Here is a 57,671-nt window from a genome sequence, read left to right as displayed (position 1 = left end):
TCGAGGGGCTCAGCCGCGAGGATCTGTTCACCGTCGTCAGTGACCATTTCATCACCGACACAGCCGATTACGCAGACATCATCCTGCCTGCCACCACTCAGCTCGAGCAGGACGACATCAATTTCTCGTGGGGCCACCTGTTCGTCACCTACAACAATCGTTCGATCGAGCCGATGGGTGAAGCCGTCCCCAACACCGAACTGTTTCGGCGATTGGCCAAGGCCATGGGGTTCACCGAGCCGGTGTTCTCCCGAACCGACGAGGAACTCATCGGCCTCGCCTACGATTGGAATGCCCCGGCCATGGAGGGCATCTCGATCGAGTCCCTCAAGCGGCTCGGGTGGCAGCGGCTCAATTTGCCCGGTCCCGACGAGTACGCGCCGCACGCCGACGGAAACTTTCGGACCCCCTCCGGCAAGACCGAGTTCCTGTCCTCGGCAGCGGCGGGCGGCAACTTCGTTCTGCCCCTGTTCCGGCAAGGCTCGAACGATCACCAACCGGGTCAACCGGTGGATCCGCTGCCGCATTACATCGCACCCCGAGAATCGCTGCGCACCAATCCCGAACTGGCACAGAAATATCCGCTCAATCTGCTGACGCCCAAGTCGCACGCCTACCTGAATTCGAGCTTCGGAAATCTCGACATGCATCGCAAGGTGCAGAAGGAGCCGACGTTGCTGATCAATCCTGTCGACGCCGAGCGTCGGGGAATCGCGTCGGGAGATGTGGTGCGGGTCTTCAACGATCGTGGAGAGTTCACCGTCGTTGCCAAGCCGGACAGGACGGTCATGGAGGGTGTCACGGTCTGTGCGATGGGCGCGTGGCGCAAGAACATGTTGTCGCTGTCCACGCCGGCCTCGCTGAACCCGACCGTGTTCGCGGACCTCGGCAACGCCCCGACGTTCTCCGACACCCTCGTCGAAGTTCGACCACTCGACGCCTGACCATCATCACCACTACGAAAACGAGGATTCGCCATGGCCTACGTCGTCACCGAAGCGTGCATCGACCTACTCGACAAGGCATGCACCGAAGAATGCCCGGTCGACTGCATCTACGAGGGCGCTCGCATGATGTACATCAATCCCGACGAGTGCGTCGACTGCGGAAAGTGCATGCCCGCCTGTCCGAACGACGCCATTTTCTGGGAACACAAGATTCCCGACGAGCAGACGAGGTTCGTCGACATTGCCGTCGAATTCTGTGAGGACGCAGATGCTTCCGGCGGCGCGGAGGACCTCGGTCCGATAGGGCACGACCATCCGGCGATCGACGAAGTGGCGAAGAAGTGAGTGGTGCAACCGTTTTCGAGTGTGACCTGATCATCGTCGGCGCGGGCCCGGCCGGCCTCTACGGTGCCTATTACGCGGGCTTTCGAGGTTTGACGGTGACCGTCATCGATGCCCTGCCACACCCCGGTGGTCAACTGGCCGCGCTGTACCCGGAGAAGAAGATATTCGACGTCGCGGGCTTCCCGGCGATCAAGGCGCAACATCTGGTCGATGCACTGGTCGAACAGGCGGATCAGGCGAAGCCGGAATATCTGATGGGCCACGTGGCCACCGAACTCGAGGAGTTCGACGACTCCGTGCGCGTCACGACCGACAAGGGCGTCACCGTCGTCGGAAAGGCCGTTCTCGTCGCGGCGGGCATCGGGAAGTTCACACCGAGGCCACTGCCTACCGGTGCCGAGTTCCACGACCGTGGATTACGGTATTTCGTGCCCAGGCTGAACGATCTGGCCGGCGAACACGTGATGATCGTGGGCGGCGGTGATTCGGCGGTCGACTGGGCGCTGAGTCTGGAACCGATCGCGAAGTCGGTCGTACTGGTGCACCGGCGCAACGACTTTCGAGCTCATGCCCACAGTCTGGGTCTGCTCGAGCGGTCGAGCGTCGATGTCCTCACTCCGTTCGAGGTCGAGGAGATCGTAGGCGAGGACAGCGTCGAATCGGTGACGATCGTCGACGGTGCCGGGATCGAGCGGCGACAGCTGGCGGTGTCGAGTGTTGTTGCCGCACTGGGATTCAAGGCAGCACTCGGCCCCATCGCATCGTGGGGGTTGGACAAGTACCAGCGCGACATCGCCGTCGACCGAACGATGCGTACCAACCGGAGCCGAGTGTTCGCGGTGGGTGACGTTGCCGGACACGAAGACAAGGTCAAGTTGATCGCGGTCGGCTTCGCGGAGGCGGCCACCGCGGTCAATCACATCGCTCCACTGGTGGACGGCTCGGCAGCAATCGTGCCGGGCCACTCGAGCGACTCGATTCACTGACCCGAGCGGGTCGTACGGTTCGGTTCGGCCCACGAGCGGGTGACCGCTCGTGGGTCGTCCGAGTGTGCGCAGGCAGCAGCGCGGTACTGGCGGGGGCTCATGCCGTATTGCTCACGGAATGCGCGGCTGAACACGGCGAGGTCCGCAAAGCCCCACCGTCGACTGATCTGTCCGAGAGAACGGTCGGCCGACACGCTGGCGATGATTTCACGACGGCACCGCTCGAGCCGCTTGACGCGGATGCTGCGGGCAACCGTCGTACCGCTGGCGGCGAAGACACGGTGGAGTTGCCGGGTCGAGACGAGCATCGCCGCCGCGACCGCGCCGGGCGAGAGCTCGGGGTCTGCGAGATGATCGTCGATGTACCGCTGCGCCGACCGTACGAGTGCTGCACTGGGGGAGTCGATCGTCGGATTGGTGGTGGTGTTGCGGGCGATCACGCTGACCAGGTCTCCGACCTCGTCGGCTATCGCCTGGGCCCCGGAGGCTCCCAGAGTCGAGCGGGTCGACCCCAGGTCGTGCAGAAACCGTCCGAGAAGACCGCTGAAGCCGGCCGACCCATCGAAAGCCATGGCTGTCATGTCGCTGGATTCGCGGTCGTCGAGTCGAAGCATGTGGCGGGGCCAGGTGAAGACTTCGAGCTCCCACTGGTCGTCGTCGGGATGGCCGTCGATGATCCAGTCGAACGGCCGCGAGGTGTCGTAGATGGCGAAGTCGCCGCGTGAGAGCGCGCATTCGCGGCCGTCCTGCACCACGATCGCGCGGCCTCGACGAATCATCCCGATCTGCACGTACTCGGTGTGGTCCTTCTCGATGAGCGAGTCGGTACGAGCGATGCGTTGTGTCGTGGACCGAACGCTCGAAACCTGTAGGTGCGCAAGCGACATCGAACGAACCGCGCCGGTGAATCGGCTATCGGCCACGTCGGCGACATCGAGTGCCACGAAGTGCTCGTTCAACATGTCGCACCAGTCTCCGCGGCTGGTCGTCCTGGCCGGGATGGAGAATCCGGATCTGGAGAGCATGAGAACCCCTTGTCGTCGGAGCCCGTCGTGATCGTGTCGATCAGTGCGATACAGGGGCTTCGTTCGAGGTTAACGCGCAATGTTTCGGCTCGATTGGCAGTTCGTAACATTGCCGGAAAGTTCGGCGACGACGACGCAGCGTGGTCTCTGCGGATCAACTAGCCGTCACGGACGGTCAACTGCGGATCACCCGGTTCGGCAATTCTTGGTGCACATGAGGTGAAAGGGGTGTGCCGTGGGCGAAGTCGACACTGTCCGAACAATGGTCGCAAAACCGACCGGACCGAAACTGCGCGCGACCGACTCTTACGTCGCCGTGGTGGCCGAAGTTCTGTCGGTCGAGGCGACGATCGACTGGGCGACACTGCCGCAGTGCGGGGCCGTCGTGACCTTCACCGGAGTGGTTCGCGAGTATTCGACGGAAAGAGCGGGTCGCCCCGCAGGGGGTGTCGTGTCGATCGACTACCAGGCCTACGAGTCGGTGGCCCGAGTGCGACTGATCGAGATCGCCGACGCGGCGCGAGAGCGATGGCCAGGAATCGGACGTATCGCGTTGCTGCACAGGGTCGGATCGGTTCGGCTCGGTGAAGCCAGTGTGCTGGTCTGTGTGTCCTCGGGTCATCGCGTCGACGCCTTCCTGGCCGCGCAGTTCTGCATCGACGTCCTCAAAGCGTGCGTGCCGGTGTGGAAGCTCGAACAGCGGGCCGGAATCAGCGACTGGGTCGAGACCGGCGTGCAGATCGAGGGCGTCGAGCGAGCGGCCTCGCACTGGCTGCCCGCCACCTACGGACGTTCCTCGTGAGCGGTCTCGATGCGGGCATTCGCGATACTCGTGGACGAGCCCTTCGCGATCTACGGATCTCGGTCACCGATCGGTGCAACTTTCGCTGCGTGTACTGCATGCCCCGGGCCGAATTCGGCCCCGATCATTCGTTCCTGAACGCGAGCAGGCTGCTCTCCTTCGAGGAGATCGACAGAGTCGCTCGAGCGGCGGCCACCATCGGAATTCGCAAGATACGTCTGACCGGCGGCGAACCGCTGCTGCGCGCCGGAATCACCACGTTGATAGAGCGATTGAGTTCGATCGAGGACATCGATCTGGCGATGACGACCAACGGTTCGCTGCTTGCTGCGCATGCCGAAGAACTGGTCGCGGCCGGGTTGCGCCGCGTCACCGTCAGCCTCGATTCCACGGATCCGGACACTTTCGCTCGGATGAGCGACACGCGCGTCCCTGTGCAGACCGTGCTCGACGGCATCGACGCGGCTGTGCGGGCCGGGATGTCGCCGGTCAAGGTCAATGTCGTGGTGCGCCGAGGGGTGAACGACGGGTCGATCCTGGCCGTTGCCGAACGGTTCCGAGGTACCGACATCGTGGTGCGCTTCATCGAATACATGGATGTGGGAGCGACCAACAGGTGGGAGCTGGCCCAGGTCGTCGACGTCGAATCGATCGTCGACACGATCGGAAGGATCCACCCGCTGGAGAGAGTCGACGCGGAGTACGACGGTGAGGTGGCGATGCGGTATCGCTACCTCGACGGCAGCGGCGAAATCGGTGTCATCGGTTCGGTATCGGAACCGTTCTGCGGAGCGTGCACTCGTGCGCGGTTGTCCGCTGACGGCAAGGTGTTCACTTGCTTGTTCTCCTCGACGGGAACCGATCTGCGGGCTCTGCTGCGATCGGGAGCGTCCCAGGACGACCTCGTTGCGCAATTGTCGGCGCTGTGGCTGCGCCGAGACGATCGCTACTCGGAGCTGCGAGCAGGAACGAACGACGGTGCAGTGCGTGACCGCATCGAAATGTCCTATATCGGTGGATGATCGGAGAGTGGGAAGTCCATGGCCGAAGTTCTGATGTTCGCAGCGGCCCGTCAGATTGCGGGTGAGGCGGCGCGAGACATTCCGGGGTCGACGGTCCGAGGGGTGCTCGATTCCGCGGTCGAGCGGTACGGCGCGCCGTTCGCGGATGTGCTTGCCGTGTCTCGGATCTGGATCAACGGTCGTTCGCTGGGGCGCACCGAGGATTCGCCCTGCTCGGACATCGACGAGATCGCCGTGCTGCCTCCGATTTCCGGCGGATGAAGTCTGCGCGGGTCGATATCCGTCCGACTACGTATCGGACGGTCGACGAATATCGTTGTGCCGTGCAACGACTGGGTGTATCGCCAAGCGTTCGCTCGGTGTCGATCGACAGTGCCGTGGGACGAGTGTTGGCCGAGGACATCGTTGCCGATCGAGCGCTACCGGCGTTCGACAACTCGGCGGTCGACGGATTCGCCGTTCGCGCTGCAGATGTGGCCGACCCCGGTCGACTACCTGTCCGGTCGCTCGTGTCCGGTCGCAGTGTCGCGGGTCGGCAGCTCTCGGCGATCGGGGTTCTGCCGGGGCAGTGCGTCCAGATCATGACCGGGGCGGTGGTGCCGTGCGGCGCAGACCTGGTGGTCCCGGTCGAGCGAACCAGCGGGTTCGTCGAGTCAATCGGTTCGGACGAGGTCACCATCTTCTCGCTCGATTCCAAGAGCAACATTCGTACCCGGGCGTCGGATTTCGAGGTCGGCGACGTTGCGGTCCGGGCGGGAACGGTGGTCACCCCCGCTCAGGTCGGCGTGCTCGCCGCTCTCGGCCGCACCCACGTTCGGGTCGAATCTTCTCTGACCGTCGCTGTGCTCTCGACGGGATCGGAGATCCGCGGTGTCGGGACAGAACTCGTGAACGGTGAGTGTCACGACTCCAACGCGGTTATGATCCTTGCCGATCTCACCCGGTGCGGTGCCGACGTGCACCTCGAACCGGCTGTGGCCGACGACGTGGACGCTTGTCGGGCGGCACTGGCCCGGTGCGCCGAAGCCGCGGACGTCATCGTCACCACCGGTGGCATCAGCGCCGGTACCGAGGAGGTGGTTCGGCTCGCACTCGCGGGTCAGGAGGTCGAGTTCGTCTCTGTCGCAGTGAGACCGGGAAAGCCGCAGGCGTGCGGGCGATTCGAGGGAACTCCGATCGTATGCCTGCCGGGAAATCCGGTCAGCGCATTGATCTCCTACGAATTGTTCGTCCGACCGGTGGTCGTTGCGGCACTGCGAAACCCGCAGGCGGAAAGAACGATGAGAACGGTCAGGGCTGAGGGGGAGACGCCTCCTGCCTCGGCGATACCCCGGGTGATGCTGGGCGTCGTCGACGGTGACGACGCCACGATCATTCGATCGCACTCGGTCGGTGCGCTCGCTCGAGCGAACTGTTTGATCGTGATACCGCCCTCCGACGGCGGCCTGGGTCCGCCTGGCGAGTACCCCGCGATGCTGCTCGACTCGGTCGCGTCGACGCGGCGAGGTACCTGCAGCTGAGGGCGCGGAGAACTCTCCGCGTCCCGCACGCCGGTGTGAGGAGAGTGCCCGCATTTCGTAACGCAAATGCCTCGGATGGCTTACGCCCAAGGCTTACCGTGTGTGCACTCGAACCTAGCGCGGAGTGCATCATGACGTCATATTGGACAACCCGGGGACTCGGCCCGGCCGATCAGATGAGCTATTGGGCCGATGTTCTCTGCCAGGCATTCACCCCTCTGGCACCGTGGCGATCCAGGGACCACGTCGAACACAGCTCGTCGCGTTCCGGACTTCCCGGATGGGTGCGCTCCGCAGCGATCGGGGGTGGCAACGCAGCGGAGATCGCCTCCTGCACACAGCGAATCGATCACGGAAAGCGCGAGGTCGCCCGCGCAGACGAGGACGTCGTCTTCGTGAATCTGCAGCTCGACGGCCACTGCACGACCACTCAGGACGGGCGGCAGTGCACGGTCTCCCGAGGTGAGTTCGCCATCGTCGACTCGACACGCCCGTACCGGCTCGAGTTCGTCGAGCCCGGCAACGACGAACTCTGGCGGGTCCTGTCGTTTCGGCTGCCACGACCACTGCTGGCAGACGTGGTCGGACCGTCGGCGGGGACCACGGCTCGGCGCTTTTCGAGCTCATCGGGCTCGGCTCGCCTACTGAGCTCGTTGATGGTGGAGACCTGGCGGACCGATTCCTCGCTGCATCCCGCTGAACGACAGATGATCGGTGCTGCCCATGTCGACCTGCTCCGCGCGGTGCTGGGAGCGACGGCCGAACGGGACACCGGATGCTCGTTGCAGACCGACGAAGCACTTCGGGTCGCCGCCGTTCGGTACGTCGAGTCCCGGCTTCGCTTCGGCCGCGTTCCCGCCACCGAGGCAGCCAGCCACATAGGGGTATCGGTTCGCACTCTTCATGCCCTGTTCGAGAGGGCAGGAACGACTTTCGGTGCTGTGGTACGTGAGCATCGCGTCGAGGCGTGTCGTCGCGAGCTTGCCGATTCGCGTGACGATCGATCGATCGGAACGATCGCTGCAGCGTGGGGATTTTCGGATTCGGCGCACCTGGCCAAGTCGTTTCGATCGCACTTCGGATGCAGTCCGGTCGAATACCGGGCGTCTATGAAGACCAGGGCACTGCCGCAGCATTAGCGAAACGCTCTGTCCGAGTGTGCAGAACGGTACCGATGACGGCGCAGTTCGGTACAAGACCGGGATGCATCGGGCCGTGAAACATGGTGTGCAGGGCAGCGTCGCCCGATTCCGTTCTTCACCCCACCAGGACAGACATCGAGGAGTCTCACATGACCCTGAGTTTCGAGCTCAGCCCCGAGCAGATGGCAGTGCGCATGCAGGCGCGGCAAGTGGCGGACGACATTCTGAGCGGAGTAGCGGCCGCTATTTCATCCATACAGCGCCCCGAGGATCGCTTCTACGCACTGCAGCCGGTCTACAAGCAGCTGGCCGGTCTCGGATTCGTCAAAGGACTCGTGCCCGACGAATACGGCGGCGCGTACTTCGACAATCTCACCTTCGCGCTCGCGGCCGAGGAGCTCGCTCGGGTCGACATCAACACTCCGACTGCATTGCTGGGCACGGGATTGGGACTGAACCCGATCATCAATTTCGGTACCGAGGAGCAGAAGAATCGTTGGCTTCCGAGGTTCTGCGACGGCGAACCCCGATTGGCTGCGATCGCCTACACCGAGGTGACCGGCGGGGCGAACTACGATTCGGAGGACCCGACCGTCGGCATTCGGACCTTCGCTCGCCGCGAGGGCGGCGAGTGGGTGATCAACGGTGCCAAGCACTACACCACCAATGCGTCGGGCTGGGACGGGCAGGGAGCCGACCTCATCAGTGTGGTCTGCCGCACCGATCCGGCCCTGCCGCCATCGGAGTCGCTTGCAGTCATCGTCGTCGAACGGGGTACCCCCGGGGTCGAGATCACCGACATGATCGACACGATCGGCCACCGCGCCACCAACTCTCCGCGGGTGGAATTCCGCGACGTACGCGTGCCGGTCGACAACCTCATCGGCAAGCCCGGTGACGGGTTGGATATCGTCGCTACTGCATTCTCGTGGACGTGCTCGTCCATCGCGGCCGCGTGCGTGGGGCGGATGCGCGCTGCCTTCGACTACTCATTGGAGTTCGCCAAGACCGACCATCGGTCCGGCCCGGTGCCCGTCATCGAGTATCAGAATGTCGGATACATGTTGACGGACATCAAGACTCGCATCGAGGCCGTTCGCTACTTCGCCTGGAAGGCGGCCGACCACTTCGACCGCACCGGCGGGCGCGACCGCGAATTGGCCAACGAGGCAAAGATATTCGCGTCCGAGACGGCCGTGCAGGTGGTCTACGATGCCATGCGACTGGTCGGGGTCGACGCGTACACGAACCTGACGCCGATCGCGGCCATCATGGAAGACGTCCTGTGCTTCCCGGTGTACGACGGCGGCAACATGGGCGTCCGTCGACGCAACGTCCACAACCTGCTCAAGGCAGACGGCTTCGATTCAACTGCCGCAGCAGAGAATCGACTGTCGGTACCCGAGCACGCCTAGGCCGAGGAAGTGGTGTCAGGATCGCTTCCGATCCTGACATCACTTCTACGATCGGCGTGCGCGGTCGTCGGCCACCAACACGAGGTCGAACTCGACGTCGAAGTACGGGCCCGGCATGTCCTGGGTAGCGATCGATCCACCGTCCTCGACGAGTGGAAAGTCCAGAACCAACCCCTTGCGAACGCCGAATGCGGCGTCGATATCCAGGTACGGGTCTTCCGCGACGAACAGGTGTGTGACGAGCGACCGATGTCCCGGTGCCTCGACGCGCACGTGAATGTGGGCCGGCCGCATGGGTTGTCGACCGGTGGCCCGCAACCACTCACCACCCGGGCCGTCGGTCGGAACCGGATAGCTGCAGGGCTTGACCGTTCGGAACCAGTACCGCCCGTCCTCGTCGGTGGTGAGGAGGGCTCGCAGGTCCCCGGGCTGCATGTGCTCGTCCTGGACGTCGTAGAGGCCGCTCTGGTCGGCCTGCCAGATGTCGATGGTGGCACCGGGCAAGGGCGCTCCGTCGGTGTCGAGTACGCGGCCGTGCATGAATGTCCAGTCGCCACGCGCCCATTGCTCCGGCGTCGCGATGACGTCGCCCATGTCTCGCGGCGGTGCGACGGAGTGGAAGGGGCCCTCCACCGTCGTCGGCGTCATGTTCGGCGGACCGACGTTGTTGAGTGCATCGACGAGCGTCGAGCTACCCGAGGTGTCCGACATGAGTATTGCCTCGTTGCGAGACTCGGTCGTCCATTGCCCGACGCGGGCGAGGAAGTCCAGACCGGTCATCCACTCGTCCCACGTGACGTTGTTCTCGCGGATGAAGTCGTGGACGTGCGTGATCAGTGATGCAGCCAGCGTGCCCGTCCTCGGGTCTTCGGCGCGGATCTGGGAGAGCACCGTGTCCGTGATGCGATCGGGACCGAGGTTGTCGGGCTGCGTCGTTCGGCGCCCCATGTCCGCGGTCACCGAGCGCGCCGAGGATCGGTGCGTACATGCACGCGCAGGGAGTCGAACTGCCTGAAGAAGCCAGGGTCGTAGGTGGGTTCCTCCGCCAACGACAGATGGTCGAGCCGCTCGACCAGAACGCGTAGGGCAATGGGCATCTCGACCTGGGCCACCGGTGCACCCGTGCAGCGGTGAATCCCGACGCCGAAACTCAGATGCTCCTTGGAATTGGACCGTCGGATGTCGAAGTCGTCGGGCCTGTCGAAGACTCGTGGGTCGCGGTTCGCGGACGTGAGGTTCAGTGCCACAACTGTACCTGCGTGCAGTGTTCGGTCACCGATCTCCCAGTCCCTCGTCAGTACCCGTCCCATCTCCGGTGCCGCGGCATCCCATCGCAGCATCTCCTCGGCCGCGCCCTCGGCAAGTGACGGATCGGATCTCAGCTGTTCCCATTGGTTTTCGTGTGTCAACATCGCGTGCACACCGGTGGCGAGCGCTCCGGACGTCGTCTCGTGTCCGGCGAGGACGAGGGTCTGCACCGTCGCCCACAGTTCGTCGCGCGTGATGTCGCCCCTGTCCTGGGCATGGATCAGATCGGTCAGAAGATCGTCGTCACGTGGGGCAGAGCGGCGTTCTTCGATACGGGCCTCCGCGTACTCTCTGAAGAGGGCATTGACCCGATCTGCGTCCGGTACCCCTTCGGGACGCGACGGCAGTGCCCGCGGCGACCATTCGCCGATCTGCGCCTCGTCGGACTCGGGTAGTCCGAGCAGACCCATGATGACCCGCACGGGCAGAGTGAAGCAGAAGGCGTGTACCAGGTCGACAACGCCGTCGGACGGAAATTCGTCGACCAAACGATGCGCCTGCTCCTCGATGAGCGGAGCCAGGCGACGCGCAAGCCGGGCATTGATGGATCTGATGGCACCGCGCATTGCTGTGTGTCGGGGTGGGTTCTGCACGATGAGCGCGTGCGATTGCCAGTCGAACAGCGGGCCGGACGTAGCGCCGAGTGCAATGGCAAGACCTGCACCGACATTCACGGCGCCCTCGGGATCGAGGAACACCGACCGCACATCGTGGTAGCGCAACAGATGCGCGCGGCCGAACATATCCCACGCGATGGGTACCGGCCCTTCACGCAGAGTTGCCAGATACTCGTGCCGCGCGACACCTCGATACTGCGGGTCGGCCTCGTCGAAGACGGGACCGTTGCCGGCGTCGGTCGGCAGGGTGGGTGTAGCAGTCATCGTTGACTCCTTCGGTTTACCCAATTCGGTCACATGGGTTGTGTCAGTTCGGTTTCGAAGAATGCAGCCGTCATTGCAAGGTGGGCGGGGGTCTCGAACCGAACGTCCTCGTGCCCCGCGCCACCGACCGTGACGAACGTCGTTCTGCCGCCGGCCCGCACCAGCGCTCGGTGCAGATCCGCCGACTGGGCGATCGACACCATCTGGTCCCGGTCACCGTGTGCCAACAGAATCGGCGGAGCGTCCGCGGACACCGATTCGATTGCGCTGGCCTCGCGCGCCAGATCCGACTGCGGTGTCTGTGCCCCGAGCAGCGCCTTCTCGAAAGACGACGGGAGGACGGCCGCCTCCAACCAGCTTCGGGCCCCCGCCGCCGCGACGTCGTACACGCCGAACCACAGCGCGGCCGCCTGAACCGATGCGTCACCGAGTTCGTTCACCTCGGGCTGCAGCGCGGCCACGGCACTGAGGAGCGCCCCGGCAGACGCACCCCAGATGCCGATTCGGGTGGTGTCGAGTCCGTGATCGGATCCGTTGTTCCTGATCCATCGGATGGCGTTTCTGACGTCGTGCAGGGGAGCGGGGAAGTGGGCGGCCGGAGCCAGTCGGTAATCGACGGATAGCACTGCCACGCCGTGAGTGGCGAAGGGCACCAACCGTTCTCGCGCTCGATCGCTTCGAGATCCGACCTCGAAGCCGCCTCCGTGAACATAGACCACGACGGGAACGGGGCCGTCCGAATCGGGCCTGTAAAGGTCGGCCTGCAATGGCAGCCCGTCGGCTTCGGAGTAGACGAGGCCGGACGTGACCTCGACCGATCGTGTCGACACCATCAGCTGCGACCTGGTTCCATAGCGGGGCGATTCTTCAGCAGAATCGATCCGAGCCAACCGTGTGGGGCGAATCCGTCGGCGATGGGTTCCTTGCTGGTCAGTAGCCAACGGCCGTCGTCCTGGCGTCGAAGACTGTCGTGCCACCGGCCCCAGTGGTCGGGTTGTGCGAGATCGGTGAGCGCCATGAAGAAGCTGTCGGCCGACGCCTCGTCGTCGCTGTTGAACTCGATGTCGATCGTGGTGATGTGGTGCCGAATCAAGGTGGGACCGGTTCCTCCGAGAATCTGGTGAATTTCGGTACGCGGGACGGTTCGGCCGTCGGGAAGCACGAAGACGCCGTCCTCGGTGAAGAGAGTTTCGGCCATCGACTCGAAATCGGCGTTCTCGACGGCTCTGTTGGCGTATCGGTGCAGAACCTCGATGATGGCCGAACGGTCGGCTGCTCGTCGTTCGGCGTTTCCGGTGTACATGGTCGTGGTCACGACAGTCTCCTCGGGTTGAATGTGGTTCCGGCGCAGATGATCAGGCGTCGACAGTGGCAGTCGATCCGACCTGTTCGACGAGTTCGTCGAGCAGGGACGTTGCGGCCGGGGCACTGTCGGCCACACCGAAGACATAGAAGTCCGGCCGTACCAGAGCGGCGACGGCACCTGCGCCGGCCAACCAGGTGGTGTAGGTCGAGTCGAGGTCGGCGGCGTGACCGGCACCCTCGCCGAGAACGACGAAAGTCACTCCCAAGCGTTCGGCGGCGGATCGCTGCGCATCGGTCAGAGCATCGCTGATGGGTACGGAGCTGATCAGTTGAAAGCCGTAGACCCCGAGGAGGTCGTCGAGCAGGCCTTCACGATCTCCGATACGCATGCGGCCCTGGGGTGAGAGCTCGCCGGTCGGGAGGGCGATCGATCCGTCGGACTCGCGATGCAGAATTCCCGTGGTCAACCCGGGCACCGATCGCTCGGGTGCCTGCCCCGAGCGAAGGAAGGCGTCGCGGCCCGCGGCCTTGCCCTCGTCCTCCTCGATCGTCATCGCCCAGGTGCCGAGCGAACCCTCGACGATGGGGATCACGTGGGAAAGCCGTTCTTCTTCGTACGTGTCCACAAGCGCGTCGCCGGCTCGGCCGGTGAGCACCAAATCGAGCTTCCAGGCGAGGTTTCCGCTGTCTCGCATGGCCGAGCACGAACCCTGGGCCATGTAGGGCGTCATGGCATGGGCGGCGTCGCCGCCGATGAGCACTCGGCCACGCCGATAGGACGTCGCGAACTGCGATCGGAATCGGTAGAGGACTCGGCGGGTGATCCGCACCTGTTCACGAGAGATGCCGAGGTGCTCTTCGAGCCAGCGGTACCCGTGTTCCTCGTCGGCGAGGTCGGCCGGATTCTGGCCGGGAATCAACCGGACGTCGGTTCGGCATCGACGTGCCCCGTTCGGTCCCCAGAAGTACGGACCGTGCGGCAGCATGTGGATTTCGGTTGCGGGAGGGTCGAGGTCGGGATCCAGAATGTCGAAATCGGTGAGGTACCACTGATCGTCGTGTGTGTGAACGACGTTGAGGGGTAGGTCGACTGCGGTGCGCACGAAGCTCGACGCTCCGTCCATGCCGACCACCCAAGTCGCCTCGACGTGTTCGTCCTCGCCACCTTCCACCGACCTGGCCGTGACACGGACGCGATCGCCGAGGTCGTCGATTGCGACTACCTCCGAACCCCAACGGACATCGACGTTGTCGCACTCGGCGACCTTGTCCTGCATCGCCGACTCGATGTTGGGTTGGTGCAAGCTCAGCCGAAATGGGTGCCCGCACAGCTCTTGTGACCAATCGAATGTCACTGCGGGTTTGTCGTCCGCGCCGAACAGGCGAACGAAAGGTTGAGGGATGGAGCCCTCGAGCGCTCTCCCGGCGTCGCCGGCGTGCTGCAGCAGCCGCGCGATCTCGCCGTCCAGGGTGCTCATCCGGGGGAGTCCGTAGGGTGCTGGAAACTTGTCGAACACCACCACCCGATGGCCGGCCTGCCCGAGCAGTGACGCCAGCACCTCTCCTCCCGGTCCGAATCCGACAATCGCAACGTCGACGTTGACGCTCATGTGAAACTCCTTCGCTCCGTCCCACAGGTATATCGTGATATATCTAGATATCGCAAGGTTTCGGCAATTCCGGTTAAGATTTTTTTCCACAGGTGGAAGATGGTGTCCCGAACGTCGGTGGCCCACATCGGAGCCAGTCGAGCGAGCGAGCGAGAGGGTGAGCATGTCCGTCGGTACGTCGGGACTTCCGTCAGGGCGGGCGGATTCGGTTCCGGTTCCCCATGCGCAGTCGGCATACGTGAACCTTCGCCGAGCGCTGGTCACGTGGCGGGTGGAGCCCGGTCAGTGGCTCAACGAAAGTACGCTGCAACAACTTTCCGGATTCGGTCGAACTCCCACCCGAGAGGCCGTCACCCGGCTGATTTCGGACGACCTCCTGTACGTCGTTCCTCGAAACGGTTATCAGGTAGCCGACATCTCGGTCCACGACACGGCAGCATTGTTCGACGTCTTCGAGAACATCGGGTACATGATCGGGGCGACGGCCACGGGCAGAGTCGACGCTCGGACACTGGCGTTGTTGCGAGGCTTGGCGGCCGGTGAGCCGCTGGGAACCGACGTCGATCCCGTGGATGCCACGGCGGCGACGATTGCGGTGTTGTTCGACGGAGTCATCGGCGCCACCGGCAATCCGTGGCTGGCTCGGGTGAGCGCTCGCCTGTTCCCTCACCTGCAACGCTTGTGGGTGCTTCTGATGGCGATCGATCCGCCGCCCGAAGACGACAATGCCCCCGGCTCGGTCAACGGAGCGGCCTTTCGGACGATGTTGTCCGCACTCGAGCTGGGTGAACCCGAAGCGGCGGGAGGGTTGTACCAGCAGTTCACCAACGAAACGAGGGCTCGTACCCTCGACGCGGTCGCCCGATACGAGCTCCGGCGTTCGTCCCGAGTCAGCTGAGAAGGGAACTGGAATCAATGAGTTCACGTATCGTCGGTGTGCAGTTCCCCGACGGCCACATCGATGTCGCACGCCTCTCCGAAGCGGGTGATTCCGTCGCGAGGATCTGCGAGTTGTCGTCGTTCTGGGCCGCTCCCCGGGAGGCGATGCTGATGCAGTCCGAACGCGACATTCCGGTAGCCGAAGTGAAGTTGGTGCCGCCCGTGCTGCCCGGTGCGCGCGTGATCTGTATCGGTCTCAACTATGCCGACCACGTCGCTGAAGGGTCTTTCCGAGATCTCGAACTTCCGCCGTTTCCCACGCTTTTCGCTCGCTGGACCAGCTCGCTGACCGTCGACGGCACCGAGATTCCGGTACCCCCCGACGAGGAAGGCTTGGACTGGGAGGGTGAAGTTGTCGCCTGGGTGGGGAGCACGCTGGTGGATGCGACGGCGGAGGAAGCCTCGGCCGCCGTCATCGGCTACTCGGTCTTCAACGACGTCACTGCGCGTCGCGCTCAAAAGCTCACCTCGCAGTGGATTCTCGGAAAGAACGGTGATCGTTCGGGTCCTCTGGGCCCGCTCGTCCCAGCCGCAGAGGTGGGAGATCTGCGGGAGGGGCTGAAGATCGAGACTCGAGTCAACGGCACGACCGTCCAGTCGTCCCGGACGGACCGGATGATCTATTCGGTCGGCGAGACGCTCTCGCACATCTCGCGCACGTTCACCCTGAATCCCGGAGATCTGTTGGCAACGGGTACACCCTCGGGAGTCGGCTACGCGCGAACGCCCCCGTGGCTCATGGTGCCGGGTGACGTCGTCGAGGTTCAGGTCGAACGGCTCGGAACAGTAACCAATACCATTGTGGGGCCGCAGTTTCGGGCGGGGACTCACGCGGCGATGTGAGGTCCCGGATGTGGCAGTGCCCGATCAGACGAACTGGGCCGTCGAGGTCTTGTCGATCACGAGCCAACCGCCGTGGTGCTCCGAAGTCTCGAATTTCGAGCCCGTCGACCGACCCAATGCCACCAATGTCTGCGCGTTGAACGTGCGGATGTGTCCGTGGCAAGCGGTGGTCTCGGTCTCGAAGGGCACGGCAACGACGACTCGGCTGCGCGCGATGCGTAGAGCTTCTTCCACTATGCGCGAGCCTGTCTCGGCGTCGACGTGCTCGAGCAGATGCAGTGCCGTGACGGTGTCGACGCTGCTGTCTGCAACTGGAACATCCGCAGCGTCGCACACGATGGTGTCGAGAGTGATCCCGAGATGTGGGGCCACGACGGCGAGCAACCGCATGGTGCCAGCGGAGAGGTCCGTCGCAGTCACCGAGTGGCCCTTCATCGCCAGTCGTAGCGGAAAGAAGCCGAAACACGACCCCATATCGAGCACCGATCCGACGATCAGGTTCTCCGCGCGTTCATGGACGGGCGCGAAATCGGCGGTGCCCAACAGCAGCTCATCCAGCGAATTGCGGTAATAGGTGGCCCAGGCGTCGACCGGATCGGCGACGGTGGTGCGGACGATCCCGACCAACACCAATTCGAATTCCCGCTGCGACAGACCCACATGACGTGCCTGTGCGGTCACGATGGGAACGAGGCGCTCACCGATCTCGGCCGACGTCAGGCCATGGCACACCTGCACGGTCGACCCTGTTCGGACCGCGTCGAACTCGAGCCCGGGGAGGTGCCGGACCACCACATTCTCGTGAGCCCACACTCCATCCGGACTCGGTGCCAGGGCATCCAATTCGGTCATCTCATCGGTCTTTCGGTGGTTTTCTCGATGCACCCGACGTCGGAGCGAGGCCGGAGTGGAGCGGTGTGATACCCGCGGTCAGGAGTTCCGCGAGATCCAACGTGTCGTCGGTGAGCCACTGCTCGTACGCCGAGATTGCCACACCGAGGACCATCCAGCCAACAGTTCGCGGAAAATGGTCTCCAGGTTCGGAATCGGTTCGTGCCGCCACGTATTCGGCGATCACCTGTCGCCAGCCCTCGTACATGACCATCGAATAGCTCTGCAGCGCGGGATTTCCGAGGATCAGTGTCATGCGTTCGCGGTGAACGGCGGCCTCTTCCGAAGGAAAGGTGTTGAACTGCAACAGCGCCGACTTCAATCCATCGGCGAGACCGATGTCGTCCGGCAAGCCGTCCAGATGTGCCCTCAAAGCTGCCAGCTGAGTGTCGAAGTCGCCCCAGGGAACTGCGTTCTTGGAGGGGAAGTAGCGGAAGAACGTACGGCGAGCTATGCCTGCGGCGTCGGCTATGTCGTCGACGCTGGTTTGCTCGAAGCCCTTCGATGCGAACAGCTCGATCCCGAGATCGCTCAATTCCCCTCGCGTTGTGGACGGGCGCCGACCTACCCGACTGGACGGTTTCGCGACTCTGGCCATATTTCCCTCTCGTTCACTGTCTTTCTGCACCCAGTGCCATTATGGTGGTGATCCAAGCCACTGTCGATCCCGATTGTGGTGCACGGCAACCCTGGAGGTACGAAATGTCGAAGAAGAATGATTCGGACGTGACCGGCGTAGCAGTCGTGGAATCCGATCTGGTCGAAGAATCCCTGGTCGAGGAAGTGTCGATCGACGGCATGTGCGGCGTGTACTGATCATGACTGCTGCAGTGCAGGAAGCGCACGATCTCGGCTCCGTGGATCTGGATGCGCGGTGGGCTCTGCATCCCCAGGTGGCGCTGCGTCCCGAATCGTTCGGGGCGCTGCTCTACCACTTCGGGACACGCAAGCTCTCGTTCCTGAAGAACCGCACGATCGTGGCGATCATTCAGTCGTTTCCCGACCACCCGGACATGCGTTCGGCGATCGCGGCGGCGGGGATCACCGAGTCCGCATCGGCTCCGTACGTCAGAGCGCTCGTGACCTTGGCCGACTCCAAGATGATCACCCGCACGTAAAGTCTCCTCACCGTAGAACAGGACAGCTCCCATGACTTCAACGCTCGAAAGACCAGCTCCGGTAGGAAAATTGGTCGATCAGTTCGAACTCGGACTCGACGCGCCCATCTGTTTGACGTGGGAGCTGACCTACGCCTGCAATTTGTCGTGTGTGCACTGCCTGAGCTCGTCGGGTCGCCGTGACCCTCGCGAACTCAGTACCGAGCAGTGCAAGTCGATCATCGACGAGCTGCAGAAGATGCAGGTGTTCTACGTCAACATCGGTGGCGGTGAGCCGACGGTGCGATCGGACTTCTGGGAGCTCGTCGACTATGCAACGGCCCATCAGGTGGGGGTGAAGTTCTCCACCAACGGGGTCAAGATCGACAAGAAGGTCGCCGCGCGGTTGGCGGCGTCGGACTATGTCGACGTACAGATCTCAATCGACGGCGCAACCGCCGAGGTCAACGACGCGGTCCGTGGACCGGGTTCGTTCGACATGGCGTGCCGGGCGTTGGAGAACCTGAAGGAAGCCGGCTTCCGGGACGCGAAGATCTCTGTCGTCGTCACCCGACACAACGTGAGTCAGCTCGACGATTTCAAGGCTCTGGCCGACAAATATGCTGCGACACTGCGTATCACGCGCCTTCGGCCGTCGGGTCGCGGCGCGGATGTGTGGGACGATCTGCACCCGACGGCCGGTCAGCAGCGCGAGCTGTACAACTGGCTGGTCGCCAACGGCGAGGGCGTGTTGACGGGCGATTCGTTCTTCCACCTCTCGGCCTTCGGTGACGCTCTGCCCGGGCTCAACCTGTGTGGTGCCGGGCGCGTGGTGTGCCTGATCGACCCGATCGGCGACGTGTATGCATGCCCGTTCGCCATTCATGAGAATTTCCTCGCAGGCAACATCGTTCGTGACGCCAAAGACGGCATGGGTGGGTTCCAATCGGTCTGGCAGACATCGGAATTGTTCCAGGATCTGCGCTCACCGCAGACCTCGGGTGCGTGCACAAAGTGTGCCCACTTCGATGCGTGCCGCGGCGGGTGCATGGCGGCGAAGTTCTTCACCGGGCTTCCTATGGACGGTCCGGATCCCGAATGTGTCATCGGTAACGGAGAAATGGCGTTGGCAGCGGCAGGGGAGATCCCCAAGTCCAGTGTCGATCATTCTCGTACCGGTCAGCGCAAAACCCCTCGAAAGTCGGTGCCGCTCACGCTGATGATGCGCCCGCCGGCGAAGATCTGCGACGAGAACCCGCTCGCAGGAATGGAATAGGAAACAAAGCTATGGCCAAGAGTGCGTGGTTCGAGACCGTTGCCGAAGCGCAGCGGCGTGCGAAGAAACGTCTACCGAAGTCCGTGTACGCCGCTCTGGTGGCAGGCTCGGAGCGCGGACTGACGATCGATGACAATATGGCTGCGTTCGGTGAACTCGGCTTCGCCCCGCACGTGGCCGGGCTGTCGGACAAGCGTGACCTGTCGACGACGGTGATGGGGCAACCACTGTCGTTCCCGGTGATGATCTCCCCGACCGGCGTTCAGGCCGTACACCCGGACGGTGAGGTCGCTGTCGCGAGAGCTGCTGCGGCGCGGGGTATTCCGATCGGGTTGTCGTCGTTCGCGAGCAAGTCCGTCGAGGAGGTCGCCGCAGCGAATCCGCAAACTTTCTTCCAGATGTATTGGGTGGGGTCACGAGAGATCCTGCTGCAACGGATGGAGCGGGCGCGCGCAGCGGGCGCTGTCGGACTGATCATGACGTTGGATTGGTCGTTCTCCAACGGCCGCGACTGGGGTAGCCCGTCGATTCCGGAGAAGATGGACCTCAAAGCGATGGTGCAATTCGCTCCCGAGGGCATCATGCGCCCGAAGTGGTTGTGGGAGTTCGCCAAGACCGGCAAAATTCCCGATCTGACGACCCCGAACCTGACCCCGCCCACGGGTGGTCCGGCCCCGACGTTCTTCGGGGCGTACGGCGAGTGGATGGGTACTCCGTTGCCGACGTGGGAGGACGTGGAGTGGCTGCGTGAGCAGTGGGGCGGGCCGTTCATGCTCAAGGGCGTGATGCGCGTCGACGACGCCAAGCGGGCTGTCGACGCCGGCTGCACGGCGATCTCGGTCTCCAATCACGGAGGCAACAATCTCGACGGCACACCGGCACCGATCAGAGCGCTACCCGCGATCGCCGAGGCCGTCGGCGATCAGATCGAGATCACCCTCGACGGTGGAATTCGCCGCGGCAGCGACGTGGTGAAAGCACTCGCACTCGGTGCGCGAGCGGTGCTGATCGGGCGGGCGTATTTGTGGGGCCTGTCGGCGGGTGGTCAGGCAGGTGTGGAGAACGTGCTCGACATTCTGCGCGGCGGAGTCGATTCCGCGGTCCTCGGGCTCGGCCACACCTCGGTGCACGATCTCTCGCCGTCGGATGTGGTGATGCCCGCCGGGTTCGACCGCAGGCTCGGCGTCTAGAGGACGTGTTCACCGGGTCGGGGTGGTTCGAGAGCGTTGCCGAGGCGGAGCGGCGTGCGCGCAAGCGGCTTCCCAGGTCCGTCCACTCTGCGCTGGTGGCGGGATCGGAACGCGGTCTGACCGCTGGGGACAACACCGCCGCGTTCGCTGAACTCGGGTTCGCTCCGCATGTGGCGGGGCTGTCGGACACTCGTGAGTTGTCGACGACGCTGATGGGTCAACCGCTGTCGTTTCCGGTGATGATCTCGCCGACGGGTGTGCAAGCGGTGCACCCCGATGGTGAGGTCGCCGTCGCCAGGGCGGCGGCGGCGCGGGGGATGTCGATGGGTGTGTCGTTGTTCGCGAGCAGACCGATCGAGGAGGTTGTCGCCGCCAACCCGCAGACGTTCTTTCAGTTGCACTGGGTCGGTTCACGAGAGTTGTTGCTGCACATGCTCGATCGTGCACGCGCTGCGGGTGCTGTCGGGTTGATTCTGACGATGGACTGGTCGTTCTCCGAGGGCCGGGACTGGGGGAGTCCGGTGATTCCCGAACGGCTCGATCTGCAGGCGATGATGCGGTTGGCTCCCGAGGTACTGGCCCGGCCGCGATGGCTGGCCCAGTGGGCGCGGTCGGGCACAATCCCCGATCTGACCGCACCCAATCTCGCTCCGCCCGGAAAGCCTGCGCCGACATTCTTCGCCGCGTACCGCGAGTGGAAGTCCACGCCGCTGCCGTCCTGGGAGGACATCGCCTGGCTACGCAAGCAGTGGGGCGGTCCTTTCATGCTCAAGGGGATTTCGCGTGTCGACGACGCGTTGCGTGCTGTGGACGCGGGTGTCACGGCGATCTCGGTGTCCAATCATGGCGGCAACAATCTCGACGGTTCGCCGGCGTCGATCCGGGTGTTGCCGTCGATCGCCGAGGCGGTGGGGGACAAGGTCGAGATCACCCTCGACGGCGGTATCCGGCGTGGCAGTGATGTGGCGAAGGCGTTGGCCCTGGGTGCACGGGCCGTCCTGATCGGCCGGGCATATCTGTGGGGTTTGGCGGCCAACGGTCAGGCAGGCGTCGAGAACGTACTCGACATCCTGCGCGGCGGCCTCGACTCCGCGGTGCTCGGTCTCGGGCATGCATCGGTGCACACGCTCGAACCATCCGATGTCGTCGTACCACCCGACTTCACCCGAGCGAATCAGCTCCCCGGTTCGGTATACCCGACGCCGATCGGAGTAGGAAATTCATATCCGAGGAGCTGATTCGCGCCCGGCCTCCCGCGAGGGGTAGTCGAATCGGTGGTCACCACTCGGACAGGTGAGTGTGACCATCCTGTAGCGCGCGTGCGAACAGAGCGGCCTTCGTCGGCGCGTTGCGGCCCACTGCCGCGTACTTCTGTCGGACACGGGTGATGTGCGTGTTGATCGTCCCCACCGAAATGTAGACGGACCGTGCCGCGACCGTTTTCGAGTCGGAGGCGAACCAGGCGATCATGACCTCGATCTCGCGCGCGCTCAGCGCAGGCTTGGCGCGGTGAGCTTCGGTCGGTGCGGGGAGTGCAACGGGTGCTGACTGTCTCGGCCTCCGGAACGGGTGACGCACCGCCGACACCGACGTCTGTTCGAGCACGAAAATTTACCCCCTCGTGTATCTGCCTACCCCCGACCACAACGTCCATCCTCGAAGGAATTTCGCCGCTGTTCCAGCTGTACGAGGAAGTCAGTACAAGGTCAATACAGATGGCATCGAGCTCGATACGAGCGTCATTCAAACGCATCAATTTACTGTTTCTGCTGCTCAGCGGGACCCTCGAGTGCGTCTACGCTCGAATTCCCGGCTCTATAGTTCTCGCTCATGACCTCCGATCGCCCGGATCCCTCGTCGATTTCGGACCGCTCCGAATTCGCGGCGGGGCTGCGTGCGATCAGGATCCAGGCAGGTGCCACGGTCCGCGATGTCGTCCAGCGCTCCGGTGGCCTGCACGGCACGATCAGCGGTTGGTTCTCCGGTCACCATGTTCCGACCAAAGCCAGCGCCGAAATGTTCTCGGCCGTACTCATCGCCTGCGGAGTGGACGACGAGGACGAGCGTGCGCGGTGGTGGGATGCGGTGTCCAGAGTGCGGTCCGTTTCGGGCAGGCGCACCGTCGACCCGGTGAAGGGCGACCCGCCCTACAAGGGACTGGAAGCGTTCGAGTTCGCCGATGCCGAATGGTTCTTCGGACGCGAGGATGTGACCGAGCGCCTGAGCGCGCGCGTCCGCGAAGCCCTCGACTCCGGTGGAGGCATCGTTTTCGTCGTCGGTGCGTCGGGTTCGGGTAAGTCCTCGCTGCTGCGGGCCGGCCTGGCACCGAGGTTCGCCGGTTCGGACATCTGTGCGGGCATCGGCGATATTCGCGTCTTCCCGGCGCGAACAGCGTCGCTCGAGCCGGGTTCCGTCGTTGTTCTGGATCAGGCCGAGGAGTTGTGGACGCTGGCGACTGTGGAGGAACGCGAGAGCTTTCTCGGTGCAGCGGCGGCACTGCCCAATTCCGGATCGGCCCTCGTTGTCGGCCTACGGGCCGACTTCTATCAGAACGCCGTATCGGAGGACGCTCTGCTGTCCGGGCTGTCCGACAACCCGATTGTCGTCGGCCGGCTCACCGAATCGCAGTTGCGGGAAGTCATCACCTCGCCTGCTGCGAAGGCGGGTGTGACCGTCGACGATGCCCTCGTGCAGGTTCTGGTCGGTGAGTTGGGTCCGCGTGGATCGCAGTTCGACCACGACTCCGGTGCCCTGCCCCTGCTCTCTCACGCACTGCTGAGCACGTGGCAGGTCTCCAGCGGGAGAACGCTGACCGTCGCGGACTATCTCGCAACCGGCGGCATCGGCGGAGCGGTGGGCCAGAGTGCCGAGGAAGTGTTCTGCGCCTTGACTTCCGAACAGCAGCGCGAAGCTCGCCGCATCTTCATGCGTCTGGTCAATCTCGACGACGATGTGGTCACTCGTCGCCGCGTCGATCGTGTCGAGTTGTTCAACGGAGACGAAGACGAAGACGTGGTCACCGACGTCGATGTCGTCATCGAACGCTTTGCCGCGCGCAGACTGCTGACCGTAGAAGAAGAGACGGTCCAAATGACACACGAGGCGTTGCTCACGGCATGGAAGCGGCTGCACGAGTGGCTCGACGACGATCGTCAGTGGCTGGTCGAACACCGTCGGCTCACTCAGGCGGCCGAACTGTGGGAGAACAACGACCGCGATGAAGGCTCGCTGCTGCCGGAGTCGAGGCTGACGTCGGTACAGGAAGCCGTCGGTCCGGTGCGGCGGCGAGATCTCAATTCCGTCGAGAGGCTCTACCTCGAAGCAAGCGCGTATCGAGTCGAGGAACAGAACCGAAACGACCGACGTCGACGACGAACCCTCGAAACGCTCGTTACCGCACTCGCACTTCTGACCGTACTGGCGGTGACTCTGGCGGTGACGGCATTCGTCGCCAGATCGGACGCGAACACGAGGCGCGACGACGCCGAGCACGCAGAGGCGGAGGCCGTCTCCCGTCAGATTGCCGGTGTTGCAAAGCAATTGCGAACTCAGGACCCCGGTCTGGCCGCGTACCTCGCGTTGGCATCGTACGAGGTGGACCGAACGTCGGAGGCGCGATCGGCGCTGCTCGATTCGTCGGCGATCCATGCGCCGGTGCGGCTGCTCGGCGTCGAGGGTGAGTCCGTGACCGCGGTCGACCCGAGCGGAAGCATTGTTGCAACCGCCGGTTCCGACGGGCACGTCCGAATCTGGTCTCTCACCGATGGCCACACTCGGCTCGGTGAGATCGTCTCGCGGGATTCACTCGTTCTGACGTTCGATCCGCGCGGTCGATTTCTCGCAGTGGGCGGCTATTTCGGCGTCGAGCTGTGGGACGTGTCGGATCCGGCGACACCGGTGATGTTGTCGGACATGGATGTCACCGGCGTGCAGAGCCTGTCCTTCTCGCCCGACGGCCGGTTCCTGCTCGTCGGCACCGAGGGCGAGGGCTTGCCCCTCCTCGACGTTGCAGAGCCCACCCTGCCGCGCACGATCGGTGAACTCTCCCAACCCGGTTCGCCCTCGGCAACGGAGTTCAGCCCGGATGGTCGGTTCCTTGTGACGGCCGGTGCAGGCCGCGCGATGCGATTGTGGGACGCGACCCGGCTCGCCGGCATCTCGGTAGCACAGGCCGTTCCACTCATCGACATTCCTTCCGACGGGTCGACCTACACCTGGCGGCAGTTGGCATTTTCGCCCGACGGTACGACGTTGATCGCGGGTACCACCGGTCGTGAGGTTCTGCGGTGGGCCGTCGATGCCACCGGCGGGCTTACTTCACTGCCGGCGCTGACGGGGTTCACCAGCTACGTCAACGATGTGGCGTTCAGTCGGGACGGGGCATTGATCGCTGCGGTGAGTTCGGACAACTCCACGAAGGTGTGGAATGCGGATTCGGGAACGCTGCAGCTGACGCTTCCCGGGCCGATCGCGGTCGGTTCACTCGCGTTCTCGCCGGATCGCTCGTCGATCGTGACTGCGAGCGGTGATGGAATCACCCGGATCTGGCCGATTCCCGGACCGGTCCTCCCCGATGCCGGTGACACCGTGTTTCAGAACGCCACCGACGCGTCGGGCACCCGACTGCTGGTCGGTGCCGGTCGCAATGCCGCCGGCACGGTCCTGTGGGACGTCGCGGACGTGGAGCATCCGGTGGCGTCGCCGCCGTTGGTGATGGGTGACGGTCTGGAGCAGACAGGTGCCGTGGCATTGACCGCCGACGGCACCCGTGCTGCAGCGGGCACCTCTACCGGTGGATTTCAGCTATGGGACACAACCGATCTCGACAAACCGACAGCGCTCGGTGCCATCCGGACGGCAACGAGCAGTCTGACTGCGGTGGTGGCGTTCGATCGCTCCGGCCGAATGCTCCTCGTGTCGGGCCAGAACTCGAGCGACGTGTCGTTGTGGTCGCTGGCGGATCCTGCGGCCCCGCGTGCGTTGTCGACCCTGGTGGCGGGAAATTATCCGTCGGCAATGGTGGTGTCTCCCGACGGTTCGGTACTCGCCGTCGCTAGTGTCGGCGGTGTGGTCGAGTTGTGGGACATCGGCGACCCCACCGATCCGCGTCGATCGACCACACTCGGCGGTTTCGGAAGCGCCGTCCAGGCCTTGGCCATCTCACCGGATGGGCGAACTCTCGCCGCGGGTAGCGCGGATCGCTCGATTCGACTGTGGGACATGGAAAATTCTGCCGCACCGGAGCATTTGGCTCGCCTCGTCGGGCCCTCCAACCCGATCTGGTCGCTCGCGTTCGATCGGTCCGGTATGCAGTTGGCCGCAGGCGACGGCGGTTCGACGGCCTGGCTGTGGAATGTCGGTGATCGTGCCGCGCCCGAGCAGTACGCCGCCCTCGCCGCGTACGGCCAGCGTGTCTACACGGTGGTGTTCGCCGCGGACGGGCGAGTGCTGTTCGGCGGTGGCACGGCCCGCGACGTCCGCATCTGGCGGACCGACCCCGACGAGGTTCGTACCCATCTGTGCGAATCCGGGGGGTCGGTGGTGACCGAAGCCGAATGGGCCCAGTACTTACCCGGCGTTCCTTACCGGCAGTTGTGCGAGAACTGATCGAGTGGGAGATGGTCTACTGACACCATGACCGACAGGTCTCCGAGAGTCCCCCCGACACTGTCTGCTCTCATCGCGATCGTCGCGTCCTGCGTCGCTCACTCGTTCGCGTTAGCAGTCACCCGCGGCTGAAACCCTCGAGCATCCCGGTGTAGAGCTTGGGTGGCGGGGAGGCGAATTCGCCCCGCTTTCCGGTCGCCAGTCCCAGCGAGACCAGGGACTGCACGAACAGGGTTCCCGCGGCCACACCGTCGACCACAGGTACTCCGATCTCGGCCGAAATGTGTTGGCACAGATCCGCCATGCCTGCGCAACCGAGTACGACGGCATCGCTGCCGTCCGTCTCGACGGCGACGCGACATGCCTCGGTGACGATCTTGCGGGCATCGGGGTCGGTCTCGAGATCGAGGACCGGCAGCTCGCACGCATGGATGCCGAGGCAGTGGCGTCCGAAGCCGTAGTGGTTCGCCAGATCCTGGGCACGACCGATGGTGCGTCCGAGTGTGGTGACGACGCTGAATCCTCGGCCCAGGAAGCTCGCGGCGTGCATGGCTGCCTCGGCGATGCCGATGACCGGCCCGGCCGCCAGCTCGCGGGCTGCGTCGATGCCGGGATCTCCGAAGCAGGCGATGACGTAACCGTCGACCCCCGCGGCCTCGCCACGGGCGATCTCGGCGAGAATGCCTGGGACGCTGAGCGCTTCGTCGACGTGGCTCTCGATCGAAACGGGCCCCATCGCAGGGCTGACCGCGTCGACGACCGTGCCCGGGCCGACCACGGCCCGGGCACAGTCACCGATCGTTGCGGTCATCGAACTGGTGGTGTTCGGATTGATGACCTTGATGAGCACGGAAGAAATCCTATGCCTTCGCTGGAACGTCGAAGTTGGTGACGGCCAGCTTGGTTCGCGTCGCGAGGAAGTAGTACGAGACGAATCCGATGCCGCAGCCGATGAACCAGCTGTACTTGGACGCGGTGGACATACCTGCGATCTCCAGTCCGTCGACGGCTCCGTTGAACAGCACGGTGAACATCGCCACCGCTGCACCCGCGACGGTCGCGTACACCGCCGCCGGGTTGTAGCCCTTCGAGTACCAGTACAGGCCGGTCTTGGACATCGAGAAGAGTTCGTCGACCGCCACATGCTGCTTACGGATCAGGTAGTAGTCGGCGATCAGGATTCCGAACAGCGGCCCGATGAACGCGCCCAGCGTCTCGAGCGTCAGGTGAATCACCTCGGGGTTGTTGTACAGGTTCCACGGGGTGATCAGTACCGAACCGACTGCGGCGATCATGCCACCGGCGCGCCAGCTGATGCGTTGCGGGCTGACGTTGGAGAAGTCGAATGCCGGAGCGATGAAGTTGGCGACGATGTTGATGCCGACCGTCGCGATGGCGAAGGTGAGGGCACCGAGGACGATGGCGAAGGTGCTGTCGATGCGGGCGACCGTCTCGACGGGGTCGGTGATCAGCTCGCCGAACACCGGAAGAGTAAGCGATGCGGTGACGACGACGAGGATGGAGAACACCAGGAAGTTGATGGGCAGTCCGAGGAAGTTGCCCTTCTTCACCGCGGCGTAGGACTTGCCGTAGCGAGAGAAGTCACCGAAGTTGAGCATCGGGCCGGAGAAGTACGAGACGACGAGAGCAATGGCTCCCAGCATGACGGGTACGGCGCTGAAGCCGGTGTACTCGACCTCGCCGAGGGTGAGATCGATTGCGCCCCAACCGGCTTTCCAGATGAGGTACCCGCACAGCATGAACATGACGACGTAGACGGCCGGGCCGCAGAAGTCGATGAACTTGCGGATCGATTCCATCCCGCGCCAGAACACCGCAGCCTGGACGACCCAGAGGAAGAGGAAGCTCGCCCAACCGAGCAACGAGAGTCCGGCGAAACCGTAGTCGGCGGTGACGGCGTACGGAGCCAGCGACGGGAACAATTTGATCAGCACGATGTCGAGGGCAGCCGAAGCCAAGAACGTCTGAATGCCGTACCAGGCCACCGCGATCAAACCACGGATGATCGCCGGAATGTTGGCACCCAGCACCCCGAACACGCTGCGACAGATGACCGGATACGGAACCCCCGTCACCTGGCTCGGCTTGGCGACGAGGTTGCAGAAGAAGTAGACGATCGTGATGCCGACGAGCAACGCGATCAGCACCTGCCAACTGGCCAACCCGAGCGCGAACAGGCTGCCCGCGGTCACGTAGCCGCCGACCGAGTGCACGTCGGACATCCAGAAGGCGAACAGGTTGTACGAGGTCCACGTCTGCTTCTTCAGCGGAGCGAGGTCCTCGTTGGTCAGCCGCGGGTCATAGGTGTCCTTGATCAGTCCACCACCGACGGGGTGCCCCGCGGCTTCCACGAGATCTCCCGATTGAGCGGGACCGTGCGCTGTATCTGTCATCGATGCTCCTGACGGCATGGCGTATGAGACGAACGAAGGAGGTGAACGAGTGAATGAGGAAAAGTTAGCGGTGAAGTGTTGCGCACTCGTGACGCGAGCGATATATCTTTCGGGTCATTGCTGCAGGCTCCACTCCCGTATCTTTCGGGTCATTCCTGCAGGCTCCACTCCCGCATCTTTCGTAGCGCCTTATGACGTCTATTCCGACGGCGGGTCGGCAAACAATCCGTGGTCGTTCGACAGTGTCGAAATGACCGAATTGAGACGCGTGTGGTGATGTTGTGCTGCGCTGAGCAGTCCGGCGGAATCACCGTCCAGGAAGGCCGTGAGCATGTCGGCATGGTCGCTGTGCAGTGACGCCCTGTCGGACCCGGCGACATGCACCATGGGTTGCACGGGTTCGGTGATGTTCCAGGCAGATTCGAGCATGTGCAGCAACCGGTGCATCCGAGACGGCCGCGTCAGGGACAGGTGGAATTCACGTGAGAGTCGGTGATACTCCCGCGAGTCGTCCCGAGCCAGTGACGCTTCGAGTTGCCGATTGATCTCGATGATGTGCTCGCGGTCGGCATCGGTGGCGAGTTCGACGGCGATCGGAAGCGCCGCCGTCTCCAGAACCTCGCGGACGATGTACATTTCGCGTAGTTCAGCCGCTGTCAATTGGGCGACCGTGTAGCCCAGATTCGGCCGATGATCGACCAATCCCTCGCCGATCAGCGTCTTGAGCGACTCGCGCACCGGTATTCGGCTCACCCCGAACAGTTCCGCCACTTCGTTGAGTGGAATAGGGGTATTCGGTGGAGCGTCGCCGGCGAGAATTACCCGACGCAATTCGCGCAGAATCGACGGCTGTGGGCCGCCGGGTGCCGATATCGACAATTGCGAGAGCAATATGGACCGACGACGGGGTGGCACGAATCGAAGATTAACGCCCGTGTGTTTCGGCGGCGTGACGGCTTCGTTCCATCCGATAGCATCTGCATCCATGGCCACGGACCCACTCGGTGCGCAGTACTGGCCGGACGTCGACGGGTCGAGGACCCTCGTCGTGCCGGTCGGTTCGATAGAGCAGCACGGACCGCACCTTCCCCTCGACACCGACACCCGTATCGCCGACGCCGTGGCGCGAACCATTCCGGACGCAGTCGTGGCCCCCGCGATCGCGTACGGTGCCAGTGGCGAGCACGAGGGATTTCCCGGCACCGTCTCGATCGGTGCCGCTGCGCTCGAAACACTCCTGGTGGAGTACGGACGCTCCGCCTGCCGGTGGGCCGAGCGGGTGGTGTTCGTCAACGGGCACGGCGGAAACGGGCCCACGGTGCGGTCCGCAGTGCTGCTGCTCCGGTACGAGGGACGCGATGTCGTGTGGTTCCCGTGCGCGATACCCGGAGCAGATGCTCACGCCGGACGGACCGAAACGTCGTTGCTACTGCACCTTTCGCCCGAGGTGGTGGACATGACCAAGGCGCAGGTGGGAAATGTGACCGACATCGCCGCCCTGCTGCCGGCACTTCGCGACGGTGGATTGGCACCGATCATTGCCAACGGCGTGCTCGGCGATCCCACCGGGGCCGATTCGGAGGAGGGCAGGGCTCTGTTCGAAGCCCTCAGCGCCCGCGCCGACGATGCGGTGCGCAGATGGAGTCCCTCCGAGCACGGTGTGATCGCATGACCGAACACGCTGAAACGCCTGCTGGGGGACCTGACGAGGAGTCCCGTGAAACGGGGCGCAGGTATGTTCCGTCCTATTTCCCGGGTGGCCGACACTCCGGCGGCTTGTCCGCTTACGATCTCCTGATGGGTGAAGGTCGGTTGCCTGATGGCTTCGGGGTGCGAGTCGATCCACGCGTACGCACATTCTCCGAAGGGCGCGTCCTGATCGGTGGTTCACCGACCCGCATGCTCAAGCTCGCGCCGACCGCTGCGGCGATGATCGGCGACGGATTCATCGAAGTGACCGACTCCCAGTCCGCTCTTGTTGCTCGCAAATTGCTCGACTCGGGAGTCGGGAACCCGCGCCCGATGTCGATCCCGTCGCCGTGTGATGTCACCGTCGTCGTACCGCTCAAGAACAACGAGGCGGGGTTGGAGCGCTTGATCGCGGCACTCCACGGTCTGCACGTCATCATCGTCGACGACGGGTCGGACGTCCCGGTCGCAGTACCGCGGATATCGTGGAGTGTGGGCAGCGTGACGGTGCTGCGGCACGAGCGCTCGCGCGGACCTGCTGCGGCGCGGAACACTGGCTTGCGATGTGCCACAACAGATTTCGTAGCGTTCCTGGATTCGGACGTCGTCCCGCGCAAGGGGTGGCTGGAGGTGATGCTCGGTCACTTCTCGGATCCGGCGGTCGCCCTGGTGGCCCCCCGCATCGTCGCGCTCGAGCCCGAGGGCAGCGCGCTGGCCAGGTACGAACACGCCCGCTCGTCGCTCGACCTGGGCCGCAAGGAAGCGGCAGTACGGGCAGGCAGCTCGGTGTCGTACGTCCCCAGCGCCGCGATGTTGATGCGCCGGTCGGTGGCGATGGACTGCGACGGATTCGACGAGTCGATGCACGTGGCCGAGGACGTGGACCTGTGCTGGCGATTGCAGGAAGCGGGGTGGCGGCTGCGCTACGAACCCGTCGCCCACGTCGCGCACGAGCATCGTGTCACCTTTGTCGAGTGGTTCTCCCGCAAGCTGTTCTACGGGACCGGTGCCACACCGTTGTCGGCACGTCATCCGGGAATGGTGCCGCCGATCGCGATGTCTCCGTGGACGTTGGTCGCGTGTCTGCTCGCCGCGAGTCTGACGCGGATCGGACTTGTCGGAGCCGCCGCCACACTCGGCGTGACGATCGTTCGTCTGCGCAAGATGTTCGTCGGTCTGGATCAGCCCACGCGGATCGCGGCCATTCTCGCCGCGGAGGGTTTCGTGGCGGGGTTGTGGCAATTGGCGTCGGCCCTGTGTCGACATTATTGGCCGATCACCCTGCTCGCCGTGCTGCTGTCGAGTCGAATTCGTCGAATTGCGTTGGGATTGGCTGTGGCAGAGGCATTCTCGGATTGGTACAAGCATCGTGAGCTCGGCGGCCTCGATCCTGTGCGTTATGCCTTCTACAAGCGAGCCGACGACGTCGCGTATGGAGCGGGGCTGTGGCGCGGCGCACTGTCCGCTCGCAGCGTCGAGGCCCTCAAGCCTCGCCTCGACGGCTGACGTGGTGCGAGCCCGGTCGGCTCCGTCGACGGTGTGAACCCGGTCGAGTTCGCCGACGTCATCGTCGTCGGAGGTGGCTCCTGCGGATGTGTTCTCGCGTCGCGGCTCAGCGAGAATCCCGATCGGTCGGTGCTGTTGCTCGAAGCCGGACCGGCGTTCTCCGGCGTCGCCGATGTTCCGGCGGTCTTGCTCGACGCGTCGACGCTTCCCATCGGCCCCGGCAGCGAATGGGTGGGAACCTATGCGGCCGAACTCGCGGCGGGTGTCTCTCGGACGATCGCGCGAGGCCGGGTGCTGGGAGGCTCCGGCGCAGTGAACGGCGGCTACTTCGTCCGAGCCACGCCGGGTGACTTCGACGCCTGGCCGCAGTCGTTGTGGTCGTTCGATCAGGTGCTGCCGTTCTACATCGGCTCCGAAACCGATCTCGATGCCGGAGCGATCGATCGGTGGCACGGTTCCCGCGGGCCGATGCCGGTCTCGCGCACCCCCGAGCAGGATCGACATCCTCTGACGGCATCGTTCGTGCAGGCCGCGCAGAGCGCGGGTTTTCGATTCCACGAGGACCTGAACGCTCCCGACGCGGCCGTGGGGGGAGTGGGTGCCGTTCCGTCGAATATTCGCGATGGGGTCCGCGTAAGTGCGGCTCTGGCATATCTTTTCCCGGCCATCGGCCGAAAGAATCTACGGGTACAAGGCAATACGACGGTGGCGTCGTTGATGTTCAAGGGAAGCAGGGTGATCGGGGTCGAGATCATCGTCGACGGTGTACGCACTGTCGTCGAGTCCGACACCGTTGTCGTCTCGGCCGGCGCGGTGCACACCCCTGCGTTGCTGCTTCGATCCGGCATCGGGCCCTTCGAAGACTCTGCTGCGCTCGGTATTCCGGTGGTTGCCGACAGTCCGGGAGTCGGCCACGGTTTCAGTGACCATCCCGAGGTTGCCGTTCCCGTCGTCACGACGAAGGAATTCTCGACGGCATCTCCTGCGCTGGAAGCCGTGCTGCATGCGGGCGACGTGGAGATCAGGCCGTACACGAGGAGATTCGATCAACTGATCTCCGGTCTGCCGCGTGGGCCGCACGTGTTCGGTGTCGGCCTCATGCGCTCGACCGCACGAGGGAGCATCGCGCTGCGCAGCACGGATCCGTTCGAGGCCCCGGACGTGAGATACCGCTATCTCGAATCGGAGAGCGACCGGCGGGCGATGCGAGGTGGCGTCGAACTGGCGCGAGAACTGCTCGCATCGTCGTCCATGGCCAGCAGTGTCGAAGTCCCCGCTATCGACGACCCCCTCGCGGCACTCGGTACGTCGCTGCACCTGTCCGGAAGCGCCCGGATGGGACCGGAGTCGGATCCGGGGTCGGTGCTCGACGAACATTGCCGGGTGCGCGGGGTGGACGGTGTCTTCGTCGTCGACACCTCGGCGTTTCCGGTGGTGCCCAGCCGGGGCCCGCATGCGACGGCGATCATGTTCGCCGAGCGTGCCGCTGTCATGATGGGAGTGGAGCCGGCGGAATGACTCATGACTGTTGAGGACCACGGTAGGGGTGTCGAGGCGTAGCGTTCGTGGTCTGGGGACCGTTCAGGTTCCCCGATAGATGGGTTACTGCCATGTCGGACAAATCGCCCCGCAACACGATGACCAAGAAATCCGGCAAATCTCTCAAGGACAAGCGCGCGGACAAGCGGGCCAAGTCGAGTGGTGACACCAGCAACGACATCATCACCTCGGCCGTCAAGAAGAAGTAGGCACTCGGGGTCGGCGCGACCGGCCACGGCCGCACGCGTCGGCCACGGCTGTATCCTTGCTTGTGAGCTGGGTTACAACGATGTGGACAGGTCACGGAGGAAGCGTCGAATGGCAAGCCGATCGGACAGTGGTGGCAACCCCTGGGTCGCAGTGCGACCCGGTGAGGACATCGCTGTGCTCGCGCGCCAGATGTCCAGTGCCCATCAATCTTTCGTCGACGATATTCGCACCCACGGCTCGACGGTCAGGTCCGTCGTGCTCGATTCCTGGATGCGCAGTCGGACGAAGGGCGTCGATCCCGACGGTGGCAACGACACTCCTGCCTTGACCGGGCCGGATCTCGAGCGCTACCGCAACGGGCATCCGATGGCCATCATCCGTCCGGTCATCCGCAAGCTGCTGGTCGAGGACGCGTCGGACACCGGTTTGCTCGTCGCCATCTCCGATGCCGAGGGGCGGCTGCTGTGGGTCGAGGGTGATTCTGCGGCCAAGGACCGAGCGTCGACGATGGACTTCGCCGAGGGGGTCGATTGGAGCGAGGAGAGCAAGGGCACCAACGCTCCCGGTACCGCTCTGGCGGTCGACCACAGTGTGCAGATCTTCGCGTCCGAGCACTTTTCCCGGTCGGTGCACGAGTGGAGTTGCTCGGCGGCACCGGTTCATCACCCCACCAGTGGCCATATTCTGGGAGCCATCGATATCACCGGTGGCCCGCGCGTTGCGGTGCCCGAGGTGCTCTCGCTGGTGCGTGCCACCGTCGCCGCCGCTGAATCCGAGCTACGCCTGCATCTGATGAATTCTCCGAAATCTCTGGGCGACACAGCTCCTCGGCTCGAGGTTCTCGGATCGGGACGGCCGGGAGTGGTGCGCGGTTCCGGTCGGATACCGCTCTCTCAGCGACACGCGGAGATCCTGCTTCTGCTCGGTGAGCATCCCGAAGGACTGAGCTCCGATCACCTCGCCGTGCTGCTCGACGAGCAGGAGCTGGACTCGGTGACGATCCGCGCCGAGATGTCGAGGCTGCGTAAGGCATTCGGGACCGCAGGCCTGGCGTCGCGGCCCTACCGTCTGGTCGGCGAGCTGACCTCGGACGTCGGCGACATTCGGCGCGCCCTCGACCGCGGCGACGTCGACGCTGCTCTGCGCATCTATTCGGGCCCGGTGCTACCGGGATCGTCCGCGCCCGGCATCGAGGAGATCCGCGAGGAACTGCGGTCCCGGATGCAGGCTGCATTGCTCCGACTCGGAGATCCGGTGCTGCTGGCGCAGTGGACATCGTCCATTCACGGTCGCTCGGACGTGATCGCGTGGGAGGCGTATCGGGCCACCCTGAGCAGTGATTCCGCGCTCTACGGGCAAGTCAGCGCACGCATCGATCTGCTCGACCGCGAACTGGGAATCTGACCGCAGGCTCCACCGGTCCTCGTGCTTGAGGCGAAGCAACGTAGTTGCAACGTTGCAACCCCTAGTGTCCTGAATCACACACCGCATCAACTGTGAAGCACGTGTCGATCAGGAGGATTTTCAATGTCCGTCTACGCCCGTCCAGGTACCGCCGATTCCGTCATGTCGTTCCAGTCGCGCTACGACAACTGGATCGGCGGCGAGTGGGTACCGCCGGTCAAGGGTCAGTACTTCGAGAACCCGACGCCCGTCACCGGTGAGAACTTCTGCGAGGTCGCCCGCTCCACGTCCGAGGACATCGAGCTCGCGCTCGACGCCGCACACGCTGCAGCTCCCGCGTGGGGCAAGACCTCCGCCGCCGAGCGCGCCGTGATCCTCAACAAGATCGCCGATCGCATCGCCGACAACCTCGAGTCCATCGCACTGGCGGAGTCCTGGGACAACGGCAAGCCGATCCGCGAAACACTCAACGCCGATATCCCCCTGGCCATCGATCACTTCCGGTACTTCGCCGGCTGCATCCGCGCGCAGGAGGGCTCGCTCTCCGAAATCGACAGCGACACAGTGGCTTACCACTTCCACGAGCCGCTCGGAGTCGTCGGGCAGATCATCCCGTGGAACTTCCCGATCCTCATGGCCGTCTGGAAGCTCGCACCCGCGCTCGCAGCCGGTAATGCCGTGGTGCTCAAGCCCGCCGAGCAGACTCCCGCATCGATCCTGCACCTGATCTCGATCATCGGCGACCTACTGCCCGCCGGCGTGCTCAACATCGTCAACGGATTCGGCGTCGAGGCTGGCAAGCCGCTGGCATCGAGCCCGCGTATTTCCAAGATCGCGTTCACCGGCGAGACCACCACCGGCCGCCTCATCATGCAGTACGCCTCGCAGAACCTGATTCCGGTGACGCTGGAACTCGGCGGCAAGAGCCCCAACGTCTTCTTCTCCGACGTGCTGCAGGCCAACGACGACTACCAGGACAAGGCCCTCGAAGGCTTCACGATGTTCGCCCTCAACCAGGGCGAAGTGTGCACCTGCCCGTCGCGCTCGCTGATCCAGGCGGACATCTTCGACGAGTTCCTCGCCCTCGCTGCCATCCGCACCAAGGCTGTGCGACAGGGAGATCCGCTCGATACCGACACCATGATCGGTGCGCAGGCATCGAACGATCAGCTCGAGAAGATCCTCTCGTACATCGAGATCGGCAAGGGCGAAGGCGCACAGGTCGTCACCGGCGGCGAGCGCGCGCAGCTCGGCGGCGACCTCAACGGCGGCTACTACATGCAGCCCACCATCTTCACCGGCAAGAACAACATGCGCATCTTCCAGGAGGAGATCTTCGGACCGGTCGTCTCGGTCACGTCGTTCACCGACTACGACAACGCCATCGAGATCGCCAACGACACACTGTACGGGCTCGGCGCAGGCGTCTGGTCTCGCGACGGCGGCATCGCCTACCGTGCCGGTCGCGATATTCAGGCCGGTCGAGTGTGGACCAACACTTACCACCAGTACCCCGCGCACGCCGCGTTCGGTGGCTACAAGCAGTCCGGTATCGGCCGTGAGAACCACAAGATGATGCTCGATCACTACCAGCAGACCAAGAATCTGCTCGTCAGCTACGCCCAGAAGGCCCAGGGCTTCTTCTGATGAACGACGCTGCGCAGCCCGCGCGGCTGAAGACCACCGTCGAGGCGATGGACCTGCTCCGTCGCCTCGGCGGTATCCACGGGGAACTGATGATGCATCAGTCCGGGGGATGCTGTGACGGGTCGTCGCCGATGTGTTATCCCGCAGGCGAATTCATCGTCGGCGACCGGGACGTTCTCCTGGGCTACATCGACCTTCGGCTCGGTGTCGGCGAGGTCCCACAGGACCTGCCGACCGGGAGCGACGGTGTGCCGGTGTGGATTTCGGGATCTCAGTTCCAGGCGTGGAAGCACACCCAACTCGTGCTCGACGTGGTTCCCGGCCGCGGCGGTGGATTCTCGCTCGAATCGCCCGAGGGAGTGCGCTTCCTCAGTCGCGGACGCGCGTACACCGCCGAGGAGAACGACATCCTCGCGGAGCATCCACCACTGGTCGGTGTCGACTGGGAAGAAGGTCGACGACCGGAGGTTCCCGCAGACCCCTTGGTGGTGGCAGAGGCCGTCGACGCGTGTCCCGTCCCGGGGATGCTGCAGGGCTGAATGCGGCTCACGCCACATGATGCAATCGGTGTGACAAATCCTTCTTACTGTTACGCCACGTAGACACCAAGGGCCCTCTCGTTGATTCTTGTACCGCCTCCAAGAGGCGATCAGCGAGGGGGACACCATGGAGATCAGCCGAAGACGTGCACTGCAGGCCGCAGCACTACTGGGTGTGAGCGGAGCGTCGGCTTTCCTCTCCGGTGGACGCCCCGCCGCCGCAGCACCCATCCTCGACCCCGTCTACCGAGCCTTCGTGCCAGAGCTGTGGAACGAGCCGCTGCGCGCACCCGAGCACTCCGAGTCGATCATCGTCGGCTCCGGGTTCGGTGCAGCGATCGCCGCGCGTCGACTGACCGAATCCGGGTCCTCGGTCACCATCCTCGAACGCGGATCGCAGTGGCCGCTGGATGCGCGACGGCAGATATTCGCCAACGATTTCGCCCCGGACGGCCGTGCCTTCTGGCGGCGCGGTGGCCTGACTCCGTTGACCGGTCTGCCGATGGTGCCGACCGATCGGTTCGGTGGGATATTCGACGTCACCGAGCACGGGTCCATCGACGTGTGGCGCGCGGCGGCCGTCGGTGGCGGCTCGCTGGTGTTCACCGGGGTCATGATCGCCCCCGAGCGTCGATTCTTCGATTCGCTCTTCGGCTCCACCGTCTCGTACGACGAGATGGATTCGATCTATTTCCCGCGAGTGCGTTCGGCGTTGCGGCTCTCGTCGATGCCCGACGACATCTACGCCTCCGTGCCCTTCACCCACTCCCGCATCTGGGATGCGCAGGCGCGCCGAGCGGGATACTCGCCCAGGCGCATCGACGGCATCTGGAACTGGGATGTGGTGCGCGCGGAATTGTCCGGAGCCGCAAGACCTTCCGCGACGATCGGCGAGTCGAACCTCGGAAACTCCAACGGTGCGAAGTTCGACCTGACCCAGAACTATCTGGCCGACGCGCAACGCACCTCTCGCGCGAGGATCCATGCGCGGCACGAAGTCACCGCGGTCTCACGGGCCGCCGACGGCCGGTACGTACTCGAAGTCGACATCCTCGACCCCGGTGCATCGGTCGTCGAATCCCGAACGTTGACGTGCGACCGCCTGTTCCTCGGGGCGGGATCGATGGGCACATCCGAGTTGCTGGTCACGGCCCGGGACACCGGCGCGCTGCCCGATCTCAACGAACACGTCGGGCAGGGATGGGGTACCAACGGCGACGCCGCTCTCGTACGCGGTATGACCCCGGAGGGCAACGGCATCGTGCAGGCGTCGCCGTCGGCGTCGCGCATCTTCGACGAGTCGGGAACCCCGCTCACCCTCGAGAACTGGTACGTCCCAGGGTCTCCCATCGACATGTCCCTGATCGGCTCGCTCGGAATGGTGCTGGATTCGACCCGCGGTGAGTTCGTCTACGATCGCGCGGCAGGAAAGACCCAGCTGCGCTGGCCCGAGCAGGGCAACAGGTATGTCGAAGAGGCACTGCGCGCGGTGCACGATCGCATCGCCCACACCTCCGGAGTCGGAACCGGCTTTCCGCTCCTGCGGGTGCCCGACGTCAATGCCTCGTTCACCGCGCATCCTCTCGGTGGCGCGGTGCTGGGCAAGGCGACGGACGGCTACGGACGAGTGGCGGGATATGACGGCCTCTACGTCGTCGACGGCGCACTGATCCCGGGAAGCACCGGTGCGGTCAATCCGTCACTGACCATCGCCGCTCTCGCAGAACGGAACATCGAGGAGATCATCGCCTCGGGACGGTGAGGTCTCGTTCTGCGGGCGCTCTGCTCGAACCCCGCCGTCCCGTTGATCGATCGAAACCGCCGATTCCTCACCGGCGAACCGGGATCGAGAGCATTATGGAACGCGGTGATGCAGCGGATCGAAGAACGTCCCGACGTGGCGTCGGTCAGGTTCGTTCGCATCGAGTTCGTCGGTCCCGAACAGCTCTACGTGGTGGCGAGTGTCGATCTCGTCGGTGATTTCGCTTCGATCACGCATCGCGCACACGTTCCGGCGGCTGGAGCGTGAGGTGGAAACCAACAGAGCTGTGGTGGACGCAGTACTGACAGTCGCCGAACCGGACGAGGGAGACATCGGCGACGTCGACGCCGCCGGGTACCAGCCGTAATTCGCCCGTCATTCATCGATGACGCGCCGCTTACATCACGGGCCTATCTTGAACCGATTCGCGCGCCACACGTGTTGTGAATCGTCCCCTCGGGCGTGACACCGCTCCGAGCGAAATGGTTACGAGAGGCTTGCAATGTCCGTAGTAGACCCCCAGTCGTCTCATCCGAAATCCGGCTCTCACGAGAGCACTCAGTCGCACGTCGAGGGCGGTGACTACCTGGCCAAGCGAACCCTGAAGAAGGGGACGGCGGGCTGGGTTCTGCTGGCGGGCCTCGGAGTCAGCTACGTCATCTCCGGCGACTACTCCGGCTGGAACCTCGGTCTCGCCGAGGGTGGCTTCGGTGGTCTGCTCATCGCGGCGATCGTCATCGCGGGCATGTACCTGGCCATGGTCCTCGGTATGGCCGAGATGTCTTCGGCGCTGCCCGCTGCCGGCGGTGGCTACACCTTCGCCCGCCGCGCTCTCGGACCGTGGGGCGGATTCGCCACCGGCACAGCGATTCTCATCGAGTACGCCATCGCTCCTGCGGCGATCGCCACGTTCATCGGTGCCTACGTCGAATCCCTCGGGCTGTTCGGTATCACCGACGGCTGGTGGGTCTACCTGGTGGTCTATGCGGTGTTCATCGGAATCCATCTCTCCGGCGCAGGCGAAGCCCTCAAGATCATGTTCGTCATCACCGCGATCGCCCTGGTCGGACTCGTCGTGTTCGCCATCGCCGCCATCGGACAGTTCGACGCGAGCAACCTGACCGACATCGCGCCGACCGACGCCGCCGGAGCTTCGGGATTCCTGCCCTTCGGTTACCTCGGCATCTGGGCTGCCGTCCCGTTCGCCATCTGGTTCTTCCTCGCGATCGAAGGCGTTCCGCTGGCCGCAGAAGAGGCCAAGGATCCGACCAAGAACGTCCCGCGCGGCATCATCGCCGCCATGGGCGTGCTGCTCGTCACCGGTGCCGTCGTGCTGTTCCTGGTGACCGGCGCAGGCGGTGCCGACGCCGTCAAGGAATCGGGAAACCCGTTGGTGGAAGCCCTCGGTGACGGAACCGCGAGCAAGATCGTCAACTACATCGGCCTGGCCGGACTGGTCGCGTCCTTCTTCTCGATCATGTACGCGTACTCGCGCCAGCTCTTCGCACTCTCCCGTGCCGGATACCTGCCGAAGACACTGTCCATCACCAACTCTCGCAAGGCTCCGACGCTCGCATTGATCGTCCCAGGCGTCATCGGCTTCCTGCTCTCACTGACCGGTCAGGGCGGAATGTTGCTCAACATGGCCGTGTTCGGCGCGGCGCTGAGCTACGTTCTGATGATGGTCAGCCACATCGTGCTCCGTCGCAACGAGCCGAACATGGAACGCCCCTATCGAACCCCCGGCGGCGTCGTGACCACCGGATTCGCATTGATCATCGCGGCGCTCGCCGTCGTCGCGACGTTCGTCGTCGATTCCACAGCGGCACTGTGGTGCCTGGCCGTGTTCGTTGCGTTCATGGCCTACTTCGGCATCTACAGCAGGCATCATCTGGTCGCGAACTCGCCGGACGAGGAGTTCGCCGCACTGGCCCGGGCCGAGGCCGAGCTGGAATGACGATCTACACCCAGCAGGTCTCGGGCACCACCTATACGTTCGACGGGCTGGTGGACTTGATGGCCAAGGCGACACCACTTCGATCGGGTGACGAATTGGCCGGCTGCGCAGCCGAATCGGATGCCGAGCGCGCCGCAGCGCAATGGGCGCTGTCGGAGGTCTCGCTCGATGTCTTCCTGCACGATCTGCTCGTTCCGTACGAGAGCGACGAGGTCACCCGGCTGATCATCGATTCACACGACCGCATCGCCTTCGGGGCCGTCTCGCACCTGACCGTCGGGGGTCTGCGGGACTGGCTTCTCCAGGTCACCGCGAGGCCGGACGCGGCGGCGACGTTGCGGTCGGTGGCCGCCGGACTGACTCCGGAGATGGTGGCCGCGGTCAGCAAGATCATGCGAAACCAGGATCTGATCGCAGTATCGCGAGCCGTGCAGGTGACGTCGGCGTTCCGCACGACGGTGGGACTTCCCGGCACACTCACCACTCGGCTCCAGCCCAACCACCCGACGGACGATCCCCGCGGAATCGCCGCGGCCACCCTCGACGGGTTGCTGCTCGGATCGGGCGATGCGGTGATCGGGATCAACCCCGCGACCGACTCACCTCAGGCGACGGCCGAGTTGCTGCATCTGCTCGACGAGATTCGGCAGCGCTTCGAGATTCCCACTCAATCGTGCGTGCTCTCGCACGTGACGACGACGATGGAACTGATCGACAAGGGCGTTCCGGTCGATCTGGTGTTCCAATCCATCGCGGGCACCGAAGGGGCCAATTCGAGCTTCGGAGTGAACATTCCGCTGCTTCGCCAGGCCAACGAGGCCGGCCGATCGCTGCACCGCGGAACCGTCGGGAACAACGTCATGTATCTCGAAACCGGTCAGGGTTCGGCGTTGTCGGCGGGCGCGCACATCGGTACCGGCGACCGGCCCGTCGATCAACAGACCCTCGAAACGCGTGCGTACGCGGTGGCCCGCGATCTCGAGCCGCTGCTGATCAACACCGTCGTCGGATTCATCGGGCCCGAGTACCTGTACGACGGCAAGCAGATCATCAGGGCCGGCCTGGAAGATCACTTCTGCGGCAAGCTGCTGGGACTGCCGATGGGAGTGGACGTCTGCTACACCAACCATGCCGAGGCCGACCAGGACGACATGGACACCCTGCTGACGCTCCTCGGCACCGCCGGGGTCGCGTTCGTCATCGCGGTGCCCGGTGCCGACGACGTCATGCTCGGATACCAGTCGTTGAGCTTTCACGACGTGCTCTACGTTCGGCAGGTTCTGGGGCTGCGACCCGCACCGGAATTCGAGTCGTGGCTCTCCCGACTGGGAATGGTGGACGCCGATGGCAGAGTACTGGACGTCGACGCCGCAGGATCGCCGTTGCGAGCGTTGATGAGTGCGCGATGACAGACACATCAGGAGCAGCGCCCGCGGAACGACCGGAAACAGAGTTCTGGGGCGAGTTGCGGGCGATGACGCAGGCTCGAATCGGTTTGGGACGCATCGGTGATTCGTTACCGACCACGCGGGTGCTCGAGTTTCGCTCGGCGCATGCTGCGGCGCGGGATGCGGTGCACATGCCGCTCGAGGTCGAGGAGTTCGTGGGCCGGGTCGAGCAGGTCGGTCTCGGTGCGCCGTCGGTGGTGACCTCGTTGGCGACGAGTCGTGCGGAGTATCTGCGACGGCCCGATCTGGGTCGGCAGCCGAAAGATCTGTCGGCGGTGCCGCATTCCGAGGACGAGATCGGCATCGTGTTGGGCGACGGGTTGTCTCCGCGTGCGCTTGCCGATCACGGTGTGGCGATGCTGGAGGCGCTGAAAGCAGAGCTCTCCGATCGCTATTCGATTGCGGCTCCGGTGATCGCGACCGAGGCTCGGGTGGCGCTGGGTGATCACATCGCCGCGGCGATGGGTGTGCGGACGGTGTTGGTACTGATCGGGGAGCGTCCGGGGTTGTCGGTTGCCGACAGTCTCGGTATCTATCTGACGCATCTGCCGAAACCCGGGTGTACCGACGCCGATCGCAATTGCATCTCCAACATCCATCCGCCGGAGGGACAGGGGTATGCGCAGTCGGCACGAATCGTGGCCGGTCTGTTGGCAGGCGCGAGGAAGCTCGGGCGGTCGGGTGTGGCGTTGAAGGACACCTCGCGAGCCGATGTGCTCGAGGCAACCGAGGCCCTGACACTCGAGTGACGTCCCCCTATTCGGGGGTGGCTGTGCGTGACCGGGCTCACTACCGTGGGGTTCATGGACAGTTACTCTTCCGGTGCGTCGGACACCGCAGTTCTGGACGACACCATCGGCGCGAATCTGGATCGCACTGCGGCGCGGTACCCGGATCGTGATGCGTTGATCGATGTCGCGTCCGGGCGGCGGTGGACCTACTCGGAGTTCGTCGCAGACGTAGACCTGTTGGCGGCCGGCTTGCTGGTGGCCGGAGTCGCGGTGGGTGACCGCGTCGGAATGTGGGCTCCGAACTGCCCGGAATGGGTTCTGGCGCAGTATGCGACGGCCAAGATCGGTGCCGTGTTGGTCAACATCAATCCCGCGTATCGCTCGCACGAGTTGCAGTTCGTGCTGAAGCAGGCCGGGGTGTCGGTGTTGTTGTCGGCCACGGAGTTCAAGGGATCGAACTACGCGGCGATGATCGACGACGTGCGCCCCGAGGTGGAGTCCCTGCGTGAGGTGCTGTTCATCGGGAGCATCCAGTGGGAGGCGATGACCGATCGCGGGCATCGAGCATTGGCGAAGACTCCGCGCATGATCACCGATGTGTCCGAGCGGCTCGGTGCCGACGATGCCATCAACATTCAGTACACCTCGGGGACAACGGGATTCCCCAAGGGTGCGACGCTCAGTCATCGCAACATCCTCAACAATGGGTTCTTCGTCGGCGAGCTCTGCCATTACACCGCGGAGGACCGCGTGTGCATTCCGGTGCCCTTCTATCACTGCTTCGGCATGGTGATGGGCAATCTCGCGTGTACGTCGCACGGCGCAGCGATGGTGATTCCCGGTCCCTCGTTCGATCCGGTGGCGACGTTGACGGCCGTCGCCGCGGAGAAGTGCACGTCGCTCTACGGAGTCCCGACGATGTTCATCGCCGAATTGGCGCTGGAGAGCTTCGAGGACTTCGACCTCGGCAGTCTGCGTACCGGCATCATGGCCGGATCGCCGTGTCCCACCGAGGTGATGAAGCAGGTGATCGAGCGGATGGGGATGGCCGAGGTGTCGATCTGCTACGGCATGACCGAGACGTCTCCGGTGTCGCTGCAGACTCGGAGCGAGGACTCCATCGAGCAGCGCGTGTCGACCGTCGGACGCGTGGGTCCCCACCTCGAGGTCAAGATCGTCGACCCCGTCCTCGGCGAAACGCTGCCACGCGGCGAGGCCGGCGAGCTGTGCACCCGCGGCTATTCGGTGATGCTCGGCTACTGGGAGCAGCCGGAGAAGACCGCCGAGGCCATCGACGACGAGGGGTGGATGCACACCGGCGACATCGGGGTGATGGACGCAGACGGTTACGTGGCGATCACCGGGCGGATCAAGGACATGGTGATTCGCGGCGGCGAGAACATCTATCCCCGCGAAGTCGAGGAGTTCCTGTACACCCATCCCGATGTCCTCGACGCGCAGGTGATCGGAGTGCCCGACCCGAAGTACGGCGAGGAGCTGATGGTGTGGATCAGGATGAAAGACGATGCCGCGCCGCTCGATTCGACGGCGGTACGGGCATTCTGCGACGGACGGTTGGCGCACTACAAGATCCCGCGTTACGTACACGTCGTCGACGAGTTCCCGATGACGGTCACCGGCAAGGTGCGCAAGGTGGAGATGCGCGAGCGATCGCTCGGCCTGATCGAACAGCTGCCGTTCGGCTGACATACTCGCTTCCATGATCAGTGCGCTGTGGACGCCGACGGATTCCGATCTCGCCGAGGCTCGGGTGACCGCGTTCGCCCGGTTCGTCGAGCAACGCCACGATGTGTTGCTACCGGACTACCCGGCTCTGTGGCGATGGTCGACGAACGAGCTGGAATTGTTCTGGCGGGCGGTGTGGGACTTCTTCGAGGTCCGCTCCTCCAGCACGCCGACGACGGTGCTCGCAGAGCGCAGTATGCCGGGAGCGCACTGGTTTCCGGGCACGGAAGTGAACTACGTGGACCAGGTGATCAGGCACGCTCGACCGGACCGCGCCGCGATCGTCCACGCCCGCGAAGACGGTTCGACGCGGACCGTGACGTGGGAGGAGATGATCGATCGGGCCGGGGCGCTGGCGGGCACGCTGGCCGACGCGGGAGTGCGCCGCGGCGACCGCGTCGTCGGGTATCTGCCCAGCGTTCCCGAGGCGGTGATCGCATTCCTGGCGACCGCGAGCCTGGGTGCGGTGTGGTCCGCGTGCGGGCAGGACTACTCGGCCTCGGCGGCACTCGACCGTCTGGGCCAGCTCGAACCCACGGCACTGATCACTGCCGACGGGTACCTGTACGGAGGGAAGTTCCGAGACAAGGCCGCCGATGTCGACGCGCTCACGTCGGGGCTGCCCACGCTGCGAGTGGTGGTGACCGTCGGCGAGGCGTCGGGAAATGCGGTGAGCTGGTCTGCAGCAACAGCGAAGAGTCGTGAATTGAAACCGGTCGCAGTGCCTTTCGATCACCCGCTGTGGGTCGTGTTCTCCTCGGGTACCACGGGTCTGCCGAAGGGGATCGTGCACGGTCACGGCGGTGTGGTGCTCGAGCATCTCAAATCCGTTGTCCTGCACTCCGATCTGGGGCCCGAGGACGTGTTCTTCTGGTACACCAGCCCCAGCTGGATGATGTGGAATTTCCAGGTCGCCGGTCTGCTGGCCGGGTCCACGATCGTGTGCGCCGACGGCAATCCGGCATTTCCGACGCCGGATGCACTGTGGGACATCGCCGGTCGGCTGGGTGTGACCTACCTCGGTACCAGCCCCGCGTACGTGCTCGCCTGCATCAAGGCCGACGCGCACCCGGGCTCGGATCACGATCTCTCGGCTCTGCGGGCCGTCGGTATCACCGGATCCGCGATGCCCGCGACGTCGTCGATCTGGTTGTCGGAGAACATCGGGGCTCACGTGCCGGTCTTCTCCATCTCCGGCGGCACCGACGTGGTGTCGGCCTTCGCCGGGGGAGTGCGGACCGTGCCGGTCTGGGCGGGAGAGCTGTCGGTGCCGTTCCTCGGCGTGGCGCTCGACGCCTACGACGAGGACGGCGAACCCGTCCGCGGCACCGTCGGTGAACTGGTCGTCACCGAGCCGATGCCGTCCATGCCGCTGTACTTCTGGAACGACGCGGACGGATCTCGTTACCGGGACGCCTACTTCGACACCTATCCGGGAATCTGGCGGCACGGCGACTGGATCACCATGACCGATCGCGGCAGTGTGCTCGTGCACGGGAGATCCGATTCGACGCTCAACCGCAACGGAATCCGAATGGGGAGCGCCGACATCTACCAGGCCGTCGAATCGCTGGACGAGGTCACCGAGGCGCTCGTCCTGGGTATCGAGCTACCCGACGGCGGCTACTGGATGCCCCTGTTCGTTGTGGTTCCTGGCGGTGCGACCGACGAGTTGCGTGAGCGCGTCGGATCCGTCATCAGAACACAGGCGTCGCCGCGACACGTTCCCGACGACGTCATCGCCACGCCCGCGATTCCCCACACACGAACCGGGAAGAAGCTCGAGGTACCGCTCAAACGACTCTTCCAAGGTGCTACTGCTGCAGGCACTCTCGACGCGAGTGCCGTCGACGATCCGGCTGCGTTGGCGTGGTTCGTAGAGCGGGCAGCCGAGTTTCAGCGAGTCCAGCGCGCGAGATAGGCCTTCTCCTCCGGCGCAATGCGGCGCAGGGTCTCGGCACCGACGTCGACCATCGCCATCCGGGTCGTCGCCACCACGGCGGGCGGCGAATCGGGTGCTGCGCCCGCGGCACGGACCTCGTACCCGATGGTGAAATCGACAGCGCGCACCTTCTCGAACCAGAGCGTGACGTCGAGCGGACCGTCCGAATGTCGAAGCGGCTTCTTGTACGCGATGGTCACGTTGGCGATCAACGCACTCTTGATCAGGGACTCGTTGGCCTCGCCCTCGCTGAGCAGCCATTCGATGCGCGCTTCTTCGAGCAGAGTGACCATCCGGGCATGGTTGATGTGCGCGAAAGCGTCCATATCGGACCAGCGCACGGTCACACTCGCGTGATATCCGACGGGGTCGGTCGGCTCTGTCTGCATCGCACCAGGCTCTGTCTGCATTGCTAGAGGATGGCATGCGCGCCCGGGAAGTCGACGCTCTAGAGTCCCAGGAGTGATAATCGCCAATGTCGCACTGGATCGTTCCGGCGTATTCTTCGACATCGAACTCGCAGGCTCGGTCATCGCGTCGATCACCCCTGCAGGCACCCGGCGCGCACCGGGCGACGAGGTGCTCGACGGTGGGGGCGGGGTTGCGTTGCCCGGGTTCGTGGACTCTCACGTGCACCTGACGCAGTGGGCGGCGGCGCGGCGGCGAATCGATGTCGGGCCCGCTGCGTCGGCTGCCGACGCGGTCGCCCTGGTGTACCCCTACGCGCGCACGGCAGGAGAATCCGTCGTGCGCGCCAACGGCTTCCGTGACGCACTCTGGCCGGAGGAGCCGCACAAGGATCTACTCGAGAATGCGCTGCCCGGTGCCCGCGTGGCGATGACGAGCATGGATCTGCACACGCTGTGGCTGAGCCCGGCGTTGCTCGACGATCTGGGTATCGACCACCCCACCGGTGTGTTGCGCGACGTCGACGGCCTCGAAGCGGTCATGGCGCTCGAAGAGCAGGAGGACCCGGAAGAACTCGATCGGGCCGTGCTCGACGCGACCGCAGCACTGGCGGTCCGCGGCGTCACCGGCGTCGTGGATTTCGAGTTCGCAGACAACAAGACGGTCTGGGATCGACGCCTGGCAGCCGGCTCGCCTGCAGTTCGCGTCGACACGACGGTGTGGCCCCAATGGCTCGACGAGGCACTCGATCGCGGCGAGCGGACCGGAGACGTCTCGCCGCACTCGGAACTGATCAGGCGCGGACCGCTCAAGGTGATGCTCGACGGTTCGCTCAACACTCGAACGGCGTGCTGCCACGATCGGTACCCGGGCATCGACGGCGACGACGCGTACGGCCTGTTGCTCGAAACCCAGGACGGTCTGCACCGGCTCGTCTCGCGGGCGTCGCGCGGTGGCATCATGGCGGCCGTCCACGCAATCGGTGACCGCGCCAACGGTGTCGCGCTCGATGCATTCGAGCGCGCCGGCTGCGGTGGTCGAATCGAACACGCGCAACAGATATCGCCGGAGGACATCGCGCGCTTCGCTGCGTTGGGCGTCGTGGCCTCGGTTCAGCCCCAGCACGCGATGTCCGATCGCGACATCGCCGAGGACCTCTGGGCCGGACGGCGCTCGGTGGCCTACGGGTACGGCTCGCTGCACCGAAGCGGTGCGACCCTGCTGTTCGGGTCCGATGCCCCGGTCAGTCCACCGGAGCCGTTGGCGGGCGTCGCCGCAGCGGTGTTCCGCACCGACGACGAGCGACCCCCGTGGCACCTCGAGGAAGCAGTACCCCTCGATGTTGCTCTTCGCGCAGCGTGCGGTGGCCGTGGAACGCTCCGAGTCGGGGATGTGGCGGATATCGTCGTTCTCACCGAGCATCCTGTGCACCGCTCGGTGCACGATCTTGCCGAGACGGACATCAGAGCCACGATCTGCGCCGGCGCGTTGACCCACGCAGCTGCGGTGTAGGCGCACGAGGACGAAGGCCGCGGATCCGTTGTTGTCGGTGCGGCCGCGTAGCGTCACTGCGATGACGTCGATCACCGATCCGCGCGTACGCGAGTTTCTGTCCGCGGGTACCCGCACCGGCAAGCTCGGGTACCTCGCCTCCGATGGAAGGCCATTGGTAGCACCCGTCTGGTTCGTCGTCGAGGGCGACGCGATCGTGTTCAACACCGGGGCCGACACGGCGAAGGGAAAGTCGATTCGCCGCGATCCCCGCGTCGTGTTGACCGTCGATCTCGAAGAGCCGCCGTACGGATTCGTCCAGGTGCAGGGCATTGCGTCGGTCGACGAGGACCCTGAGGAGTTGGTTCGCACCGCAACCGAGATCGGGGCCAGGTACATGGGCCGCGATCGCGCCGAGGAGTTCGGCGCTCGCAACGGTGTTCCGGGTGAATTGATCGTTCGGGTGACGCCGAACAGGGTGATCGCCGCTTTCGACATGACGGCATGACGACCGACCGTCTCCGCGCCGTCGGCACTGTAGATTGACCGGGTGCCGAATCGAGTCGGAGTGCGTCCGCTGCGGTCGAATCGGTTCCGACATGTAACGGTCCGGTACATAAATGCGGATATGTACTGAAAGGTAACTTCGAGTTGTTTCCGGTGAGAAAATAGAGAACGAAGTAAGCAACTTGCTCGACGTGTTCGGTGCCCACCGATCGCTGCCGCTTCGGCAGCCGGTGGGGGCGCGTGTGATTGTGGGAAAGAGAGGATTCGATTGGACCCGCTAGGTGTGGAAGGTGCTGGACACGACGACGGAGTCGGCAGTCCTGAGCATTCGTCGTTCCCACTGTCACCGGCCCAATTGGGAATGTGGTTCGCGCAGCATGTGGACCCCTCGGTACCCGCGAACATCGCCCAGTACATCGAGCTGCACGGCGAGCTCGACGTGGAGCTCCTCCGTCGCGCATCCTCACAGGCGGCACTCGAGCTGCAGTCCGGATTCGTGCGCATCGTCGAGATCGACGCCGAGCCCCGGCAGATCGTCGATCCCACCCTCGACGACTCTCTGAACTACCTGGACCTACGCGGCGAGGCCGATCCGCGGGCAGCGGCCCTTGCGTGGATGCACGGCGACTACAGCGCGCCGATCGACATCCTCCGCGACCGACTGATCGCCGCGACCGTCCTGCGCCTCGAGGACGACGTCTGGTTCTGGTACGAGCGCGTGCATCACGTGGTGCTCGACGGATTCGGTGCCGTCACGTTCATGAACCGTGCGGCGGAGCTCTACACCGCAGCGGTCGAGGGCACCGAACCGAGCAAGAACCTGGCGTCGGACCTGACCAAGGTCTACGACATCGACGTGGCCTATCGCGACTCGACCCGTTTCGAGGCCGACCGCGAGTACTGGGCGTCGCGGATCGACGGTATCGACGGAGTCACCACCCTCGCCGGTCACACGGCTGCTCCCGCAGCGACGAGTCAGATCGACAGCACAGCTCTGTCCACCGAGACGATGGACAGCCTCGAAGCCCTGCGTGTCGAGACCGACACGACGATGGCAACCATCGTCATCGCCGGCTTCGCCGCCTACCTCGCACAGATGACCGGACGCGAGGACGTCGTGCTCTCGCTCCCGGTCACCGCGCGCACGACCGCAGTGTTGCGCCGCTCCGGCGGCATGGTCTCCAACGTCGTTCCGCTACGACTGGACGTGTCGGGTGACACCACCGTCGAGATGCTGCTCGCGCGCGTCAACGCCGAGGTCTCCGGGGCCCTTCGTCATCAGCGATACCGGCACGAGGACATACGGCGCGATGCCGGAGCAGCCAGCGGTCAGGCCTCGTTCTTCGGCCCCTGGGTCAACATCATGCTGTTCTTCGGCGAGGTGCGCCTCGGTTCGATGGTCGGCGGCATCAACATCCTCTCGACCGGCCTGATCGAGGATTTCGGGCTGAACCTCTACACCAGCGTTGCCGGGTCGACCACGCACATCGACTTCGAGTCCAACCCCAATCTGTACGGGCCCGAGCAGTCCGGACGCAACCACGAGAGGTTCGTCGACTTCTTCGCCCGGTTCGTGGCGTCGGGTCCGAAGCACGCGGTGTGGGATCTGGCCCTGACGGACGGTGTCGAACGCGAACTCGTCGTGGCCGAGTGGAATGCCACCGAGCACCGCACCGAACCACGCACGCTGCTGTCCGCCTTCGAGGCCGCCGCGGCCGCACACCCCGATGCGACGGCCCTGGTGTACGAGGGCGAAGCGCTCACCTACGGCGCACTCTCCGCGCGAGTGAACGGCCTTGCCCGCCACCTGATCGACATGGGTGTCGGCCCCGAGACCCTCGTCGGACTCTCGATCCGCCGTTCGTTCGACCTCGTCGTCGGCATGTACGCGATCGTGGCGGCGGGCGGTGCCTGGGTGCCGATCGACCCCGACCACCCTGCCGATCGCACCGCGTACATTCTCGACTCCGCACAGCCACGATGCGTGCTGATCTCCTCACGCGACGACGTTGCGCTCCCCGAGGGAACCGAGACGGTTGCGGTCGACCTGTTCGACAGCACGTCGAGCTCCACGGCACCGGTCCGGGATGCTGAACGCACTGCGCCACTGCGACTTTCGAATACCGCGTACGTGATCTACACCTCCGGTTCGACCGGACGCCCGAAGGGCGTCGCAGTCGAACACGCGGCGATCCACAATCAGATGGAGTGGATGCTCTCGGAGTATCCGATGGACGCCTCCGACGTCTATCTGCAGAAGACGGCCACCACCTTCGACGTCTCGCTCTGGGGATTCTTCCTGCCGCTGCGGGTCGGCGCGACGATGGTGCTCGCCACTCCCGACGGGCATCGAGACTCGGTCTACGTGGCCAACAAGATCGCCGAACATCGCGTCACCATCACCGATTTCGTGCCGTCGATGCTGACGGTGTTCGTGGCGAACGCGCCCACCGGCACCTGCAGTTCGCTGCGCCATGTGTTCGTCATCGGTGAGGCACTGCCGGTCGAGACCGCAGCGTCGTTCCGCGCGATGTGTCGAGCCGGTCTGCACAACCTCTACGGCCCCACCGAGGCTGCGGTCTCGGTCACCTATCACCCCAGTGGCCCGCAGGACACCCGCACCGTTCCGATCGGCGTGCCCGAGTGGAACACCAGAGCCTTCGTTCTCGACGGTCGGCTGCGACCCACCCCGATCGGAGAATCGGGCGAGCTGTACCTCGCCGGCGTCCAGCTGGCGCGCGGCTATGTGGGCAGGCCCGATCTGAGCTCGGATCGCTTCGTCGCCAACCCCTTCGGCACCGGCGGCGAGCGGATGTACCGCACCGGTGACCTCGTGCGCTGGCGCAGCGACGGAGTGCTGGACTACATCGGCCGGACGGATTTCCAGGTCAAGTTCCGCGGACAACGCATCGAGCTCGGCGAGATCGAAACGGTGCTGCTCGCCCACGAATCCATCTCGCAGGCAGTGGTATTGGTGGTCCAGACGGTCACCGGTGATCAGTTGGTGGCGTATGTCGTCGCCACTCCGGGACGATCCATCGAATCCGCCGCGGCGATCGAGTTCGCCGGTCACGCCCTACCGTCGTACATGGTGCCTGCAGCGGTCGTCGTCCTCGACGCCCTGCCACTGAACACCAGTGGCAAACTCGACCGAAAAGCGTTGCCGGAACCGGTGTTCAGCAGTGCGAAGAAGTACCGGGCCCCGCAGAGTCGGGCGGAGTACGTCGTCGCCGGTATCTACGAGGACCTGCTCGGGGCCTCCAAGGTCGGTCTGGACGAGGACTTCTTCGAGCTCGGCGGCAACTCCCTGATCGCCACGCAGTTGGTGACGCGAGTCGGCAGCGTTCTCGGAGTACGCCTCGGTGTGCGTGAGTTGTTCGAGGCTCCCACCGTCGGTGCACTCGCGGCCAGGGCCGAATCGGCGGCCCGGCTCGGGGCGGACACCCCGGTGCTGGAGTCGCGGGAACGGCCCGAGCGGATTCCGCTCTCACCTGCCCAACAGCGAATGTGGTTCCTCAACCGCTTCGACCCCACCACCGCGGTGTACAACCTGCCGTTCTCCGTCCGTCTGACCGGGCCGCTCGACGTGGTCGCACTGTCGGCCGCATTTGCCGACGTCGTCGACCGACACGAGACGCTGCGCACCGTCTACCCCGAGGTGGACGGCTCACCTGAACAGGTCGTACTGACGGCGGCGCGGACCCCGGCGACGATTCTGCCGGTCCGCATCGAACGTGACGAGCTGGGCGGCCGCCTGCACGAACTGGTCGCCAAGGGATTCGACGTCACGGTCGACACACCTTTCCGCATCGCACTGTTCGAAATCTCACCGACCGAACACGAACTCGCGATGGTGTTGCACCACATCGCCGCCGACGGGGCCTCGTTCGGTCCGCTGGCGCGGGACGTGCTGGTGGCGTACTCGAGCCGGATCAAGGGCCGCGCACCCGAGTGGACGCCTCTCGAGGTCCAGTACGCCGACTACGCGCTGTGGCAACGAGCGGTGCTCGGCCCCGAGACCGATCCCCTGTCGTTGGCGTCGCGCGAAATCGCCTACTGGAGCGCAACTCTCGAGGATCTGCCCGATCAGCTGGCACTGCCGTCGAGCAGGCCACGCCCCGCAGTGTCCTCGAACGCGGGCAGCAAGCTTCGGGTGGACGTTCCGGCTCATCTGCACGCCTCGCTGGCGAGCCTGGCCCGCGCCAACAACGCCTCGCTGTTCATGGTCATGCAGTCCGCGTACGCGCTGCTGCTCGCCCGGCTCAGCGGCACAACCGACATCGCCATCGGTGCGCCCGTGGCCGGTCGTGGAGAACCCGCACTCGACGACCTGGTCGGCATGTTCGTCAACACGCTCGTACTGCGCACCGAGGTCGATCCGGCGTTGACGTTCGAGGAACTCCTCTCGCGCGTTCGTGACACCGACCTGTCCGCGTTCGCGCATGCAGACGTGCCGTTCGAGCGGCTCGTCGAGGTGCTGAACCCGGTGCGTTCGACGTCCCGGCACCCGCTGTTCCAGGTCGCGATCTCGCTGGAATCGGCGATGTCTCGCGAACTCACCGTCGGTGGCCTGCGCGCGAAAGCCGCCGAATTCGATGTTCCCATCGCCAAATTCGACGTACAGCTGTGGCTGACCGAGCATCTCGACGACGGCGCACCCGCCGGTATCGACGCGGTGTTCGAGTACGCCACCGATCTGTTCGACGCAGATCTCGTCGAGAGTTTCGCTCGTCGCTTCCTGGCGATTCTGGATGCGGTCACCACCGACGCGACAGTGCCGGTCGGCGACGTCGCGATCGTCGACGCCGCGGAGCACCGGTCCGTGGTGTCGCAGTGGAACGCCTCCGGAGACGACGTCTCTCGGGAGCTGACCCTGGTCGATCTGCTCGATGCTGCCGCCGCAGCGCATCCCGACGCCGTCGCGGTGCGCTTCGATGGCTCGTCGATGACCTACGCCGAGTTCGACGCGCACGCCAATCGCCTTGCCCGCGTTCTGATCTCTCACGGAGTCGGCCCCGAGAGCCTGGTCGCCGTCGCCCTTCCGAGGTCGGCGGAACTGGTCGTCGCGCTCGTCGCGGTGATCAAAGCCGGCGGTGGCTACCTCCCCGTCGACCCGAGCTACCCACTCGACCGAGTCGAGTACATGCTCGACGACGCACGGCCGACAACCGTTCTGCTGTCCGGCTCGGACCGAGTGGAACTGCCGTCCGACGTCGAATCTCGTACCGGCGCAGCACTACTCGATATCGACACGGTCGATCTGTCGTCGGTGTCCGGCGATCCCGTCACCGACGCGGACCGGACGCGTCCGCTGCGGCCGGGCAACGTCGCCTACGTCATCTACACCTCGGGTTCGACGGGCAAGCCCAAGGGCGTGATGATTCCGCATCGCAACGTCGTTCGGCTGCTCGACAACACCGATTCGGTCTACGGCTTCGGGACCGACGACGTGTGGACGATGTTCCACTCCTACGCCTTCGACTTCTCGGTGTGGGAGCTGTGGGGCCCGTTGCTCTACGGCGGCACGTTGGTCGTGGTCGACTACTTCACCTCGCGGTCGCCGGAGGCATTCCATCGACTGCTCGTCGACGAGCGGGTCACGGTGCTCAACCAGACGCCGTCGGCGTTCTATCAGCTGTCCGAGGCCGATCGCACCACGGCAACCGAGCACGGCGAATTGTCGCTGCGCTACGTGATCTTCGGTGGTGAAGCCCTCGAACAACGACGGCTGACCGGATGGTTCGAGCGGCACGGGCACCGTACGCCCCAGCTCGTCAACATGTACGGCATCACCGAGACGACCGTGCACGTGTCCTATCGTGCGCTCGATGCCGCGTCCGTCGAGACCAGTGCCTCGGTGGTCGGCAAGCCGATCGCCGGATTGCGGGTGTTCGTGCTCGACACCCGCCTGCATCCGGTTCCGGTCGGGGTGCCCGGCGAAATGTACGTCGCCGGTGGACAATTGGCCCGCGGTTATCTCGGCCGCCGGGAACTGACGTCGGTTCGCTTCGTGGCGAACCCCTTCGCGTCGGGAGCCGGCGAGGGCTCGCTGCTGTACCGAACCGGTGACCTCGCACAGTGGAACGCTGGAGGCGAGCTCGAATACCTCGGTCGTTCGGACGATCAGGTGAAGGTCCGTGGATTCCGCATCGAGCTGGGCGAGGTGGAGGCGGCGGTGACCGCGCAGCCGACCGTCACCCAGGCCGCCGTGGTCGTCCGCGAGGACTCGCCCGGTGCAGCTCGACTGGTCGCCTACGTGGTGTCCGCCGCTGTCGAGGGTCGGCCGATCGTCGACATCGAGGACATCAGAACCGGTATCGCCGAGGTACTTCCGGAGTACATGGTGCCGTCGGCGTTCGTGGTGCTCGACGCGATCCCGCTGACCGTCAACGGCAAGCTCGATCGCCGGGCACTGCCGGCCCCGGTGTTCGAGGTACGCGAGTTCCGTGCCCCGACGACACCGATCGAGGAAATCGTTGCCGACGTCTTCGCGGACGTACTCGGAGTGGAGCGCGTGGGTCTCGACGACGACTTCTTCGAGCTCGGCGGTAATTCGCTGATCGCCACGCAGGTGGTCTCGCGCCTGGGAGTCGCTCTCGATGCCACCGTGCCGGTGCGCATGCTGTTCGAGGCATCGACCGTAGCGCTGCTCGCAGTAAAGGTGGAGCAGGCCGCAGGGGAGGGCGGCCGCGTCGCGCTCGTCGCGACCGTGCGGCCCGAGCGGATCCCGCTCTCGCTCGCGCAGCAACGTATGTGGTTCCTCAATCGATTCGACGCCGACTCCACCGCGTACAACATTCCGTTCGCGCTGAGACTGACCGGCGAACTCGACGTCGCCGCGCTGCAGGTTGCGATCATGGACGTGATCGACCGGCACGAATCGCTGCGCACGGTCTACCCGGACACCGCGGACGGCCCGCAGCAGTCCATCCTCGACGCCGCTCAGACGGTGCCGAACCTGATGCCCGTTCCGACGTCGGCGGCCGATATCCAGCGGCAGGTCTTCACGCTGGCATCGACGACGTTCGACGTGACGGTCAACGTTCCGATTCAGGCACGCCTGTTCGAGATCGGTCCGCGCGAACACGTCATCGCCATGGTGGTGCACCACATTTCGGCCGACGGCTGGTCGATGGGTCCGCTGGCACGTGACCTCATGCTCGCGTACGCCTCGCGCACCGCGTGGGAGAACCCGGCGTGGATGCCGCTGGAGGTGCAGTACGCCGACTACAGCCTGTGGCAGCGTTCGGTTCTCGGCTCCGAGGACGATCCGCAATCGCTGATCTCCGGTCAGGTCGACTACTGGGCCGACATGCTTGCCGGTCTGCCCGATCAGCTGGATCTGCCGACCGATCGGCCGCGCCCGAATCGTCAGTCCTACCAGGGATCGTCGATCCGATTCGACGTACCGGCCGAGGTCCACCGCGGCCTGTCCTCGCTGGCCCACACGCACAACGCATCGCTGTTCATGGTCGTTCACGCTGCTCTGGCGGTACTGCTCGCGCGCCTGTCCGGCACCGAGGACATCGCGATCGGCACTCCGGTCGCAGGCCGCGGCGACGCAGCCCTCGACGACGTGGTCGGCATGTTCGTCAACACCCTCGTGTTGCGCACCGACATCGAGTCGGGTCGGACGTTCTCGGAGCAGATCGGGCGCGCGAGAGAAGTGGCGCTCGGTGCGTTCGGGCACGCCGATCTGCCGTTCGAGCGCTTGGTCGAGGTGCTGAACCCGTCCCGGTCGCAGGCGCGGCATCCCCTGTTCCAGGTGATGCTCTCGTTCGAGAACCTCACTCGCACGCACGTGGACCTGCCGGGACTGTCGGTGGACAGCGTCGCCCTCGACGCCGAGGTGGCGAAGTTCGACCTGCAGCTGACCGTCACGGAGTCCATCGGAGTGGATGGTCGCGGACAGGGCATGGCCGCCGAATTGACCTACGCGACCGACCTGTTCGACGCCGATACGGTGCGCGGCTTCTCCGAACGTTTTGTGCGAATGCTCACCGCTGTGGTGGCCGACCCGTCGGTGTCGGTGGGGGACATCGATCTTCTCGAGGACGGCGAGCGCGACCGAGTCGTGACGGCGTGGAACCGCACCGAACACGAGGTACCGGAACAGGTGACGCTGGTCGATCTGTTCGATCGTCAGGTGGCCGAGACTCCTGATGCGCAGGCGTTGGTGTTCGAGGGTGAGCGGTTGACGTATGCGGAGTTCGCGGCGCGAGCCAATCGTCTTGCGCGGCATCTGGTGTCGGTCGGGGTGGGGCCTGATTCGCTGGTGGGGCTTGCGATCGGGCGAAGTCTGGATCTGTTCGTGGGTATGTATGCGATCGTGAAGTCCGGTGCGGGGTACGTGCCGATCGATCCGACGCAGCCGGCGGATCGGAACGAGTACATCGTGGCGACGGCCGCGCCGGTTCGGGTGTTGTCGACGACGCGTGATCATGTGGAGTTCGCGGGTGTCGAGACGATCGATATCGACACTCTCGATGTGTCGGGTCTGTCTGCGACGCCGTTGACCGATGCCGATCGCGCAGCGCCGTTGCGGTCTTCGAATGTTGCGTACGTGATTTTCACGTCGGG

Annotated in this window: 47 protein-coding genes (1 of these 47 running past the window's edge); 34 read left to right on the top strand and 13 right to left on the bottom strand. The window is 64.6% G+C overall.

Annotation, left to right across the window (positions count from 1 at the left end):
* The 3 genes in view from AB0366_RS00235 to AB0366_RS00225 are tightly spaced (at most 33 nt apart) and all read left to right on the top strand, a layout consistent with a single transcriptional unit that may run on beyond the window.
* Window positions 1–944, top strand: the final stretch of a protein-coding gene (locus AB0366_RS00235; RefSeq protein WP_366242251.1) for a molybdopterin-dependent oxidoreductase. The gene continues 1,234 nt to the left of window position 1, outside the view; 944 of the gene's 2,178 nt are visible here — the last part of the coding sequence; its start codon lies off the left edge, out of view; its stop codon occupies window positions 942–944.
* A 33-nt stretch (window positions 945–977) separates the two neighbouring features.
* The gene (fdxA, locus tag AB0366_RS00230) at window positions 978–1,292 is read left to right on the top strand and encodes a ferredoxin (RefSeq protein ID WP_121870479.1); all 315 of its coding nucleotides are present in this window, start codon (window positions 978–980) and stop codon (window positions 1,290–1,292) included.
* Window positions 1,289–2,278, top strand: coding sequence for an NAD(P)/FAD-dependent oxidoreductase (locus AB0366_RS00225; RefSeq protein ID WP_366242250.1), 990 nt, complete (start codon window positions 1,289–1,291; stop codon window positions 2,276–2,278). Before fdxA ends, AB0366_RS00225 begins: the two co-directional genes overlap by 4 nt.
* On the opposite strand, the gene AB0366_RS00220 is transcribed toward AB0366_RS00225, so the two are convergent.
* Window positions 2,272–3,303 (bottom strand): helix-turn-helix domain-containing protein, encoded by a 1,032-nt coding sequence (locus AB0366_RS00220; RefSeq protein WP_366242249.1) that lies wholly within the window; start codon window positions 3,301–3,303, stop codon window positions 2,272–2,274. The genes AB0366_RS00225 and AB0366_RS00220 overlap by 7 nt on opposite strands.
* Window positions 3,304–3,565: 262 nt before the next feature.
* Here AB0366_RS00220 and AB0366_RS00215 point away from each other — a divergent pair, with 262 nt between their 5' ends.
* The 6 genes from AB0366_RS00215 to AB0366_RS00190 all read left to right on the top strand — a co-directional run bounded on the left by AB0366_RS00215 (window position 3,566) and on the right by AB0366_RS00190 (window position 9,204).
* A complete protein-coding gene (locus AB0366_RS00215; RefSeq protein ID WP_366242248.1) occupies window positions 3,566–4,105 on the top strand; it encodes a molybdenum cofactor biosynthesis protein MoaE in 540 nt (179 codons plus the stop codon).
* On the top strand, window positions 4,102–5,127 hold the full coding sequence (gene moaA / locus AB0366_RS00210; protein ID WP_366242247.1) for a GTP 3',8-cyclase MoaA: 1,026 nt from the start codon (window positions 4,102–4,104) through the stop codon (window positions 5,125–5,127). Before AB0366_RS00215 ends, moaA begins: the two co-directional genes overlap by 4 nt.
* A gap of 18 nt (window positions 5,128–5,145) precedes the next feature.
* Window positions 5,146–5,388 (top strand): MoaD/ThiS family protein, encoded by a 243-nt coding sequence (locus AB0366_RS00205; RefSeq protein WP_366242246.1) that lies wholly within the window; start codon window positions 5,146–5,148, stop codon window positions 5,386–5,388.
* Window positions 5,385–6,647, top strand: a complete 1,263-nt coding sequence (gene glp, locus AB0366_RS00200; RefSeq protein WP_366242245.1) for a gephyrin-like molybdotransferase Glp — start codon at window positions 5,385–5,387, stop codon at window positions 6,645–6,647. The genes AB0366_RS00205 and glp overlap by 4 nt, the downstream gene beginning before the upstream one ends.
* Window positions 6,648–6,778: 131 nt before the next feature.
* Complete coding sequence (locus AB0366_RS00195) at window positions 6,779–7,786, top strand: helix-turn-helix domain-containing protein (protein ID WP_366242244.1); 1,008 nt, start codon at window positions 6,779–6,781, stop codon at window positions 7,784–7,786.
* 152 nt (window positions 7,787–7,938) lie between these two features.
* Complete coding sequence (locus tag AB0366_RS00190; RefSeq protein ID WP_366242243.1) at window positions 7,939–9,204, top strand: acyl-CoA dehydrogenase family protein; 1,266 nt, start codon at window positions 7,939–7,941, stop codon at window positions 9,202–9,204.
* Between the two features lie 45 nt (window positions 9,205–9,249).
* On the opposite strand, the gene AB0366_RS00185 is transcribed toward AB0366_RS00190, so the two are convergent.
* Genes AB0366_RS00185 through AB0366_RS00165 form a run of 5 tightly spaced genes read right to left on the bottom strand, consistent with a single transcriptional unit; the run spans window position 9,250 to window position 14,308 of the window.
* Window positions 9,250–10,152 (bottom strand): dioxygenase, encoded by a 903-nt coding sequence (locus AB0366_RS00185; protein ID WP_366242242.1) that lies wholly within the window; start codon window positions 10,150–10,152, stop codon window positions 9,250–9,252.
* A gap of 8 nt (window positions 10,153–10,160) precedes the next feature.
* Window positions 10,161–11,393: a cytochrome P450 gene (locus tag AB0366_RS00180; RefSeq protein WP_366242241.1), complete on the bottom strand. Its 1,233-nt coding sequence runs from the start codon at window positions 11,391–11,393 to the stop codon at window positions 10,161–10,163.
* A 29-nt stretch (window positions 11,394–11,422) separates the two neighbouring features.
* Window positions 11,423–12,226, bottom strand: a complete 804-nt coding sequence (locus tag AB0366_RS00175; protein WP_366242240.1) for an alpha/beta hydrolase — start codon at window positions 12,224–12,226, stop codon at window positions 11,423–11,425.
* Complete coding sequence (locus AB0366_RS00170) at window positions 12,226–12,708, bottom strand: nuclear transport factor 2 family protein (protein WP_366242239.1); 483 nt, start codon at window positions 12,706–12,708, stop codon at window positions 12,226–12,228. The genes AB0366_RS00175 and AB0366_RS00170 overlap by 1 nt, the downstream gene beginning before the upstream one ends.
* Window positions 12,709–12,748: 40 nt before the next feature.
* Entirely contained in the window at window positions 12,749–14,308 is a 1,560-nt protein-coding gene (locus AB0366_RS00165) for a bifunctional 3-(3-hydroxy-phenyl)propionate/3-hydroxycinnamic acid hydroxylase (RefSeq protein WP_366242238.1), read from the bottom strand.
* Window positions 14,309–14,471: 163 nt separating this feature from the next.
* Here AB0366_RS00165 and AB0366_RS00160 point away from each other — a divergent pair, with 163 nt between their 5' ends.
* Both AB0366_RS00160 and AB0366_RS00155 read left to right on the top strand, forming a co-directional pair.
* Window positions 14,472–15,206, top strand: a complete 735-nt coding sequence (locus AB0366_RS00160) for a GntR family transcriptional regulator (RefSeq protein ID WP_366242947.1) — start codon at window positions 14,472–14,474, stop codon at window positions 15,204–15,206.
* A gap of 17 nt (window positions 15,207–15,223) precedes the next feature.
* Window positions 15,224–16,090: a fumarylacetoacetate hydrolase family protein gene (locus AB0366_RS00155; RefSeq protein WP_366242237.1), complete on the top strand. Its 867-nt coding sequence runs from the start codon at window positions 15,224–15,226 to the stop codon at window positions 16,088–16,090.
* A 24-nt stretch (window positions 16,091–16,114) separates the two neighbouring features.
* Here AB0366_RS00155 and mftM read toward each other — a convergent pair whose 3' ends face one another.
* A complete protein-coding gene (gene mftM, locus AB0366_RS00150; RefSeq protein ID WP_366242236.1) occupies window positions 16,115–16,942 on the bottom strand; it encodes a mycofactocin oligosaccharide methyltransferase MftM in 828 nt (275 codons plus the stop codon).
* Window position 16,943: 1 nt separating this feature from the next.
* Window positions 16,944–17,579 (bottom strand): mycofactocin system transcriptional regulator, encoded by a 636-nt coding sequence (gene mftR / locus AB0366_RS00145; protein ID WP_366242235.1) that lies wholly within the window; start codon window positions 17,577–17,579, stop codon window positions 16,944–16,946.
* A 104-nt stretch (window positions 17,580–17,683) separates the two neighbouring features.
* On the opposite strand from mftR, the gene mftA reads away from it, so the two are divergent.
* Genes mftA through mftD (AB0366_RS00120) form a run of 5 tightly spaced genes read left to right on the top strand, consistent with a single transcriptional unit; the run spans window position 17,684 to window position 21,782 of the window.
* Entirely contained in the window at window positions 17,684–17,797 is a 114-nt protein-coding gene (gene mftA, locus AB0366_RS00140) for a mycofactocin precursor MftA (RefSeq protein ID WP_366242234.1), read from the top strand.
* 2 nt (window positions 17,798–17,799) lie between these two features.
* Window positions 17,800–18,099, top strand: coding sequence for a mycofactocin biosynthesis chaperone MftB (mftB, locus tag AB0366_RS00135; RefSeq protein WP_366242233.1), 300 nt, complete (start codon window positions 17,800–17,802; stop codon window positions 18,097–18,099).
* 31 nt (window positions 18,100–18,130) lie between these two features.
* Window positions 18,131–19,354, top strand: coding sequence for a mycofactocin radical SAM maturase (gene mftC, locus AB0366_RS00130; protein WP_366242232.1), 1,224 nt, complete (start codon window positions 18,131–18,133; stop codon window positions 19,352–19,354).
* 11 nt (window positions 19,355–19,365) lie between these two features.
* The gene (gene mftD / locus AB0366_RS00125) at window positions 19,366–20,544 is read left to right on the top strand and encodes a pre-mycofactocin synthase MftD (protein ID WP_366242231.1); all 1,179 of its coding nucleotides are present in this window, start codon (window positions 19,366–19,368) and stop codon (window positions 20,542–20,544) included.
* Window positions 20,545–20,549: 5 nt separating this feature from the next.
* Window positions 20,550–21,782: a pre-mycofactocin synthase MftD gene (mftD, locus tag AB0366_RS00120; protein ID WP_366242230.1), complete on the top strand. Its 1,233-nt coding sequence runs from the start codon at window positions 20,550–20,552 to the stop codon at window positions 21,780–21,782.
* A gap of 40 nt (window positions 21,783–21,822) precedes the next feature.
* Here the strand turns inward: mftD (AB0366_RS00120) and AB0366_RS00115 are convergent, their stop codons facing one another.
* Window positions 21,823–22,149 (bottom strand): LuxR family transcriptional regulator, encoded by a 327-nt coding sequence (locus AB0366_RS00115; RefSeq protein ID WP_366242229.1) that lies wholly within the window; start codon window positions 22,147–22,149, stop codon window positions 21,823–21,825.
* Between the two features lie 225 nt (window positions 22,150–22,374).
* On the opposite strand from AB0366_RS00115, the gene AB0366_RS00110 reads away from it, so the two are divergent.
* Window positions 22,375–26,151 (top strand): hypothetical protein, encoded by a 3,777-nt coding sequence (locus AB0366_RS00110; RefSeq protein ID WP_366242228.1) that lies wholly within the window; start codon window positions 22,375–22,377, stop codon window positions 26,149–26,151.
* Between the two features lie 118 nt (window positions 26,152–26,269).
* Here the strand turns inward: AB0366_RS00110 and AB0366_RS00105 are convergent, their stop codons facing one another.
* The 3 genes from AB0366_RS00105 to AB0366_RS00095 form a co-directional block, all read right to left on the bottom strand.
* The gene (locus AB0366_RS00105) at window positions 26,270–27,001 is read right to left on the bottom strand and encodes an aspartate/glutamate racemase family protein (protein WP_366242227.1); all 732 of its coding nucleotides are present in this window, start codon (window positions 26,999–27,001) and stop codon (window positions 26,270–26,272) included.
* A 10-nt stretch (window positions 27,002–27,011) separates the two neighbouring features.
* The gene (locus AB0366_RS00100) at window positions 27,012–28,565 is read right to left on the bottom strand and encodes an NCS1 family nucleobase:cation symporter-1 (RefSeq protein ID WP_366242226.1); all 1,554 of its coding nucleotides are present in this window, start codon (window positions 28,563–28,565) and stop codon (window positions 27,012–27,014) included.
* 198 nt (window positions 28,566–28,763) lie between these two features.
* The gene (locus tag AB0366_RS00095; RefSeq protein WP_366242225.1) at window positions 28,764–29,480 is read right to left on the bottom strand and encodes a GntR family transcriptional regulator; all 717 of its coding nucleotides are present in this window, start codon (window positions 29,478–29,480) and stop codon (window positions 28,764–28,766) included.
* Between the two features lie 70 nt (window positions 29,481–29,550).
* Between AB0366_RS00095 and mftE the strand changes: the two genes are divergently transcribed.
* The 14 genes from mftE to AB0366_RS00025 all read left to right on the top strand — a co-directional run bounded on the left by mftE (window position 29,551) and on the right by AB0366_RS00025 (window position 46,664).
* On the top strand, window positions 29,551–30,237 hold the full coding sequence (mftE, locus tag AB0366_RS00090; protein ID WP_366242224.1) for a mycofactocin biosynthesis peptidyl-dipeptidase MftE: 687 nt from the start codon (window positions 29,551–29,553) through the stop codon (window positions 30,235–30,237).
* A 125-nt stretch (window positions 30,238–30,362) separates the two neighbouring features.
* A complete protein-coding gene (mftF, locus tag AB0366_RS00085) occupies window positions 30,363–31,760 on the top strand; it encodes a mycofactocin biosynthesis glycosyltransferase MftF (protein WP_121870462.1) in 1,398 nt (465 codons plus the stop codon).
* 33 nt (window positions 31,761–31,793) lie between these two features.
* A complete protein-coding gene (gene mftG / locus AB0366_RS00080) occupies window positions 31,794–33,278 on the top strand; it encodes a mycofactocin system GMC family oxidoreductase MftG (RefSeq protein WP_366242223.1) in 1,485 nt (494 codons plus the stop codon).
* Between the two features lie 92 nt (window positions 33,279–33,370).
* A complete protein-coding gene (locus AB0366_RS00075; RefSeq protein WP_167326762.1) occupies window positions 33,371–33,508 on the top strand; it encodes a hypothetical protein in 138 nt (45 codons plus the stop codon).
* 109 nt (window positions 33,509–33,617) lie between these two features.
* Window positions 33,618–34,913, top strand: coding sequence for a transcriptional regulator (locus AB0366_RS00070; RefSeq protein WP_366242222.1), 1,296 nt, complete (start codon window positions 33,618–33,620; stop codon window positions 34,911–34,913).
* Window positions 34,914–35,036: 123 nt separating this feature from the next.
* Complete coding sequence (locus AB0366_RS00065; RefSeq protein ID WP_121870459.1) at window positions 35,037–36,560, top strand: aldehyde dehydrogenase family protein; 1,524 nt, start codon at window positions 35,037–35,039, stop codon at window positions 36,558–36,560.
* Window positions 36,560–37,099 carry a DUF779 domain-containing protein gene (locus AB0366_RS00060; RefSeq protein WP_366242221.1) on the top strand — a complete coding sequence of 180 codons (540 nt, stop codon included), beginning with the start codon at window positions 36,560–36,562 and terminating at the stop codon, window positions 37,097–37,099. The genes AB0366_RS00065 and AB0366_RS00060 overlap by 1 nt, the downstream gene beginning before the upstream one ends.
* 127 nt (window positions 37,100–37,226) lie before the next feature.
* Window positions 37,227–38,861 carry a GMC oxidoreductase gene (locus AB0366_RS00055; RefSeq protein WP_366242220.1) on the top strand — a complete coding sequence of 545 codons (1,635 nt, stop codon included), beginning with the start codon at window positions 37,227–37,229 and terminating at the stop codon, window positions 38,859–38,861.
* 108 nt (window positions 38,862–38,969) lie between these two features.
* Entirely contained in the window at window positions 38,970–39,128 is a 159-nt protein-coding gene (locus AB0366_RS00050; RefSeq protein ID WP_366242219.1) for a hypothetical protein, read from the top strand.
* Between the two features lie 235 nt (window positions 39,129–39,363).
* Window positions 39,364–40,818, top strand: a complete 1,455-nt coding sequence (gene eat / locus AB0366_RS00045; RefSeq protein ID WP_121870457.1) for an ethanolamine permease — start codon at window positions 39,364–39,366, stop codon at window positions 40,816–40,818.
* The gene (locus tag AB0366_RS00040) at window positions 40,815–42,227 is read left to right on the top strand and encodes an ethanolamine ammonia-lyase subunit EutB (RefSeq protein ID WP_366242218.1); all 1,413 of its coding nucleotides are present in this window, start codon (window positions 40,815–40,817) and stop codon (window positions 42,225–42,227) included. Before eat ends, AB0366_RS00040 begins: the two co-directional genes overlap by 4 nt.
* Window positions 42,224–43,015, top strand: coding sequence for an ethanolamine ammonia-lyase subunit EutC (gene eutC, locus AB0366_RS00035; RefSeq protein WP_366242217.1), 792 nt, complete (start codon window positions 42,224–42,226; stop codon window positions 43,013–43,015). The genes AB0366_RS00040 and eutC overlap by 4 nt, the downstream gene beginning before the upstream one ends.
* Window positions 43,016–43,069: 54 nt before the next feature.
* A complete protein-coding gene (locus tag AB0366_RS00030; RefSeq protein WP_366242216.1) occupies window positions 43,070–44,704 on the top strand; it encodes an AMP-binding protein in 1,635 nt (544 codons plus the stop codon).
* Between the two features lie 13 nt (window positions 44,705–44,717).
* Window positions 44,718–46,664: an acetoacetate--CoA ligase gene (locus AB0366_RS00025; RefSeq protein WP_366242215.1), complete on the top strand. Its 1,947-nt coding sequence runs from the start codon at window positions 44,718–44,720 to the stop codon at window positions 46,662–46,664.
* Here the strand turns inward: AB0366_RS00025 and AB0366_RS00020 are convergent.
* Window positions 46,640–47,074 carry a thioesterase family protein gene (locus AB0366_RS00020; RefSeq protein ID WP_366242214.1) on the bottom strand — a complete coding sequence of 145 codons (435 nt, stop codon included), beginning with the start codon at window positions 47,072–47,074 and terminating at the stop codon, window positions 46,640–46,642. The genes AB0366_RS00025 and AB0366_RS00020 overlap by 25 nt on opposite strands.
* 73 nt (window positions 47,075–47,147) lie before the next feature.
* Between AB0366_RS00020 and AB0366_RS00015 the strand changes: the two genes are divergently transcribed.
* From AB0366_RS00015 to AB0366_RS00005, 3 genes are all read left to right on the top strand, one after another.
* A complete protein-coding gene (locus AB0366_RS00015) occupies window positions 47,148–48,605 on the top strand; it encodes an amidohydrolase family protein (RefSeq protein WP_366242213.1) in 1,458 nt (485 codons plus the stop codon).
* Between the two features lie 61 nt (window positions 48,606–48,666).
* Window positions 48,667–49,092 carry a PPOX class F420-dependent oxidoreductase gene (locus tag AB0366_RS00010; RefSeq protein ID WP_121870451.1) on the top strand — a complete coding sequence of 142 codons (426 nt, stop codon included), beginning with the start codon at window positions 48,667–48,669 and terminating at the stop codon, window positions 49,090–49,092.
* A gap of 282 nt (window positions 49,093–49,374) precedes the next feature.
* Window positions 49,375–57,671 (top strand): amino acid adenylation domain-containing protein (locus AB0366_RS00005; protein ID WP_366242212.1); only part of this gene is annotated, 8,297 nt, incomplete at its 3' end.

The organism is Rhodococcus sp. NPDC076796 (genome assembly GCF_040702765.1).
Classification (GTDB): domain Bacteria; phylum Actinomycetota; class Actinomycetes; order Mycobacteriales; family Mycobacteriaceae; genus Rhodococcoides.
The sequence above is the reverse complement of the archived record's forward strand: the minus strand, read 5'-3'. Positions and strand labels throughout refer to the sequence as shown.

What these genes read in the sequence shown, in the direction of transcription:
- fdxA (WP_121870479.1), top strand. Translation starts at nt 978, where the DNA reads ATGGCCTACGTCGTCACCGAAGCGTGCATCGACCTACTCGACAAGGCA.
- AB0366_RS00220 (WP_366242249.1), bottom strand. Translation starts at nt 3,303, where the DNA reads ATGCTCTCCAGATCCGGATTCTCCATCCCGGCCAGGACGACCAGCCGC.
- AB0366_RS00215 (WP_366242248.1), top strand. Translation starts at nt 3,566, where the DNA reads ATGGTCGCAAAACCGACCGGACCGAAACTGCGCGCGACCGACTCTTAC.
- AB0366_RS00205 (WP_366242246.1), top strand. Translation starts at nt 5,146, where the DNA reads ATGGCCGAAGTTCTGATGTTCGCAGCGGCCCGTCAGATTGCGGGTGAG.
- glp (WP_366242245.1), top strand. Translation starts at nt 5,385, where the DNA reads ATGAAGTCTGCGCGGGTCGATATCCGTCCGACTACGTATCGGACGGTC.
- AB0366_RS00195 (WP_366242244.1), top strand. Translation starts at nt 6,779, where the DNA reads ATGACGTCATATTGGACAACCCGGGGACTCGGCCCGGCCGATCAGATG.
- AB0366_RS00190 (WP_366242243.1), top strand. Translation starts at nt 7,939, where the DNA reads ATGACCCTGAGTTTCGAGCTCAGCCCCGAGCAGATGGCAGTGCGCATG.
- AB0366_RS00185 (WP_366242242.1), bottom strand. Translation starts at nt 10,152, where the DNA reads ATGGGGCGCCGAACGACGCAGCCCGACAACCTCGGTCCCGATCGCATC.
- AB0366_RS00180 (WP_366242241.1), bottom strand. Translation starts at nt 11,393, where the DNA reads ATGACTGCTACACCCACCCTGCCGACCGACGCCGGCAACGGTCCCGTC.
- AB0366_RS00175 (WP_366242240.1), bottom strand. Translation starts at nt 12,226, where the DNA reads ATGGTGTCGACACGATCGGTCGAGGTCACGTCCGGCCTCGTCTACTCC.
- AB0366_RS00165 (WP_366242238.1), bottom strand. Translation starts at nt 14,308, where the DNA reads ATGAGCGTCAACGTCGACGTTGCGATTGTCGGATTCGGACCGGGAGGA.
- AB0366_RS00160 (WP_366242947.1), top strand. Translation starts at nt 14,472, where the DNA reads ATGTCCGTCGGTACGTCGGGACTTCCGTCAGGGCGGGCGGATTCGGTT.
- AB0366_RS00155 (WP_366242237.1), top strand. Translation starts at nt 15,224, where the DNA reads ATGAGTTCACGTATCGTCGGTGTGCAGTTCCCCGACGGCCACATCGAT.
- mftM (WP_366242236.1), bottom strand. Translation starts at nt 16,942, where the DNA reads ATGACCGAATTGGATGCCCTGGCACCGAGTCCGGATGGAGTGTGGGCT.
- mftR (WP_366242235.1), bottom strand. Translation starts at nt 17,579, where the DNA reads ATGGCCAGAGTCGCGAAACCGTCCAGTCGGGTAGGTCGGCGCCCGTCC.
- mftA (WP_366242234.1), top strand. Translation starts at nt 17,684, where the DNA reads ATGTCGAAGAAGAATGATTCGGACGTGACCGGCGTAGCAGTCGTGGAA.
- mftB (WP_366242233.1), top strand. Translation starts at nt 17,800, where the DNA reads ATGACTGCTGCAGTGCAGGAAGCGCACGATCTCGGCTCCGTGGATCTG.
- mftC (WP_366242232.1), top strand. Translation starts at nt 18,131, where the DNA reads ATGACTTCAACGCTCGAAAGACCAGCTCCGGTAGGAAAATTGGTCGAT.
- mftD (WP_366242231.1), top strand. Translation starts at nt 19,366, where the DNA reads ATGGCCAAGAGTGCGTGGTTCGAGACCGTTGCCGAAGCGCAGCGGCGT.
- AB0366_RS00110 (WP_366242228.1), top strand. Translation starts at nt 22,375, where the DNA reads ATGACCTCCGATCGCCCGGATCCCTCGTCGATTTCGGACCGCTCCGAA.
- AB0366_RS00100 (WP_366242226.1), bottom strand. Translation starts at nt 28,565, where the DNA reads ATGACAGATACAGCGCACGGTCCCGCTCAATCGGGAGATCTCGTGGAA.
- mftE (WP_366242224.1), top strand. Translation starts at nt 29,551, where the DNA reads ATGGCCACGGACCCACTCGGTGCGCAGTACTGGCCGGACGTCGACGGG.
- mftF (WP_121870462.1), top strand. Translation starts at nt 30,363, where the DNA reads ATGGGTGAAGGTCGGTTGCCTGATGGCTTCGGGGTGCGAGTCGATCCA.
- AB0366_RS00075 (WP_167326762.1), top strand. Translation starts at nt 33,371, where the DNA reads ATGTCGGACAAATCGCCCCGCAACACGATGACCAAGAAATCCGGCAAA.
- AB0366_RS00070 (WP_366242222.1), top strand. Translation starts at nt 33,618, where the DNA reads ATGGCAAGCCGATCGGACAGTGGTGGCAACCCCTGGGTCGCAGTGCGA.
- AB0366_RS00065 (WP_121870459.1), top strand. Translation starts at nt 35,037, where the DNA reads ATGTCCGTCTACGCCCGTCCAGGTACCGCCGATTCCGTCATGTCGTTC.
- AB0366_RS00060 (WP_366242221.1), top strand. Translation starts at nt 36,560, where the DNA reads ATGAACGACGCTGCGCAGCCCGCGCGGCTGAAGACCACCGTCGAGGCG.
- AB0366_RS00055 (WP_366242220.1), top strand. Translation starts at nt 37,227, where the DNA reads ATGGAGATCAGCCGAAGACGTGCACTGCAGGCCGCAGCACTACTGGGT.
- AB0366_RS00050 (WP_366242219.1), top strand. Translation starts at nt 38,970, where the DNA reads ATGCAGCGGATCGAAGAACGTCCCGACGTGGCGTCGGTCAGGTTCGTT.
- eat (WP_121870457.1), top strand. Translation starts at nt 39,364, where the DNA reads ATGTCCGTAGTAGACCCCCAGTCGTCTCATCCGAAATCCGGCTCTCAC.
- AB0366_RS00040 (WP_366242218.1), top strand. Translation starts at nt 40,815, where the DNA reads ATGACGATCTACACCCAGCAGGTCTCGGGCACCACCTATACGTTCGAC.
- eutC (WP_366242217.1), top strand. Translation starts at nt 42,224, where the DNA reads ATGACAGACACATCAGGAGCAGCGCCCGCGGAACGACCGGAAACAGAG.
- AB0366_RS00030 (WP_366242216.1), top strand. Translation starts at nt 43,070, where the DNA reads ATGGACAGTTACTCTTCCGGTGCGTCGGACACCGCAGTTCTGGACGAC.
- AB0366_RS00025 (WP_366242215.1), top strand. Translation starts at nt 44,718, where the DNA reads ATGATCAGTGCGCTGTGGACGCCGACGGATTCCGATCTCGCCGAGGCT.
- AB0366_RS00020 (WP_366242214.1), bottom strand. Translation starts at nt 47,074, where the DNA reads ATGCAGACAGAGCCGACCGACCCCGTCGGATATCACGCGAGTGTGACC.
- AB0366_RS00010 (WP_121870451.1), top strand. Translation starts at nt 48,667, where the DNA reads ATGACGTCGATCACCGATCCGCGCGTACGCGAGTTTCTGTCCGCGGGT.